Here is a 57,671-nt window from a genome sequence, read left to right on the forward strand (position 1 = left end):
ATTTCTTCTTTTTCTTTGTTGTAGTCGATCTCAAGCGTAGCACCATCCGCTAAGTCCCCTTTTAAGATTTCTTCAGCGATCGGATCTTCCAAGTATTTTTGGATAGCTCGTTTTAACGGGCGAGCGCCAAAGTTACTATCAAAACCTTTCTCGGCAATAAACTCTTTGGCTCCTTCCGTTAAGTTTACGGTATAACCTAAACCTTGGATACGGGTGAACAAGGCCTTCAACTCGATGTCGATGATTTTGAAGATCTCTTCTTTACCAAGGGAGTTAAAGACAATGACGTCATCCACACGGTTCAAGAACTCCGGAGCAAAAGCACGCTTCAGTGCATTTTCAATCACACTCCGCGAATGCGTTTCCGCCTGGGTAGCTTTGGCACTTGTGGTAAAACCTACCCCCTGACCGAAATCTTTCAATTGACGCGCACCGATATTCGAAGTCATGATGACAATTGTATTTCTAAAGTCGACCCTTCTACCCAAGCTATCGGTCAATTGTCCTTCATCCAACACTTGCAATAACAAGTTGAACACATCTGGGTGAGCTTTTTCGATTTCATCTAATAGGACTACAGAATACGGTTTGCGACGTACTTTCTCAGTCAGCTGTCCGCCCTCTTCATAGCCAACATATCCCGGAGGTGCTCCCACTAAACGTGATACAGCGAATTTCTCCATGTACTCGCTCATATCAATCTGTATGAGTGAATCTTCACTGTCGAACATGAAACGAGCCAATTCTTTGGCCAGCTCTGTTTTACCGACACCGGTTGGTCCTAGGAATATAAAGGAACCAATTGGTTTTTTCGGATCTTTCAAACCTGCACGCGTACGCTGAATCGCCTTTACCAGTTTTTTCACGGCATCATCCTGACCAATAATTCTTCCTTTCATCGAATCGGCCATATTTAATAGCTTTTGACTATCTGTTTGTCCAACTCGCTGAACCGGAATACCGGTCATCATCGATACAACCTGCGCAACATCATCTTCGGTAACCGTGTAACGTTTTGTTTTCGTTTCTGCCTCCCAAGCCTGTTTCTCACGATCCAACTCTTCTAATAACTTTTTCTCTGTATCCCGAAGTTTAGCCGCTTCTTCATACTTTTGACTACGAACCACTTTGTTCTTCTCTACCTTGATATCTTCTATTTTTTCCTCGATATCAATAATACTTTGCGGAACATGGATATTCGTTAAGTGAACACGCGAACCTGCTTCATCTAAAGCATCGATTGCTTTATCCGGTAAAAACCGATCGGTAATGTAACGGGTGGTTAAGCTCACGCAAGCCTCGATAGCCTCGGGTGTGAAAGTTACGGCATGATGTTCTTCGTATTTATCTTTGATTCGGTTCAGAATCTCAATGGTTTCTTCATGCGTAGCAGGTTCAATCATCACCTTTTGGAAGCGACGATCCAGGGCACCATCTTTTTCTATGTACTGGCGATATTCGTCCAATGTAGTCGCACCGATACACTGAATTTCTCCACGTGCCAAAGCAGGTTTGAACATATTAGAGGCATCCAATGAGCCCGATGCACCGCCTGCGCCGACAATGGTATGAATTTCGTCAATGAACAGAATCACGTCCGGAGACTTTTCCAATTCATTCATCACGGCCTTCATACGCTCTTCAAACTGACCACGGTATTTCGTTCCTGCTACCAAGGAAGCTAAATCCAAGGTGACAACTCTTTTGTTAAAGAGCACCCGAGAAACCTTCCTTTGCACGATGCGTAAAGCCAGGCCTTCTGCAATGGCTGATTTACCTACACCAGGTTCACCAATTAAAATGGGGTTATTCTTTTTACGACGTGAAAGAATCTGAGATACGCGTTCAATCTCTTTTTCACGTCCAACAATCGGATCCAAACGACCTTCTTCTGCAGCCTTGGTCAAATCCCGACCAAAGTTATCCAGCACCGGCGTTTTCGATTTAATATCTGACACTTTTTTAGGTTGGCTAAAGCTATCTTCATCGCGGAAATCATCATCTCCCGCGGCAGAACCGGCGGCCTGATCTGTGATTTCTGTTTTGTTCTGCTCTACCTCAGCTTTGAAGATATCGTAATTGATATGGAACTGCTGAAGTATTTGAGAGGCAATATTATCTTCATCCCTTAAGATAGAAAGTAATAGATGCTCAGTACCAATAATTTCGCTCTTAAATATCTTAGCTTCTAGGTAAGTGATCTTAAGCACTTTTTCTGCCTGTTTTGTAAGCGGAATATTCCCAAGATTAGCCGAAGTGGATGAGGTCCCTTTCACTGCCTCCTCAATCGAGCGACGTAAACGGGCTGTATCTACTCCTACATGCTTTAATATTTTGATTGCTAAACCATCTCCCTCGCGGATCAGGCCTAGCAAGAGATGCTCGGTGCCGATATAATCGTGTCCAAGTCGAAGCGCTTCTTCCCTGCTATAGGAGATAACGTCTTTTACGCGTGGCGAGAATTTTGCTTCCATGAATGTATGTACCTTTCTTTTAATGCTCTAATGTATAAAAATTATTAATTAAACTTTGAGCGCTTTATGTAACTTTTATCAACAATTACGCCATTTCTTTCGCCTGTAAATCTTGTCAGTCTTTATGATACCTAAAGTTACGTCTTTATGACTAAATATCGCCATCTTTGCAGTAGAATTTTATCACAAACATGTCAGACGAGAAAGTAATATTTTCGATGGCCGGCGTAAATAAGATTTACCCGCCTCAAAAACAGGTACTGAAAAATATCTATCTATCTTTTTTCTACGGAGCCAAAATTGGTGTCATTGGTTTAAATGGATCCGGGAAATCCTCTTTGCTGAAAATTATCGCCGGCTTGGACAAATCGTATCAGGGTGAAGTTGTTTTCTCTCCGGGATATTCTGTGGGTTATTTAGCTCAAGAACCTATTCTTGATCCAGGAAAAACGGTTAAAGAAGTAGTAGAGGAAGGGGTCGCAGCGATCAAAGCCATCTTAACGGAGTATGAAGAAATAAATGAAAAATTCGGGTTGCCGGAGGTTTATGAGAATCCCGATGAAATGGAAAAACTGATGAATCGCCAAGGCGAATTACAAGATAAAATTGATGCAACAGGTGCCTGGGAACTTGACAATAAGCTGGAAAGAGCGATGGACGCCCTTCGGTGCCCTGACCCCGACGCAGCAATTGCCAATTTGTCAGGAGGCGAGCGCAGACGAGTGGCATTATGTCGCCTTTTATTGCAAGAACCGGATGTGCTGCTGCTGGATGAGCCCACGAATCACCTCGATGCCGAATCGATCGACTGGCTGGAGCAGCACCTGCAACAGTACAAGGGAACGGTAATCGCTGTTACGCACGACCGATATTTCTTGGATAATGTGGCGGGGTGGATACTTGAACTCGACCGTGGCGAGGGAATTCCTTGGAAGGGTAACTACTCTTCGTGGTTGGACCAAAAAGCTAAACGTTTGGCGCAAGAAGAAAAAACAGAAAGCAAACGCCAAAAAACACTGGAACGCGAGTTGGACTGGGTTCGTATGGCCCCGAAAGCTCGTCATGCAAAATCGAAGGCTCGCCTTTCTAATTATGAAAAACTAGCTTCCGAGGAAACAAAGGAACGAGAAGAAAAACTGGAGCTTTTCATTCCACCCGGACCTCGTTTGGGTAATGTCGTTATTGAGGCACAAAATGTATCGAAAGCTTACGGAGATAAGGTGTTATTTGAAAACCTTACATTTTCATTACCCCCTGCAGGTATCGTGGGTATTATCGGACCGAACGGAGCAGGAAAAACCACTTTATTCCGATTAATAACGGGGCAAGAACAACCTGACACGGGGTCTTTCCGCGTAGGAGAAACGGTTGCCTTGGGCTATGTTGATCAATTACACGATGATTTAGATCCAAACAAAAATGTTTGGGAAAATATCACGGGCGGTCATGACAACATCGTCTTGGGAAATCGTACCGTTAATTCACGGGCTTATGTTTCAAAATTCAACTTTAATGGTGCCGACCAACAGAAAAAAGTAGACGTACTTTCGGGCGGGGAACGCAACCGTGTACACCTAGCCATTACCCTCAAGAAAAGCTCCAATGTTTTATTGTTAGATGAGCCCACCAATGATATTGATGTGAACACGCTTCGTGCATTAGAAGAGGGACTCGAAAATTTTGGTGGATGTGCCGTGATTATATCGCACGACCGCTGGTTCCTGGATCGGATATGCACGCATATCTTAGCTTTTGAAGGCGATTCGCAGGTATATTTCTTCGAAGGTAATTATTCTGAATATGAAGAAAACAGAAAGAAAAGACTGGGCGATATAGCACCAAAAAGAATTAAGTATAAGAAGCTGGTGAAGTAGCTTTCGTTGTTCGTTATCCGTTATTAGTTACTCGTCAATACCGGCCGAATAACTAATAACCGGTAACGAATAACTATGTATCTTTCTTCAACACAAAAAACACATCTTCTTTAGTAACAGGATCGCCGGTAAAGGTTTCTCCCAGTGAACTTATGATTGTATAGCTTTTTTCGGAAAAGGCGGTCCTTTCACAAAGTGTCATCCCTTCCTCAGGACTATATAATGTAAAACCGTAAGCGGTAAAAGGAAGGCTTTGCATAAATGCCTTGCTTCGGATAGCAAGGCAAAGCAATCCGCCTGGTTTAAGCACACGATACAATTCGGCCAGTACCGATAAAGGCTCCTGCCAAAAATACAATGTATTGACGGTAAAAGCCTTATCGATAGACTCATCTTCAAAAGGTAACTGAAGCCTTTTGAGCAGAAATAGACTGACAGAACCACCTTCTAGAAAAGCGCGATTAATCTGCCTCGCCTCTTCTATCATCACTTCGGAAATATCCGCTCCAAGATAATGGATATGCCTTCCCTTATCCAAAACATAAGACGCGAATCGCGCATTCCCAGGGCCCAATTCAACGACTTTCTCACCATCTACGATGCCAAGCAAGTCAATTGCATGCCGCGTCATTTCACCATTGCTTTCATTCATTCGATTGCCAACCTCCACCCCCATCTCTCCTGAGGGACATGCAAGCTGCGCGGCAATTTTTTCAAAATCAGGTTTATTTTCTTTCATGTTGTTGAGTTGTTAAGTGGTTGAGACGTTAAATCGTAGCGCGAACTATTTCGCTACTTAACTACTTCCCTATTTCCCTACTCAACGAATTAACTAAGTTCAAACTTCATCCAGGACTCCCCTTCTCCACCATAAATGAAGTACTGGGGATACAGAACCTCCGCCATCAATTCGACATCGTTCGCCACATCCGACAAGTTTTCAAGCAAGTGCTTTTCACCGTCTATTAGATAGATTTTGTTCTGCTGAATAGCGGGAACACGTTCCCATTCGGCATCAGCCAATAGGGCAGGGATTTCTCCCAACAACTGAAACATCGACTTATTTCTTGCCGGAAAAACAAGCACGTCCGGTCCTCCTTCCGCTACCTCGCCTCTATAGGCGCGCCCTCCCGCGGTTTTTATAATCATATCCATATAAGCTGCTGACCCATCTTCCTGCACACTTTCCGTCACTACCTGAACAGATGGCCGTTGGTTATCAGGAATAAATTTAAGTTTATGAACAACAATGTTAATGCGCTCGGTCAGTGCTTCGATAAGTTCCTCCGCTTGCGGGGATACATTCAAAGTGCTTCCTATACTGGTGATACTCGCATAAATTTGCTCCACATGCTGGAGTTTTTGTGTTAGAATAGGTGTGCCCTCCAGCAACTTCACACATGCCTCATCTAAACCTAAAGCCTTAACCACAGTCGCCACACGCGACATATTATCTTGCATAATTCCTGTTTTTTACAAAGCAAACTTAGATAAAATGACGGGGATAAAAAAGGGGCCGCCAGCATCTGATTGCTAACAGCCCCCACCTTTAGAAAGGGATTCTGTTACTCGCTCAATTTCACTTCGCGCGTAATGGAGGTATTATCACCTTTTATTTCATTTCCATCAGGTCCGACCAACGTTAATTTCACCTTCAGATCACCTTTAGGAGCACCCGTAATCTCATAAGGGCCCCATTTATCCAATGTAATAGTTGTATCGTTGATTTCTGCTTTTACTTTATTGCCCGAAGCTGACAGTTCCGTATTCACAAGGTAAAAGTCCAGCAATAAATTTTCCGTATCTTTTCCTTTATACTCTCCTTTCGGACGGCTGTAAAACAATGCAGCATCAGCCGGTACAGGTAATTCTTCGTATTTCCCCTGATCCGTAATTTTAAAATGCTTTAAAACATAAGCCTTTGGCTCTTTAATCGATTCATGATAAGAGCGAGAAAGAAAAGACAACAAATAATGTTCCGTTCCCTTTTTCAAACTGACGCTATTTTCGGGTTTATAAAGTGCTGAATAAGGTTGATTGTCCAAAATAAAATGAATGTGCTGTCCCTCAGCCGAATTGGCCATATGATCTGCATTATGATCGGCTGTATGTTCTGTAAGCGTAAAGTTTTTTACAGCATATTTCACATCCAGTTTCACTGAATCTTGAGAAGCGCCCGGAGTTGCCGTAATAGAGGAAACAGCCAGTTCAGCCCCTGGAAAAGCCTTCGAGTCGGCCACCGGAGTTACGCTGATTGCACTCGCTGCAGTCTCCACAGAAGCCATACTGTCAGCCTCTTCGGTTGATTTTGTACCCGATTGATTACATGCTGACAAAGAAGCTACTACAAATGCGCCCGCTGCCAACGTCATGATTTGAGATTTAAATTTCATATTGTTATTTTTTACGATAAGTACTAATTAAGATTAATATCTAATCTAATAATACAGCTAAGTAACGTATTTGTTTATAAAGGACGAAAAATCTGACGTAAAATATTGGTTATTGGTTGTTAGTTGTTAGTTATTGGTTGTGCATTGCGGGTTGCGGGTTGCCTGTTGGCTAATTGGCTAATTCACCAATTGGCTAATTACCTACTTAATAACTCAACGTCTCAACAACTCAACGTGTTGATAATTAACCAAATGTTAACAAATAAACCACAATACCTTTACGTGGAAGCATTTCAAATACATTAACTTTATAGCATAGATCGAAACGCAGGCAAGGGCTATTTAGATTTTTAACGTAATACCTTTAAATTTATGACCTGGAAAAAATTTAGCGGAGAACCCATTCGCAAACCACTTCTCGAAGAAGTAAGCACAGCCATCTCGAAAGAATATGCATTAGGTAACAAGCTCAAAGTCTGCATTGGCACCGATTCACAGGTGAAAGGCCAGATTACGGATTTTGCGACCGTAATCGCTTTTATTCGCGAAAAGAAAGGAGGCTTCATGTTTATTCACCAAGAACGAACGTTGCTAAAAATGAGTATCAAAGAACGCATGCTGGCAGAAGTGCAACGCTCTATTGAAACCGCTTATACGCTTTGCGACATTTTGGATACTTATCATGTCGACTTAGAGGTGCATGCTGACATTAACACCAATCCGATGTTTAAGTCGAACCAGGCGCTTCACGAGGCGATGGGATACATTTTAAGTATGGGATTCGTGTTTAAAGCAAAACCGGAAGCTTTTGCAAGCTCTACTTGTGCAAATAAAATGGTGCAGTAACGGAATTTTTGATTCCCGGTCGTGAGCTTTTTTTAAATGATGAGCGAATTTTGGACATAAGGTCTAGGTAACAAGACATAGAACCATAACTGTCTGAGATGAAAGATCAAGGATTTCGTTTAAAAAAAAGAAGGATTAATTTTGTCGCTTAATGGCAGCGACATCGCCAACTACTTTCTTTTCCGCAAAGAAAGTAGTCAAAGAGCCGACCGTAGAGAGCCCATGAACACCTTTAAAAATAACTAAGTAGTGAATAAACTCGCCGCTGCAAAATTTACAGGAATGTTAGTGCCTCCCACTACATGACGTAAATTTTGGAGGCGGCATTGTCGAAAGCGAAAGGTATGTGCTTTTAACCCGACGTATTAGCTTTAGCTTCGTGCTATAGCCCTGTGCGCGGGAAGAATGGCCTTGGAGGATACCGAGGCAATGAGCAGCAAAGCATTTGCACGTACGTTCATATTGCAATACTCAAGCGGATTGAGGAAGTGAAACGGCTCCAATACGCGCCGGTAATGCTTTGCAATCAGGTGCAAGGTAGCCTACGCCGCCTTGATTTTTGGTTCTTTTCATCCAAGGAAAAGAACATATATTAAATGAAAAATTAACTAAAATAAAGGTTCCTTTAATATAAACAATTCATCTATGTGTTAAAACCGAAACCGACCAACGGGAGTTCGCCGAAAGTAATCCCCAGCTGGCAGATAAATAATTTGGCGTTTGTCTTGATACTTGATACTTTTGTCTTGATACTAATAAAACAACAGCAATGAAACACATTTTCTTTTTTTTGGTAGGCTTTCTGCCAGTATTTTCTTACGCACAAGATCAACAAGAATGGCTGGTTAAGCTAGGCGACAAGGCTCCTGATTTTTCCTTTACCCTTGCCGACAGCAGCTTGAAAAATTTGCACGATTATAAAGGAAAAGTGGTGTTGATCAACTTTTTTGCAACTTGGTGCCCACCCTGTCGAAAAGAACTTCCACGCGTTCAGGAGGAGATTTACAATCAGTATAAGGAAAATAAAAATTTCGAACTCTTCGTCTTTGGTCGTGAGGAGAACTGGGATAAGTTAGGACCATTCATTGAAAAAACCGGTTATACTTTTCCGATTTTACCGGATCTGAAAAGAGAGATATTTTCAAAGTACGCCAACAGTGGTATTCCAAGAAATGTCGTCGTAGATGAACAAGGAAAAATCATCTACCTATCACTGGGTTATACAGAAGAGGAATTCGATAAGCTATTAGCGGTTTTAGCCGAGAAACTTAATTGAGTACGTTAAAGTTTAGAATTTCTACCGAAACAACTTGCCCAATGTGGTATCGATTTGGTTCTTTGTTGATACAACGCAATTGCACCTTTTCGTGGACCAGCACAATTTCTTCATAAAAACCTTTGAACAAAATTCCTTGTACAGCGAATAAAGGTTCATTTTTTTCTTCACCTAATCGTATCCATTCCGGATGTATAATAGTCTCTTTCGCTCCGACGTCGGGTAATACAACGCTCGTCTCTTCCCCCGACAATACATTACTTCTCGCCAGGAGCTTCGCGGTATAAGCATTCGGTGGATTATTATATATTTCTTTTGGACTGCCTGCCCCCATCAAATTGCCATCCTGCAAGATTAATAAAGCGTCGGACAAGGCCAACACCTCGCTTGGGTCATGCGACACCATGATCACGGTAAGGCCGATCTCATCAACAATCTTTCGGATATCCCGCTGCAAATGATCGCGGAAAGAAGCATCTACTTGGTTAAAGGGCTCATCCATTAATAAAACTTGTGGCCCCGTCACCAGCGCGCGTGCAATGGCTACTCGTTGTTTTTCACCTCCGCTTAGGTCAGCAATACGTTGTTTTGCCAGTCGCAAAATATTCAGACTATTTAAGGCAATCTCCGTTTTATCATGCTTTTCCTGTAAGTTGGTGTTTGATAAACGCGAGGCCACATTATCCCAAACATTGGCATAGGTATTTAAATCATCAAAATGCTGCGACACCAATCGCATATCGTCATGCCCCGGAATCAACTTATCAAAAGGCCCGGGCACTTTCCATCCTTTAAAGCGAATTTCACCCGCGTCGGGATTCACAAGACCATAAATCAGTCGCAATAAGGTGCTCTTTCCGCTTCCACTTTCTCCTATAACCGCGGTAATCTTGCCCTCCTCTATGCTAAAAGAAATCGCATTTAAGCCTAAGCTATCCGGTTTATCCGAAAAACGCTTTGATAAATTATCAACCTGAATATATGCTAATCCTTTTTTCTGCGTATCCGAAACCACAAAATCGCAAGAAGGGGTATTTGTATTATTTGCCATCAAAAAAACTTACACTTATAGTGTAAACGCCCCGAAGATAAAAAAATTTTAGGCATTCATGAACGATCGGTTGATAGGATCACCAGCAACCGATCGCGCTAAGGATCTAGAAAAAGAACATAAGACCGAAAGACATGTTGCGCAGCCCCTCCTGCTGTGGACTATTCTCGAACATATCATTGAAATAATATTTAGCATACAAACCGACCCACTTGTAGCCAACACGTGCGAAAGCACCATAGCGAAATTTGGCATAATTGAAGTCGTCCTTCACCTTTCGCTTCCCTTCTTCTTCGCTCTTGAATTTCTGGCTTCCACTCAACAGAAAACCGCCAATAGGACCATAAGCTATTCGTAAATCACGGTCCATGCCCAATCGATGTTCAAAAGTAATCGGTATTCTTAAATAACTGGAACTGAAACGGTTCTTACTGTAGTGAATATCCGATTCCGTGTAGCTTAAAGGTGTTGTATTCCGATCAAATATAATATCATTTTTCAAGCGGATGTGTGTCCAGTCGAAACCAGCGGATAAAAACAACCTGAATTTCTCATTAAACCGATACCCGAATTGAAAAACGTCAAAGCCTACATTGATTGTTTTCCAGGTCCTATTTTTTAGAAAATCGTTCTCCGGACTTAGCGTAAAACTACCATTGTCTAATAAAGTAGCCAAACCTAAATCAAAACGAGCAAAGGTAATCCCTAAAATAACCTTCGGCTTTTGTTTGAGAAAGTCTGAACTTCTGTCTTTATGTAAACTGTCGCAGGGGTTACACCGCTCTACTTTTACCATATTATCTCCATCCGAACCCCATTTGATGGTAAGCTTACGTTTTCCTTCCGTTTTGACCGTGTCCATATCCGTGGTATCACGTATTCCCTCCATCTTTAATTCAGAACCACTGCTTACACGAAAGCCACCGATCAATGCAACAACTGTTAAACCTGTAAATAAAATATGCTTCATATTATGTTCCGTTTTATCTTTTTTCTTTATTTAACATTAGCTGAGTTGTTGAGTTGTTAAATCGTACTTCCTTACTTAACCATTTAACTACTTAACTATTTCCCTATTTAACGACTCAACCATTTAACTACCTAACTATCCCCCTATCACAACTTAACTTTCAGTGCTTTCAAATCAACAGCTACTTTCAATGTGCCTTCATCGTCGCTGGCAAAAGACAGCACCTTTGCATCACCATGATCAACCGAACCCACTACATAATTTAAGATCTCACCAATGCCAAAATTTTTCTTTTCTCGGCTTTTTAGTCCTCGATCGTTTAACTTGGGGGTTTCAAGAAACACAAGTTGCAGCTCCTTTTCTTCCGTGCGTTCGCTATAGGGAGGTACAGCAATCGTTACGACCTCATTGTCAATCGTGGGTCGGTTGCCTGTACTTGCGGCCGCGCTCTCAATCGCCGTGACCAGCTTATTTTCAGGATCCGTTATTTTTCGGTCGCTGCTTTTTTTCGTCAAATCCCGTTTCACAAGGGATGGGCTCGTAGAAACCACACCATTATTTTCAACTACTTCACGGTTCTCCTGAGGCACAGACGATATGATTTCGTCCTTCTCCTCTTTTAAGGCTTCCTTTTTAGCACTCAAATATACAACTTCATGTGGCTGTTTAACATAAATGAGCCCCATTCCCAAACCAAACGCCAGCATAGCTGCTATTGACCACCACCTCAAGACCTTTTTCGTTTTAAGTGGTTTTGTTATCGGTTCAACAGCCTGCTGATCTAGTTGTTCAGCAACCGTTAACCATAGGTCTGCCCGAACGCTCGGTTCAAAAGAATCAAGCTTCTTCCGCACAGCTTCATCAAAAAGATTATCCTGCATACGATCCATAATTACCCCCTCTTTCTAACATTATTAATTTACTTTTCAACCAAGTTCTTGCACGCGACAATTGCGATTTCGAAGCACCCTCACTTATTTCCAATGCAACAGCGATTTCTTTATGGGAATATCCTTCAATGGCGTACATATTAAACACCACGCGATAACCATCCGGCAATTGCTGAATCAGCGTTAAGAGATCACGCACTTCCAAATCCTCCATATCAAAAGTCTGCTGCTCTTCGTCGAAAACCGTATCGACACTTACCGTATTTTGTATTACTTTATTTTTTCGAAGCATTTCAATCGCGGTATTAACAAAAATCCTTCGTATCCACCCCTCAAACGACCCTTCCCCTCGAAAACCAGCGATAGACTGAAATACCTTGATAAAACCATTTTGTAACATATCCTCCGCCTCTTGTTCTGAAACAGCATAACGCAAGCATAAGTTGAACATCTTTGAAGCGATTGCCCGATACAACGACTCTTGCGCCTTTCGTTCCCCCTTTCGGCAGCCTTCTACTAAATCATCGATGGTGTATAATTGCTTCAAATTATGTTCCCTTTTTCTCTTAGATGTCAAGAATACCAAAAAGGTTGCACATGATGGTGTTTTTTTGTTGAGTAGTTGAGTAGGGGATTAGTTAATTAGCCGGTTAGCCAATTGGTGAATTAGCCAATGAAGCATGGGCGTGAAGTAGAGAAATTGTGGAGTGGTTGAGACGTTAAATAGTTAAGTAGTGGGTTGGTTAATTATTCATTAGTGTTTATTTAAAGGCATTATTTATAGGAGCTCCCCCGAGTCTTCGGGGTCGGTTAGTTTGATAATGTTGGTACGAATAACTAATAGCTTGCAACGCGCAACTAATAACTAATAACAATTTATTAAGTTTGCGAAATACAAAACAAACAGCAAAATACAAAACATTTGGAAAAGACCGATATACGTATCAATGAATCAGACCTACGTCAATTCACCGAACAAGTATTCCTTGCCATTGGCTGCTCAGTGGCCCACGCGAAGCTGGCTGCGGACGTACTTGTTGCAGCTGATTTGCGTGGCATTGATTCCCACGGAACAGCACGATTAAGCGGATATGTTCGGCTCTGGCAGAAAGGTCGACTAAATCCTTCTCCGCAAATACGCATTGTGCACGAAACACCTACCACCGCCACCGTAGATGGAGATCGTGGTTTAGGCCTAGTGGTGGCGCCCTATGCGATGGAAATCGCCATCTCAAAAGCGAAAACTTATGGCTCCGGTTGGGTAGCCGTCCGTAATTCCAATCATTTCGGTATTGCTGGTTACCATGCGTTATTAGCCGTTGAAAAGGATATGATTGGTTATGCAATGACCAATGCCAGTCCCTTGGTTACGCCTACTTTTAGTAAAGAACGTATGCTTGGTACCAACCCAATGTGCTATGCTTTCCCAGCCGGAGATTATCCACCGGTTATTGTCGACATGGCTACCTCAGCCGCTGCAAATGGCAAACTTGAAATTGCCCAACGCAGTGGATCTCCCATTCCCGAAGGATGGGTACAAACAAAAGACGGTATCCCTTCGGTCAATTCACATGAACTTAAATCAGGCGGATCTTTGCTTCCCTTAGGGGGTGACCGTACACATGGCAGTCATAAGGGTTTTGGTTTAAGTGCGACAGTTGATATTTTAAGCGCTGTACTTTCAGGGGCGAACTACGGCCCATGGGCCCCACCTTTCGTTGCTTATTTAGATCCTCACCCACAACCGGTTGGAGAAGGTCTGGGGCATTTTTTAGGTGCATTAAGGGCCGATGGTTTCCGTCCGATAGCAGATTTCAAAGCGCATATGGACAATTGGATTAGGCGGTTCAAACAGGCAGAACCCATTGATCAACAACAACCGGTCATTATTCCCGGTGAACCGGAACTAGCTGCATCTATCGAACGAAAGATGAAAGGAATTCCAGTTGTCAAAAGTGTGCTCGACGATTTATCAAAGCTGGCAGATGACCTCGGTTTATCGCCATTAAGTACCGACTAATTATTTTTGGCATCAATTCTGAAAACTATTAGCTCGCAAGTAACAAACTTATTTCAAAATGTTTTGTTGAAAAGCAACAACATGCTTAAACTACGAAAACATAAAAAACGTCAATGATTATTAAAACAAGTAAAAGCATTAAATCCCTATTAACACTCACTACAGGCCTTTTTTTGCTGGCAATTACCAGTAGTTGTCACTCCGGGTCCTCCAATGCAGAAGATGAAAACAATCAGCGGTTAAACCTTCCTGTCTTCATGGTAGATACCGGAACAGCATTGACCGAACGGGATTACCTAGGTACCATTGAAGGAAAAGTAAATGTAGAGATCCGTCCACAGGTTGAGGGCATTCTTGAAAAGATCTATGTCGATGAGGGAGCTTACGTAAAACAAGGGCAAAATCTTTTTAAAATCAACGAGCAACCTTATATGGAAGCGCTCAAAAATGCCGTTGCAGAAGAAACGGTTGAGAAAGCCAAAGAGAAGAATGCGCAACTGGAAGTAGAAAGTTTAAAGCCATTAGTAGACAACGATGTGATTTCAGATGTACAGCTTCAAACAGCTCGTTCAAATGCTGATATTGCTACCGCTTCTGTTGCAAAAGCAGCAACTGCCGTTGCAACAGCAAAAATAAACCTCGACTTCACCAATATTAAAGCACCCTCCAGTGGTTATATAGGTCGGATTCCGAAGCGCATTGGAAACCTGATTACAAAAGGCGATTCGCAGCCGCTCACGGTGCTTTCAGACACCCGGGAAGTATATGTGTACTTTTCTATGAGTGAGGCGGACTTCCTGCATTTTACCAAGGGCGGGCGGTCAAATGACTCATCGGCCAATAACGACATGTTGATTCCCTATGTACGCCTTATACTGGCCGACGGCACCGAATATGCGGAACGAGGAATTGTAGATGCCATCGACGGACAGGTAAACCGCACCACTGGTGCCATTTCCTTACGGGCTTCCTTCGCCAATCCGCATGATGTACTTAGACAAGGGAACACCGGTACCTTGAAGATGGAAGAAAAGAAACCGGGCGCCTTGTTGATGCCTCAAGTGGCGGCCGTAGAGCTACAAGACAAAACCTTTGTCTATATTGTAACACCTGATAATAAGGTAAAGATGCGCGCTGTTGTTCTCGACGGAGTCAGCGGGCCTAACTATATCGTTAAAGATGGGTTAAGACCAGGTGATCGGGTGGTATTAGCGGGCTTCGATAAATTGGAAGACGGCTTGGCCATCAATCCGCAACTGCAAAATCCTAAACGCAGTTAAAATCCCCCTGTTAAGCAGCTAGAATAGTTAAACTCCATTAACGAGAGGAAAGAAATGTTAAAAACCGTCATAAGCAGACCCGTCCTTGCTACAGTCATCTCCATTTTATTGGTTATGCTGGGTATTGTCGGTATGCTCCAATTACCTGTCACCCGTTTTCCGGAAATTGCACCACCGAGTGTTAGTGTTACCTTATCTTACCCGGGGGCCAACGCCGAAACGGTGGCACAGAGCGTCTTATTACCCATTGAAGAGGCTATCAATGGAGTAGATAATATGACCTATATACGATCTACCGCCAGTAACACAGGTTCCGGTAGTATCAATATCTTTTTCAAAGCCGGCACCAATCCCGATCAAGCAGCTGTTAATGTCCAAACGCGTGTTTCAAAAGCGGCTAGCCAAATCCCTGCTGAGGTAAATGAAGCAGGGATTAGTGTAATGCCGAAGCAGAACGGTGTCATCATGACCATGAATATTTTCAGTAATCATCCCGATACGGTTTATGATGAAACCTTCCTGCAAGCCTACGCACAGATCAATATTAACCGTGAGTTGTTACGCGTTCCCGGCGTTGCGGCAATCAGCCGTATCGGGGCCAGAGATTATTCCATGCGCACCTGGCTTAATCCTGAAAAACTCGCGGTCTATGGTTTGGTTCCTCAAGATGTGATCGATGCCATCAAGAGTCAAAACTTTGAAATTGCACCGGGCAAGTTCGGTGAAGCATCCGATGAAGTCTTTGAGACTGTTTTAAAACACCGTGGCCGTTTTAGTAATCCCGAAGATTATGAAAATCTGGTAATCCGAACGAATGAAGACGGTTCCGTGCTCTATCTTAAAGATGTTGCCAGGATCGAATTCGGTGCTTCCAACGTAGGTTCAGACAATAAAGTGAATGGATTTCCGGGATTGACCATCAATGTAGTGCAAACGAGCGGGTCGAATGCCGTAGAAATCGACGGGCAAATACGAAAGGTGATGGAAAAGTTGCAGCAATCTTTTCCGGAGGGTATAACCTATGAAATCACCTATAGTGTACGTGACCAAATAGATGAATCGATCAGTCAAGTGAAACACACCTTGTTTGAAGCCTTTTTCTTGGTATTTGTGATCGTGTTTATCTTCTTGCAGGATTTTCGCTCAACGTTAATTCCAGCCATCGCCATTCCGGTATCATTAGTAGGAACCTTTTTCTTTCTTTTACTATTTGGCTTTTCCATCAATGTATTAACGATGTTTGCGTTAGTTCTAGCCATTGGTATTGTGGTAGACGACGCGATCGTCGTTGTGGAGGCCGTGCATCAAAAAATGGAACGAACTGGACTGTCACCCCGGAAAGCAACAATTTCGGCAATGAGCGAAATCACCGGTGCAATCTTATCCATTACCATGGTGATGGCAGCCGTGTTCCTTCCGGTCGGCTTCATGGAAGGCCCATCGGGTCTGTTTTACAAACAATTTGCTTATACCTTAGCAACCGCTATCCTGATTTCAGCGCTCAATGCCCTAACGTTAAGTCCAGCTTTGTGTGCTTTATTGTTGAGGAATACGCATCATGATGATAAGGAGAAAGCGTTAAAAGGAAGTAAATTTTCTAAATATTCACGCCGTTTTTTTGATGGATTCAATGTTGCCTTTGATACCCTCACCAATAAATATATTCGTTCTTTGAATTTTCTGTTGCGCAAAAAATGGCTTACACTCGCGTTATTGGCCCTGCTCTCTGCGACAGGTATCTTCTTAATGAACCGAACCCCTTCCAGCTTTATTCCGACAGAAGACGACAGTTTCGTCACCTTCTCGATGTCTATGCCACCGGGCGCCTCTTTAGCACGAACAACGGAAGTGCTGCAAAAAGCGGACAGCATTGTCAGAAAACGAGAGCAGATTTCGGGCATGACGACCATTTCGGGTTATAACGCCATCGACGCAACAGCCAGTCCAGCTTTTGCGGTAGGTTATATCAATTTGAAAGATCACAAGGACAGGGGGACCATCAAGGATATCAATGTCTTTATGGACAGTGTACGCAAAGATCTTTCGCAGATCAATGAGGCCTCTTTCAGTGTCTACCCGCGCCCCACAGTACAAGGCTTTGGTGACTTTAGTGGTTTAGAGTTTGTCTTACAGGACCGCTTGGGAGGCACCTTCGCCTCCTTCAGTAAGGTGGCAGGCAACTTTATTCAAGAGCTGCAAAAAAGGCCTGAAATTGAAACTGCCTTTACGCCATTTAAAGCAAATTTCCCACAATATCAATTGGAAGTCGATTTTGTTAAAGCGCAAGCATTAGGCGTCACAGCAAAGGATCTCATGACGACCATACGAGGCTATTATGGTCGTGTACAGGCCGGGGATTTTAGTCGTTTCGGACGACAATATCGGATCTATATGCAAGCAGATGCTCGTTTTACCAATGACCCGGAATCCTTCAAATCAATTTTTGTCCGTAATAAAAACGGTGACATGGTACCGGCCAATACGTTGGTCAAGCTACGAAAGGTTTTTGGTCCGGAAACAGTCAATCGATATAACCTGTTTAATGCCATTGCAATTAATGCTACGCCCTCTGCAGGCCATAGTTCAGGAGATGCCATGAAAGCCGTCGACGAAGTGGCTGCAAAAGTACTGACGGCAAATTATAGTTATGAATGGACCGGAATGAGCTTGGAAGAGCGACAAAGCGGAGGCCAAACCATTCTCATCTTTACTTTAAGTATTCTCTTTGTGTATTTCTTGCTGGCGGCACAATACGAGAGCTATATTTTACCTTTCGCGATTTTGCTTTCTGTACCTGTTGGCCTTGTTGGGGTCTATACAGCTGTTAACCTGGTTGGCTTGGAAAATAATATATATGTTCAAGTCGGCCTGATCATGCTTATCGGACTCTTGGCAAAGAACGCGATTCTTATCGTGGAGTTTGCCGTTCAGCAACGGAAATCCGGTTTATCGGTTTACGATGCCGCGATTGAAGGAGCACGCTTACGACTGCGACCTATTCTGATGACCTCGCTTGCTTTCGTTGCGGGTTTGATTCCTTTGATGTGGACGGTCGGTCCTTCGGCGCAAGGTAACCATTCGATCAGCATCGGTGCAGCAGGCGGTATGCTATTCGGAGTAACGGTAGGTATATTTGTTATACCCGTTCTTTATATGGTTTTTCAGCACATTGATGAAAAGGTAAAATCGAAAATGATCCAGGAAGAAGATGATTAAAAAGAATATAAACATAAGAAACTTCAGTTCAGTAGCCATTTTAACGATATTCCTTAGCCTACTGTTCAATGCCTGTAAAGTAGGAAGAGATTATAAGCGGCCGCATCTGAACCTTCCCGAAAAATATCGGGATGAAATCAGTCCGGCCGATTCAGTTGGAATTGGCAATATCTATTGGCGTGAATTTTTCGTCGATACGACGCTACGAAAAATTATTGACACAGCACTCACGAATAATTACGACATGCGAAAAGCGATGAAAAACATTCAAATCGCTAATCAACGTGTTTTTCAGGCACGCGCGGAATTTCTTCCCGATATTAATGCAACCCTCGGAAGCGTTAACCGACAGTATCGATCCAAAAATTTCTACTCAAATCCCTCTTCAAAATACTATGAAACAAAGGGTAAAGAAGCGCCGGAGACGATGTTTGATTATACGATGCAACACATGAGCAGTATTGGGCTCAGCTGGGAGCTAGACATTTGGGGCAAAATCCGGCGTATGAATGAACGAACGCTGGCCGAGTATTTACAAACCTACGAAGCCCGTAAACTTTTACAAACACAATTAGTAGCCAATATCGCCGAAGGCTATTACAACCTGTTAATGCTTGATGCCCAATTGGAAGTAGCCCGCCGAAATCTACAATTGACGGACAGCACCTTGCGCATTGTCAAATTGCAGCGGGACGCAGGCCAAGTAACCTCTCTTGCCATCCAGCAAACAGAGTCGCAAAGCCTAGCGGCGCAGTCGCTTATCCCACAACTGGAACGACAGGTGGTCATTCAGGAAAATGGCCTAAGGGCTCTTTCCGGTGAGCTCCCGGATAGTATTCCACGCGATGCCTCACTCACTGATTTTCTGATCGAAGATTCAGTTACTGCCGGTGTTCCCTTATATATGGTGAGTCATCGACCGGATGTCCGAGCCTCCGAACTTGCCCTGCGTGCGGCCAATGCGAATGTCGGTGTTACGCAAGCTTATCGTTATCCTGCTCTTACGATTGAAGCTGAAGGAGGTGTAAATGCGATGTTGTCCAAAAATTGGTTTAAGATCCCTGGATCACTATTTGGCGGTATCATTGGTAGCCTGACCGCGCCGGTTTTTAATAAAAGAAAAATTAAAACGGATATTGAGGTCGCAAAACTTGAACGGGATAAAGCAGAACTTGATTTTCAACAGGTGGTCTTAGATGCGATCAATGAAATAACCAATACACTCATCACCTTCAAAAAGCTACAGGAAGAGTATAATATCGCTGAAAACCGCGTAAAGGTAGCCCGATTAGGTATCAAGCAGGCAGGACTGTTATTCAAGGCCGGTTATGCTACCTATCTGGAGGTAATTACCGCGCAACAAAACGCAATCGATAGCGAACTTGAACTCGTTAGCCTAAAACAACAATTGTTGCTTGCCCGCGTTGAGTTATACAGAGCACTGGGAGGAGGAGCTTAGCTTTGGTTGTTGGTGATTAGTTATTCGTTGTTGGTTATTCGTAGTAACGCTAAAAGCAATGCTACTCAACCAATTAAGGTCTCGACTAATCAATCGGTTAACACCCGTGTTAACCATTCAACTTCAATAAAAAAGCCTGGAAAAGACCAGGCTTATATCGAATAACAAAAAACGATCAACGAATAACTAAAATTAATGGATTCCCATAAAGATACGGTTCCATCTGATCTTGTCGAAGAAAGATCCTTTATCATCTAAGCTAAGCCATACGAACAAAGCCTTCCCTACAATATGGTCTTCAGGTACAAAACCCCAAAATCTAGAGTCTAGTGAATTGTGACGGTTATCCCCCATCATCCAATAGTAATTCATCTTAAAGGTATAGCTATCCGCCTTCGTTCCATTGATATAATAGCCGTCGTCCTTTTTCTCCAAGGTATTGCCTTCATATATCGTAATAGCGCGTTCATAAATTGGTACCGTTTGTTCGTTTAACTGAGCAGTCCATCCTTGATGCGGTACAATGACCGGACCATAATTGTCGCGGTTCCAATCAGCGCCCTGCGGAAAGATATCCTGTGTAGGTTCCGGTGTACCTTTCGGATAAATGAGCGGTTTAATTTCTTTCACGTTTGCCCAACCTTTGATCGTATTTGCCAACGAAGGAGTAAGGTAAAATACATATTGATTAGGTTGTCCGGTTGAACCGCCTTCGATACGCATATCATTAATGCGGTCGAGGTTAATATCCGTACCATCAGTCGTCACTTCATACATCAGCTGCCCTTCCACCGGTGTCACTCCTTTCTTACCATTTACATAGACCTGTGCATCGGCGATCGAAATGGTATCTCCCGGAACACCGATAGCCCGTTTAATATAATTTTCACGTTTATCCACCGGCCGATTAAAAGGTGCATCCGCTTCCATTGGATAATTGAAGACCACGACATCATTACGTTTAATCTTCTGTAAACCTGGTAATCGACGGTAGTCCATTTCCAGACCATCCCAATAGGCCTTTGTTCCGGTGATCGGCATGGTATGATGTGCAAAAGGAAAAGCGATGGGCGTCATCGGAAGCCGCGGACCGTAGTTGATCTTACTAACAAAGAGAAAATCTCCGGTAAGTAAGCTACGTTCCATCGATCCCGATGGGATCATATAAGCTTCAATCAAAAAAGTCCTGATCAAGGTCGCAGCCACAACCGCAAAAACAATAGCATCAGCCCATTCCCTGGTTGCTGATTTTTTATAGGGGTATTTCTTTTTAAATTCTTCTGTAGCCGATGCACCCCAATAGCTTATCGTTTTATCAGCTCCCCATAAAGGAAAGACGATAAAAGGAACAATGATTGTACCGACCTGATCAAGAAAAGATCGCCGGCCAAAGCTCCGAACGAAATCAATGTATAAACCAATGCCGATAAAAAGATTTATAATAGGCACTATTAACAAGATAACCCACCACCAAGGTCTTCCCGTCAGCTTCGTCATTATATACTCACGATAAAACGGAACGAGTGATTCCCAACCGGGTCTTCCTGCTTTCACAAAAAGTAACCATAAACCGATCTGGGTGCCCAGGAAAAATACGACTAGAAAAGCTATTAACATGCCTTATAAAGTAAAAATTAAAAAGTCAAAATTAAAAACCCCCGAGGGGCTCATTGATACCCTTTAAAAAGAAACAAGATATCAATAGTTAAAAATCTTAAATATTAACACCAAATTGTTACATCCTATTAAAATCAAACATATCTGTAACGGCATAAAAGCCTTTCTTTCCGTGTAGCCATTCCGCTGCAATTACAGCCCCTAAAGCAAATCCGGCGCGACTATGTGCGGTATGTTTGAACTCAAGCTGATCCACTTCCGAGCTATACAATACTGTATGCGTACCGGGCACTTCCTCAATTCGGTGCGACTCAATCAACAACTGATTTTTTTTTGGAATAACCTCTTCACCTTCACCTACCAGGTTATTCACCCATTCATCCTTATCATCATTATAGTCCAAAATACCTTCCGCTATTGTAATAGCTGTCCCACTGGGTGAGTCCAATTTATGCGTATGATGGATTTCCTCTACTTGAACATCATACTGCTTATAAGGGCTCATCGCTTTTGCCAGCAGCTTATTGATATGAAAAAACACATTAACGCCAATACTGAAGTTAGACCCATAAAGTAAAGTTTTGTTACCCGCTTTACATTTTTCTTCGATTGCAGGCAAGTGACTGTACCAGCCGGTAGTACCTACAACCATTGGCGTATCTGCTTCAAAACAGAGGTAGATGTTCTCAAGAGCTCCTTGTGGCGTACTAAAATCAATGGCTACATCCACATCGGAAAAATCTTCTGCTACAATTTCATGACGGTTATTTTCATCGATAATCAGCGCGACAGTATGACCTCTTTCGGAGGCAATTTTTTCTATTATACGGCCCATTTTACCGTAACCAATCAAGGCTATATTCATTATATCAGTGCTATGTGTTTAGGTTTGCAATATACGATTTTACTTAATACGCGTAAATGTAGTAAATTTTGTTACTTAATAGAAAATGTTGCCTTTAAGCCCACTACGGGTGTAGTGCGATAAGCCATCATACCAGGCACCTGCATCAAGGTGGGGCGGATATTGAAGGTAAGGTCATCGCTCATATCATAGCGTTTGAATTTCGCATCAATATAAGCATCAATTACGTTCAGGGCGTACCATCCAACCGTGAGAAGGATTGTTAAGTCCCGGTTTCGCCGGTAAAAGTCCTTCGCTCCGATGAGCCATTCCGTCGTGACATAGTCAGGATATTTTGGATTTTGGCTGAGCCCCTGATTTGCGAGACGAAAGCGAACTTCCTCTAATGTTTCACTGTAGTTATTCTGGGCGAAGACAAAGGAATAACCCAAACCACCAAAACCTGCCCAGATAATAGGAGCCTTCACATAGCCCCAACCACGATTAAACAATTGTCCCCAACCCGGTAAGATAAGGGAACGACGAACTGCTTGCTTCGTTAACGCTTCGAGTGCTAAGCGTGCTGAATCTTTATAAACAACAGGCTTTTGCTCCTCCTGCTTTTCTTTTCGTCTTTTGCGTTCCTTTTTCGATACATTGGCAGTATCGGTCATATCAAAACGATCTTTGCTGATATCACCGGGCGTTCTAACACTATCAGGCACCTGCGCGAAGGCAAAAGAACACCCTATCGAAAAAAAAACGAGTAAAAAGAGAAACCGAAATAGTGTCATTACCAGTCTAATAACTCCAGAATCCGACTCAGATCGTCTTCCGACATAAATGGAATCTCAATCGTGCCTTTCCCGCCTTTATTTTTCACATTGAGCTTTACTTTAGTAGAAAATTTGGAGGCCAGATCATCCTGGATCTTTTGAAACTCAAACGATAACGATTTCTCTTTAGTATCCGGCTTCGCTTTATTCTTGTAGGCATGGTCATTAACCAAGCGCACCAACTCTTCCACCTTTCGTACTGACAGCCCTTTATCAATGATTTCCTGAAAAATATACAGCTGCTTATCGACATCCGCGACATTGATCAGTGCGCGTGCATGCCCCATGCTTAATTTTCCATCGCGGATCGATGCTTGAATAACCGGTGGAAGTTTCAGCAAACGAAGATAATTAGTAACAGTAGATCGATTTTTACTTACTCGATCACCCAATTCTTCTTGTTTTAAATTACATTCGTCGATCATCCGCTGAAAGCTCAAAGCAACCTCAATTGCGTTAAGATTTTCCCGTTGAATATTTTCAATGAGGGCCATTTCCAACATTTGTTGGTCATTAGCCGTCCGTATATAGGCTGGAATTTCTGTCAAACCGGCAATTTTAGACGCTCTCAGACGTCGCTCTCCGGAAATCAATTGGTAATTCCCACTCCCTGCTTTACGCACCGTAATGGGTTGAATCAAGCCTTGCAACTTAATTGAGTCGGCAAGCTCATGGAGTGCTTCCGCGTCAAAATCCGTTCTCGGCTGAAAAGGGTTGACCTCAACTGCGGTGATCTTAATATGACTAACCGCCCCTGGAGGCACTTCTTTCCCGATCGTTTCTACGGTTGACTGTTGACTTGCTGCTGTTTGCTTGATCACTTCATCTGTATCATTCAGCAGCGCACTTAAACCTTTTCCTAATCCTATTTTCCGCTGTTGCGCCATTATATTTTTGCCTCCTCTTGCTCTTTCTGTAAACCGTTTTTAATTAAAATCTCCCGCGCTAAGTTTAAATAGTTAATGGCTCCCTTTGAATTGGCGTCGTGCATAATCACCGAAATACCAAAACTTGGCGCTTCACTTAACCGCGTATTTCGCTGAATAATTGTATTGAAAACCAAATCATTAAAATGGGATCTTACTTCTTCAACCACTTGGTTGGATAAGCGTAAGCGGACATCATACATTGTTAGCAAAATACCTTCGATCTCAAGATTGGTATTTAACCGATTCTGAACAATTTTAATCGTATTCAACAGCTTACCCAGTCCTTCCAATGCGAAATATTCACATTGAACCGGAATGATCACTGAATGAGCAGCTGTTAATGCATTGATGGTAATCAATCCCAATGATGGTGAACAATCAATGATAATAAAATCATAATCGTCACTTACCTGGTTCAATACGGAACGCATTTTGTATTCGCGGTCATTGAGATTAATCATCTCTATTTCGGCTCCTACAAGGTCAATATGTGCGGGCAGTAAATCTAAATTAGGCGTTTCCGTTTTTTGGATAGCCTCCCGAGGGTCTAAATCGTTAATAATACATTCGTATACACTCGATTTGATCGCCCTTGGATCGAATCCGATGCCTGAGGTCGAATTCGCCTGCGGATCGGCATCCACTAACAGTGTCCGATACTCCAATACGGCAAGACTCGCTGCTAAGTTAATTGAGGATGTGGTTTTACCTACTCCTCCTTTTTGATTGGCTAACGCTATGATTTTACCCATTATAATTTATAAGTCCTAAGTCAACAATAATCGCTTAATGGATTCATCCTCGAAATCCGTCTTCATCCATTAAACTAGGATGTTATCGTAATATTGCCCTTCATGGCATTTTTTCCTAACAAATTGATCAGGTTTCTCCAGAGGCAAGCATCCTTTTTCTTCTCTCATTTATATAAAAATGCGTTTATTTAGTATATTCGCAATTTTTAAACACGTTGAATAAGGTTGCTAAGATACAAATTTTACACAGCTTAAGAACCAGAAGAAGTCTAGATTTTACACATATTATCAACAATGATCACAATTATAGCCGGCACCAATCGTAAGGACAGCTACTCCTTGAAGGTCGCGAACTATTACCATCGACAACTTGATAAAAAAGGTTATGGCTCCGAGGTCATATCGCTCGAATCTTTGCCGGATAATTTTATTGTAAGTGACCTTTATGGCGCAAGAAGTGAAGCATTTCAGCCTATACAGGATCGGATCAGTGCCACTACAAAATTTATTTTTATTATTCCCGAATATAACGGAAGCTTCCCCGGGGTGCTGAAAACATTGATCGATAGTTGCCTTTTTCCCGACAGTTTTGTCGGCAAGAAAGCGGCACTTGTAGGCATCAGTTCCGGAAAATATGGTAATATTCGCGGAGTCGAACATTTCACCGGCGTCTGTCACTACCTTAACCTCCACACGCTGCCTTTACGGATCCACATCCCCTATATCAAACAAGAATTGAATGAAGAATTAGATTTTTTTAAAGAAGATACCCTCCACTTCACGAATCAACAACTTGCTGACTTCATCGCCTTTTGATTAAGTAGCGATCATCACTTTAACACCTTTCTTCTCCAATAATTTTACAGTAGCAGACGGAATCCCCTCATCGGTTACGATATAGGCGACATCACCCAGCTCACAAATCTTACCGATCCCTCTTTTTCCAAACTTTGTACTATCGGCCAGTACGGCAACTTGCTGCGCAGCCCGAATCATTTTTTGATTCAGCCCCGCCTCCGCCAAATTACTGATCGATAAACCAAAATCAATGTCGATTCCGTCAACCCCAAGAAACAAAATACCGCAAGATATATTTTCAAGAATATATTCCGCATGTACCCCGGCCACCGAAGACGAGCTCGGTCTGACCAAACCGCCCAATTGCAGCACTTCAATATTGTTTCTTCCGCTTAATTCAAAAGCAACTTTAATCGCCGGTGTAATGACTGTAATGGGATGGCCTGGTTGAAGTGCACGGGCAAACTCAAACACCGTTGTACCCGAACCAATCATAATAGAATCATTTTTCCCGATCAACGACAACGATGTTTTGGCAATTTTTTGTTTTTTATCCGGATTAATCAATGCTTTCTCAACGATCGGCCGATCATTGGCATAAGGATTTGTCAATGACGCCCCTCCCCTTGTACAAAACAAGAGGTTCTTATCTTCTAAAAACTTTAAATCTTTTCTTATGGTAACGCCTGAAACCTTTGTCATTTCCACCAGCTCGGGAATGGTAGCACTGCCATTCGTTTTAACAAGCTTAATGATCGCTTCATGTCTCTTGGTAATATTCCTCATAATCACGGATTCTGTTACAAGAATACTTATTATTTTCTCAAAAATCAATAAGTCGATCAGCGTGTTTCAAATTGTTTTATTTTATTTAAAAAAACTTTTATATACATTTATTTTGTTATTTTTTGTTAAAAAACATATTTTAGCATACACAAAACCAGTTAAAACCAATTGTTTACCGATCAAATCATTATCATTTTTTTATAGCTTAAAATCATCTAAAGCGAGAAATAACCATAGAAAAACTGAATTTGATAATCTATTCTTAATCGCTTCTTAACATTCAAAAATGATTTTTGGCAACATTATGAAATATTAATAAACAAAACTAAACAATCAATAAAACTAAAAAAAATGAAAAGAAAGATCTATCTAAGCCTTTTCTATTACTTCAGTTGCGCCTCTCTCTTATGGGCACAGGAACAAAAAACCTTACAAGGTAAGGTAACAACAGTGAACGGAGAAAGTCTACCCGGTGTTTCTGTCACCGTGATCGGAACGGATAAACGCATGGGCACTACCACCAATGAAGAAGGAGCTTATAGCTTGTCGATTCCAGAAGGAGCCAGCCTCTCTTTTTCGATTATTGGCTATACCACACAACAGTTGAATCCTCAGGGCAAACATGAATTGAATGTAGTGATGAAATTAGGCCAGGCAGACCTGGAAGAAGTTGTAGTTGTCGGTTATGGCACCCAAAAGAAAGCGAACTTAACCGGCGCGGTTGATCAGGTCGGAAAGGAGGTTTTTGAAAACCGTCCGCTCACCAGTACCACGCGTGGCCTTCAAGGGGTGATCCCTAACTTGAATATTAAAATGACCGACGGCAAGCCCACGCGTGAAGCTACTTATAACGTACGGGGCAGGACCTCAATCGGGGCCGGTGGTTCCGCTTTGGTATTGATCGACGGTGTTCCCGGTAATCCGGATCTCCTGAATCCCAACGATATCGAGCGTGTGACGGTTTTGAAAGATGCGGCATCGGCTGCGATTTATGGGGCACGTGGTAGCTTTGGAGTCGTATTGATCACTACGAAAACACCTAGCAAAGAACGATCGGTCATTACCTATTCATCAGGTTACTCTAGAAATGACCATACGAAGCGTCCGGATCTGGTAACGGAAGGGTATCCCTGGGCAAAAACATTTAATGATGCTTTTAGCTCCTGGAATGACTACAGCGCAGACCCCCAGAAGGCCAATAGCGTATTTCCCTGGTCGCAAGAATATTTGGAAGAATTACGCAAGCGCTACGAGGCAGGCAATACGCCTTCAACGGACATTGACCCTGCAACCGGGCGCTATGTCTACTATGGCAGTACAGATTGGCTAAAGGAATTATATGCCGATCACACTCCTTCAATGGAACAACAATTGAGCTTTTCCAGCAGTGGCGAGAAGACTTCCTTTTATCTTTCGGGTCGATACAATAATCAGGGTGGTATTTTTCGTTATAACCCGGATAAATTCAACCAATATAATTTACGTGCGAAGGGAAGTATTCAAGTGAAAGACTGGTTACGTGTCGAGAATGACATTACTTACAATGAAAGAAAATACTTTACCCCTATTCTCAACCATCCAAGTAACACCCCGGTATGGCGACGCATTTCGGACGAAGCCTTTCCGGTGGCCATGCTCCGCAATCCTGACGGCACACTTACAGAAAACGCATCAATTGTTTTCGGCAGCTTCATTTCAGGCAATAACCATTGGGATGAATCGCGCAGGCAAACACGCAACACTTCACGGATTTTTACGAATTTCTTCGATAATAAATTAAAAATCAACGGTGATTTCACCTTCGAAAAAACACTCTTCAATCGAACACAACTCTATACACCTGTTCCTTATAGCAATGCCCCGGGTGTTTACCTGGAACGTGGCATCAGTAAGATGAACGAAAAAATTGACAATACAACCTATCTCGCATTGAATGCTTATGGGCAGTATACCAATCAATTTGGTAAAAACCATTTCAATGCTGTATTGGGCTATAACTATGAACGCTCTAAACTTGGCAGCCGGTTTATGGAGCGCGATAATTTGATCAACCCTTCCTTACCAGATTTCTCTTTAATTGATGGGCAGAATTTCCTTTTAACAGGCGGTGGAAACGAATGGTTGACTGCGGGCGGTTTCTATCGGGTCAGTTATGATTATGACGGAAAATACCTGCTCGAAACGAACGGCCGCTATGATGGGTCTTCTAAATTTCCACGTGGACAACAATGGGGCTTTTTCCCTTCCATCTCTGGCGGTTGGCGTGTTTCTGAGGAAAACTTTTGGCAGGACGGCTTAAAACAGGCCATTGGCGAATTCAAACTGCGGGCTTCTTATGGAAGTTTAGGAAATGGAAACATCGATCCTTATCAATTTCTGGAAATCATGAATGTTAACCGATCTGCCCTGATATTGAACGGCATACGGCCAAACTACACGTCCAACCCAGGGGTTATACCAGATGGACTCACATGGGAGAAGGCGACTACCGTCAATATCGGAACGGACCTGTCTTTTATTAAAAATCGACTGAATGCTACTTTCGATTGGTATACGCGAAAAACCACCGATATGTTTACCGTTGGACTCCCTTTGCCGGGTATTTTTGGAACGGACGTACCAGAAGGGAACTATGCGGATCTAAAAACGATCGGCTGGGAATTGAGTCTTAACTGGCGCGACCAGATTAAAACAGCTAAACCCATTAATTACGATCTGCGTTTTACACTTGCCGACAGCAGGGCATTCATCACGCGTTTCAACAACCCTCTAGGGCTGATCAACACCTACTATGAAGGTCAGCGTGTTGGTGATCTGTGGGGTTTTGTTAACGACGGCTTCTTCCAGAGTCAGCAGGAAATTGACAATTACACAATTGATCAGTCGTTCATAAGGGTGTCAGCAGCCAATAAAATCCTACCGGGCGACATCCGATTTAAAGACATGAACGGTGATGGAAAGATCGATCAGGGCACCAATACTTTAGGTGATCCGGGCGATCAGGTAATTATTGGGAATACCGAACCTCGTTTTCAATTTGGTTTCAATGCAAATTTCAGCTGGAACAATTTCTTTTTAGCCAGCTTCTTTCAGGGCGTGGGAAAGCGCGAATTCATGCCGGGCTCGGATAATGCGCTCTTTTGGGGACCCTACAACCGTCCTTACAGCTGGCACCCCACTTATGTGGTGGAAAACATGTGGTCACCGGATAATCCGGATGCTTATTTTCCTCGGCTAAGAGGGTATACCGCCCTCAATTCGCGGGGCGAGCTCACTTTCAATCAGACACGTTATCTCCAAAATGCAGCATATATTCGGTTAAAAAACATCACGATCGGTTATAACCTTCCAACATCCTGGCTCAGTAAGATTCATGTTGAAAACTTAAGCGTTTACTTTACAGGGCAAAACCTCTGGACCTGGTCGCCCATGTTCAAACACAACCCAAACATGGATCCGGAAAACATCGAACGTGCAGATCCTGAACTCAATGCAAATGCAGGGCAGGGTATGGCTTACCCGATGTTAAAAACCTATACACTTGGAATCAACGTAACCCTTTAAATAAAGACGATCAATAATGGAGATATGAAACGATCATGATTTGCCAATCACCTCGTTAAATCAATAATCATGATCGTTTCATTTCCTTAAAAAAACAAATTATAGAGATGAAAAAGATATTTTTTATAGGCGCACTTGCACTGCTAACGGCTTGCGAAAAATCATTCGAACTTTATCCTCCGGACAAGCTCTCGCCTGAAACGGCGTTCAATACAGAAAAGGACTTACAATTGTACGCGAATTCTTTCTACAACAACTTACCGGATGGGAATGATATCGTAAGAGGGGATCAAGTAAGCGATTTCCTTGTGGGTTCCACCATCGATGCCTACCTATCCGGAAGCTACTCTGCCGCACAAGCGGGTGGCTGGACTTGGGGAGCGCTACGGAACATCAATTATTTCCTTGAACAAATGGAGCGAGCCCAAATAACGGACGAATCGCGCAAGCATTTTGAAGGCCTTGCGCGCTTCTTTCGTGCCTATTTTTACTTTAACAAAGTGAAACAATTTGGCAATGTGCCCTGGCAAGAGAAAACACTTGGGGTTGATGATCCCGATTTATACAAAACACAAGATCCCCGGGAATATGTAATGGATAAGGTGCTGGCGGATCTGAACTTTGCTTGCGAAAATATTACCGAAACCATCGACCCAACGTCTTCACAAATAACCAGAACGATAGCCCTCGCCTATAAATCAAGAATCTGTCTCTTCGAAGGCACCTACCGTAAATACCATCAAGAACTTGGTTTGGAAGCGACCGCCAATACCTGGCTTCAGGAGGCTGTCGACGCCGCAAAAAAAGTTATCGATGGAGGAAAATACCGCCTAAATGTAGAGTCGGACCCGACACTGAGTTTCAGAAACCTGTTTATCAACGAGCAGCCCAAAACCAACGAGATTATGCTTGCGGCAGTAAACAATGCTTCACTACGTGTCCTTAATGACGCTAACTGGTTTTGGACAAGTGCCACCTACGGAAGAAGACTCAGTTTTACCAAAACATTCATCAATACATTCCTAAATCGCGACGGCAGTCGCTTTACCGACCAAGTCAATTACAACGAGATACCATTCTGGAACGAAGTAAAGAACCGAGATCTGCGTTTACAGCAAACAATCCGCATGGGTAACTATCAACGAGAAGGGCAAGCTGCGCCTCCCGACTTTACTTACACCTATACCGGTTACATGCCTTATAAGTTTACGCTCGACTCGAAAGCCACGGATGGTCGAGCGGAAAATAACAATTCGCTTCCTCTAATGCGTTATGCAGAAGTTTTACTTAATTATGCAGAGGCCATGGCAGAATTGGATCTTTTTACGGAATCGGAATGGAACCTAACCATTAAATTACTTCGTGAACGTGCAGGCTTAAGCAACACCGCTATGCCTTTAGCTTCCGATCCCTACCTCCAACAAGCGTACTTCCCCCATGAGAACTTGAGTACCGCTTTGCTTGAAATAAGGAGAGAAAGAGCAATTGAGCTGGCAATGGAAGGTTTTCGTTATGACGATCTCATGCGCTGGAAGCTAGCGCCTTTATTGCTCAAACCTTATGTCGGTCTTTATGTTCCCGCCCTCAACACTGCCTACGATCTTAATGAAGATGGTCAGAACGATGTATCGTTTGTCACCGCAGTCCCGTCAAATCCGCAAAAGGGAATTGTCTATTTCGTCATCAACGGCACACAGCATTATTTGAGTAATCAAAGCAGTGGAACCATCGTTGCACAAAATAACCTGACGCGGGTATTCGAACCTTTTATGTATCTAAGACCCATCCCCATAGAAGAGATTACACTTAATCCGAACTTAAAACAGAATCCCGAGTGGGAATCGCGGTAGTATGAAACCCTTGATAACACATGATGTGTTATCAAGGGCTCAAACTTAAATTTTATTTATTTATATTAAAATTTGTTATTTTTTATTTCTTTTTGTTTATTTGAATTACTAACACCATTATAAACAAACATGATAACTGCCAACGACTCGTCTTTACTGGCGAAAGCCGGTCTTCCGAAAAACTTAACGTGGGGATACCTGGGCGTATTGATTTTTATGATGGGGGATGGTGTTGAGCAAGGCTGGCTCAGTCCCTATCTCTTATCACAGCACATGCGCATTGAGCAATCCGCAGCCTTATTTACGGTATACGGTGTTACCATTGCGATCTCCTCCTGGCTATCGGGTGTACTCGCAGAAACTTATGGCCCAAAAAAGGCAATGTTGGCCGGTTTACTCCTTTATATTATCGGTACTGTTGGTTTTGTAGGTTTCGGCATGGCCAGACTTCATTATCCGATCATGTTGGCAACTTACGCCATTCGCGGTTTTGGCTATCCTTTATTTGCTTATTCTTTTCTGGTATGGATCACTTACAAAACACCACAAACGATGTTAGGAAGAGCAGTTGGATGGTTTTGGTTTGTCTTTACCGGTGGATTAAATGTACTGGGGGCCTATTATTCGAGTTGGGCGATTGAAAAGCTGGGTTATCAAAACACCTTATGGAGCTCGATTTTCTGGGTGGCCTTGGGCGCTCTTTTGGCCCTCGTATTTAACAAAGAATCTTTTGATACCCATCAAAAAAGAGGTCAAACTCCTAATAAAGGGGAAGAGCTTATGAAAGGCTTCACCATTATCAAAGAGGAGCCCAAGGTACTTTTGGGAGGGATTGTACGGATTATTAACACGACGGCTCAATTTGCATTCCCTGTTTTTTTGCCGATTTACATGGCGCAGTTTGCGATCAGCACCAAAGAATGGCTGCAGATATGGGGAACAATCTTTACAGCAAATATTGCCTTTAACTTGATTTTTGGCTTTATAGGGGATCGTCTGGGATGGCGCAGAACGATTATTTGGTTTGGCGGTATCGGTTGCGGCTTAACCACCCTGCTTCTCTTTTACATCCCCGTGTGGACCGGTGGGAATTACTGGGCAGTTATGTTGGCCGGTGTTTTATGGGGCGCCTTATTAGCAGGTTACGTTCCCTTATCGGCGCTTGTACCCTCTCTGGTCGAAAAAGACAAGGGAGCCGCTATGGCCATCTTAAATTTAGGTGCCGGTCTTCCGGTATTTGTTGGTCCAGCTCTTGTCGGCCTATTCATCAGCACCATTGGAAATGCAGGAATTGTCTGGATTCTGGCTACATTGTATTTTATAAGTGCGCTACTCACCGTATTTATAACATTACCGAAAAAAATGAAGTGAATGTAGAAATAAGAAAATTGAGGTAGTTGAAGCAATCACAACAGGCACCAATGAATAAATAGTTATATAGGGATGAAACCGTCATGATTTGCAAAAATCACACTGTGAAATGATTAAATCATGACAGCTTCATCACCAAAGAAAAAAATTTAAAAGATGAAAATTTTAATAACAGCCCCTTATCACGAAAAGGCCCAACGCGAACTAGCAACGTTATTCGGAGAAATTGTCTACCGCGAATGGAAGGAGAAAGGAAGCGCCTATACGGAAGGCGAGTTGATTGCTTTGCTTACAGAGGTCCAACCGGATGCGCTGATAACCGAACATGATCAAGTAACAGAGAAAGTCATCATGGCCTTTCCGTTGCTCCGATTCATCGGTGTTTGCAGGGGAACCCCTTCCAATATAGCGATCGATATCGCCACTCAAAAGGGCATCCCTGTATTTAATACACCTGCACGCAATGCGCAGGCAGTGGCGGAGCTGTTTATTGCGAACTTGATTACCTTTATGCGACATACGCTTGCCGGTATCCGATGGCTGGAAGGAAAACAATGGGAAGCGGGCGCGCATGCTTCCTACCTACAGTTTAAAGGGCATGAGCTTGCGGGAAAAAAAGTAGGTATGGTCGGTTTTGGCGCCGTGGGCCAGACAATCGCGCATATACTTCAACATTTTCCATGCAATATCGTTTACTATGATCCCTATCATACAGATGAAAACACACAATTTAGCAAAGTATCGTTGGAAGAGCTTTTCCGTTCCTCGGATGTCGTTGCCATCCATTTACCGGTGACGGAACAGACAAAAGGCATGATCGATAAGCAATTCATTTCTTTAATGAAAAAGGACGCTATTTTTGTCAACACAGCAAGAGCGGTAGTCGTTAACCGAACAGATTTATTGAAAGCGATTGTAGACGAAAAAATCGCAGGGGCTATTCTGGACGTCTTTGATCATGAACCGCCGGATGCGATCGACTATGAATTGATCCATCATGAACGTGTTTTAGCCACTCCTCATATAGCAGGCGCAACCTTTGAAGTAGAAGATCACCATGCTGACATCATGAATGATTGCTTAAAAAACTTCTTCAAAGAGGGACGCAAGCAGGTTAGGCAGCTTGTTAACAAAGAAATACTGTCATTTAAAAATTAAACGATGAAGCAGGAAGCTTATTTGGTGGTTGACATAGGGACAGGTAATGCACGGGTAGCGATAACGGCAGCTGATGGAACGATCCTGAAACTGAAACGGGAAAATGTGCATTATGAACAGGATTCCGACTACCCGGATGCAATCTCTTTTGACCCTACAAAGCTCTGGAATCAGCTCATACAGATGAGCAAGGAGCTTTTACAGGAAAAGGAGAATTACCATATCGTAGCAATTACAGCCACCAGTCAACGTGAAGGGATTGTCGCTCTTGATGCCAAAGGCAATCCAATAATAGGCATGTCCAATCATGACAATCGTGGCAGGGAATGGGAAAGTATAATAAACGATAAGTCAGCCATGTATAAGGTGGTTGGCCGATATCCAACAGCTTTGTTTTCTGCGTTGAAGCTTGTTGGTTTACGTGAACGAAAAAAAGAGTTATGGAAGCAAGTAGTCACCTTTACGAGCATTAGCGACTGGGTCGCTTTTCAATTTTCCGGCATACTTGCCTATGAACATTCTCAAGCATCAGAAACCTTGCTATATGATATTGAACAGGCTTGCTGGAGCCCCTCCTACTGTGCTTTATTCAACCTGCCATTCGAAATGTTACCGCCGCTTAAACGTGCAGGTACTTTACTGGGGTCACTATTACCCCCATTAGCACAAGACTTACACCTCGGTGAAGGCGTGCAAATCATCGTAGGCGGTTCCGACACACAGGTTGCGATCAAAAGTGTATCACCCAACGTTGACGATATCATCATTGTTTCCGGCACCACCACACCGGTTGTCAAATTAGTTAATCATTATCAGGTAGATCAGCAAGAAAGAACCTGGACAAGCAGACACATCGATGAAGCGCACTTTGTCTTAGAGGCAAATGCCGGCGTAACCGGGTTGAATTATCAACGACTCAAGGAAATCTTCTATCCAAATGAAGATTACCAAATCATTGAAGAAGAGCTGAACCAAGTTTCCACCCCGCAATGCATCGCCTCCCTGGGTTCCTTGATAGCGGATGAAAAATCCCCCTTAACCAAGGGCGGTTTTATCTTTAATGCACCCGTTTCCCATCAGTTGACACGGGGTGATTTTGTTTGGGCCATTTTATGGGATATCGCCTGTAGCATTTATGAAAACTACAAGACACTCTGCCAAGTTACACCGCATGCGAAAGACTACGTGTTAGCTTGTGGCGGTGGTGTTCAAAGCGCCACTTTAAGACAGTTCTTGGCCAACTTATTTGATAAAAAAGTAATTATCCGAAAGACCTATAGGCAGTCTTCCGTAATCGGGGCAGCCCTCATCTGCACGGAAAGTTTAAAGGTGAGCAGCTATGAACCTTCTACACTGGAAACAAGCTTTCCCCGTGAACGTCAGCATTATTTAGCTTTATATGAGGAATGGTCTAAGGTTCGTAAAACGTTTAAACAAGTACAATGAATGAATATGTTATTGGCATCGATATCGGCACACAAGGCGCAAGAGTAGCGCTTATTCAAACAAACGGCTTCGTGATCGCGAGTGCTTCTGTCCCATTCACACTCACCGCCCAATCTCGGGAAGAACAATCACCGGATATGTGGTGGGATCATACATTAACGGCTTTGCAAAAGGTCAGCAAGCAAATATCCAAGCTGATCCCCCCTCGGGCAATAAAAGCAATTGCCACCACCTCCACGTCAGGAACGGTGATTCCCATTAATGAAAACGGACAGGCCTTGCACCCGGCACTTATGTATAGCGATCAGCGTTCCCTGGAAGAAGGAAGACGTTGTCAACGCTTAGCCAAGCAACATAATCCAAGAGGCTTTACAGGCTTTAATGCATCGTCCGGTCTTTCAAAAATTTGTTGGTTTTCAAGAAATTACCCGGAAAAAGCGAAACAGGTATACAAATGGATCCATGCGGCAGATTTCATTACAGGTAAGCTTTGCGGCAGATTTGATGTAACAGACTATACCAATGCATTAAAAACAGGTTATGACGTAGGCTCTTATGCCTGGCCGAGTTACCTAGATCAACTCGTGCCCAGGCATCATCTCCAAGAAGTGGTGGCTTCCGGAACCATTGTTGGTAAGCTGCAAGCTTCCTTAGCAAAGGAACTGCAAATACCCGAAATAGAAGTTGTGGTTGGATTGACCGATGGTTGTGCTTCCCAAATGGCTTCAGGTGCCATCAAACCAGGTGATTGGAACACCACAATCGGTACGACCATGGTTATTAAAGGCGTTACGGAGAAAAACATAATCGATCCTTCGGGTAGCATCTATTGCCATCGCCATCCGGAAGGCTTCTGGATGCCGGGGGGTGCCAGCAATACCGGGGCCGATTGGGTAAGTCTTGATTTCAACAAAGAAGAGCTTCCTCAATTGAATGAGCAAGCCGCCCAATTGATGCCAAGTTCTTTTCTGGCCTGGCCGCTTCGGCAAAAGGGCGAACGATTTCCGTTTACCGCACCGCATGCAAAGGGTTTTGCCCCTCAAGGTTTATCCAAACAGGTGCTTTATACCGCAAATATGGAAGGGGTTGCTTACATTGAACGCTATGCTTATGAACAGATCGAACGGTTATCTTCCGAGCCGGTAAGAGCTATTTTTACTGCAGGTGGTGCCAGCAATAGTGCTAGCTGGTTGCGCATACGAAGTAATGTACTGAATAAGCCGATTTATAAAGGCAGGGAGGCAACTGGCGTGCTGGGTGCAGCAATATGCGCTGCATCACAAACGACTTTCCGCTCCCTGACGGATGCAGTCAAACAGATGACGCAGATAGAGGAGGAAGTGTTTCCTGAAGAGAGCTTATCGGCAATATATGAAGAAAATTATCATAAATTTATTCAATTGTTAATCGACAAACAATACCTTGCAATATGTTAACTGTATATCTTTTAAGACATGGTGAGACCGCTTACAATGCGGATGGAAATCGCTATTGCGGCCTGACCGATCTAGACCTAACAGACCGAGGGATAGAGCAGGCAAAACAAATAGCAGTGCTACTTCAAGGTGCGTCCATTGATGCCGTCTATGCTTCCCCTTTGCGACGAGCGTATCGAACAGCCGCCTTAGCAACGGGCGGACAGTTTGAAGTAAAAACGGATCAACGATTAATGGAATTGGATTTTGGAAGTTGGGAAGGTAAAACCCGCCAGGAATTCGTCGCCGAAAACCCGGCACTTTGGGAGGCTTGGGATGCCTCACCCGAAAAAGCACGGGCAGGTGGTACCGGCAACACTGCGTTGGAAATTGTAAAACGCGTGGATACCTTCTTCTCTGATATGTTGATTAAACACGCGAATGCAAATATCATGGTGGTTGCCCATAATACGGTGAACCGCCTGTATTTAGCCTACAAATTAGGAATGCCGTTACGCAATTATCGACAAATTATTCAGGAAAATTCGGCTGTTAGCCGCTTTGAATTGGACGAACAGGAGACACTCAATCTTCATCAATTGAATGCACATTAAATTAGATCATGTCATGAACAACTTATTTTTACTAGGTATTTTTATGCTTGTCAGCTTTAATGAAATGCTTGCGCAAGAGAAGCTGAACATTATTCCCGTCAAAACGGCCAAGGATCTCCATCGCTTTTTTCAGTATAACCCTGCCAATAAGGCGATTATTTCAGGGCATCGTGGCGGAACGGAAAAAGGCTTTCCGGAAAATTCGATAGAAGCTTTCGAAAACACTTTAAAATATACACAGGCATTTTATGAAATAGACCCTCGACTGACAAAGGATAGTGTCATTGTACTGATGCATGATGCAACGCTTGACCGTACGACAACCGGAAAGGGCAAGCTAAGCGATTATACCTATGAAGAACTTCAGCACTTTCAACTAAAGGACGTTGATGGCAAGGTTACACCCTACCATATCCCCACCTTATCGGAAGCTATAGAATGGGCACGCGGAAAAACGGTCCTCAACCTGGATAAAAAAGATGTTCCCATGGAAATGACCGCTGCATTGATAAAAAAACATAAGGCAGAGGCCTTTGTAATGGTGACAGTGCACGATGCAGATCAAGCTAAATTTTACTACCTGCAAAATAAAAATCAGCAATTTTCTGCTTTTGTAAAAACACCGGATGCTTTAAAACCTTATGAAGATGCCGGGATACCGGCCAATCAGATGATTGCTTATATTGGTCCGGACATTAAACCTGAAAATCAAGTGATGTACAAATTATTACATGCAAAAGGAATACGCTGTATGATTTCGTCAGCACCTACTTACGACAAGCTAAAAACCAAAGAAGAGCGTGCCAAAGCCTATCGAGCCATTATTGAAGATGGAGCTGATGTGTTGGAATCAGACCTTCCGATTGAAGTTGGGGAGGCGATTGAGTAGTTGAGACGTTGAATAGGGAATTAGTTAATTAGCCGATTAGCCAATGGAGCATGGGCGTGGAGTAGAAGTTGTTGAGTAGTATTGCTCCTACGAACGTCATCACGAATAACCAATAACGAGTCTAGCCCTTAGGAGTGTCTCTGCTCACAACGGGCAACTCGCAACGCACAACTAATAGCTAATAACCAATAATCAGCAACGAATAACCAACAACTAGTAACCAATAACTAAATAGACGCTCTCTTGAACAAGTAAAAGGGGACCTCTACGTGCTTTTTCGAGTTTTCTAAGATTAAATTAGCCGCGGTTGTACCCATCTTTTCAAAATCGGTTGAGATGGTGGTAATACCATTCAAAATAAAGCGTTTAACCCGGGTTTCGTTATAGGAAATGACACCTACTTGGCTTCCAACCTCCAGCTTCATGGAAATGATACGATCTAGCAGAATCACTAAATCGTCTTCCATTAGATTGATATACACCTCCCCCGCGCCGATTGGCTCTTTTGCAATGTCGCTAACAAGTAGATGATCGAACGCATACTGTTGGCAAAATCGATAAAATCCTTTTATAATTTCCCTTGGAAAGTAACTTTTATCAGGAAAGATCAACTTCAGCGTATGGTATTTCGCCAATTCCTCTTTAGCCTCCTCCAATGCATGATAAATATCCTCTTCGAAATTTTCGTAGACCGCTGCATAATCCCCATCAATACCGGGAACTTTTTTATCAAGTAGTAATAATTTTTCTTTTGGTAACTGATTAATGACTTCTGCTGCCTTTTCACGTTCCTCGACAAAATGAGGAATAATCACATAATGTGTATAATCCTGCTTCTGATTCTGCAGCAACTTTTTAAAGAGGTTAAAGTCGTTATTGTAAATGTAGAAGTCAACTGCTGCGTCCATTCCAAGCGTCTTTATAAATGCATCATAAACAATTTTCTTGTGCGCACTCAATTTATTGAAAAGCAACATAATACTTCGCTTTTGTCTAAAATCGGTACGACTTACATAATAACCCTTACCCGGTACCGAGTCAATAACACCCAACTTCTTAAGGTAGCGGTATCCCTTCTCCGCGGTATCTCTCGATACTTCTAAAACAAAGCTTAACTCGTTAATAGAAGGCAACATCGTTTCCTTATCGATTTTACCATTTTTAATGGCATTCAATATGGCATTTGTTAGTTGTAGATATTTGGGAGTAGCAGAAAATTCATCAATTTTTATATACTCAAAAAACGGATCACACTTCATGGATATAGGTTACAAAGTCGAAAGATACAGATTTTTACCCTTTTTTCCATCCAATTCTTACTTATTCGCTTTGATTTATTCATCAGGTTAAGCACTTTCACTCCTTTCGACCATCTAACAGCTGGGGAAACCAAGTTTGAAAGAACGGATGTTGTATATCTTCATTACCTGCAGACGCATAATCGCAGAGAACGACTGTGATAGGATCTGCAGCCTGTTCTGTATACGATTCAGGAATAAAACGCACAGCATATTGCATCCATGAAAAGGATTTTTCACCTGCCATTGTATCCAAAGGCACATAACCATCCCGATCAAGAATTGGTTGTAATATACTGCCTAAGGGTGGACCACCAAATCGATCGTCCCTGCTCAAAACAATCGGTCCTCGCATGAGCGCGAGATACGTCGGCAATCCATCGATCCTTTCCATTCGTCCACGCATATCCAGGTTCAACCTAATTTTATCCCCTTTTTTCCAGGATCGGCTCATTGTTAGAAAACCATCCTCATCAACTGCCGTAGACAAACGATCATTCACCCAAACTTTCGTTTCTTTACTCCATGCCGGAATGCGCAGTCGAACCGAAAATTGTTCCGATTGTTCCACATCAATTTGGATGGTAATTTCGTTTCTCCGAGGATAATCAGTCGACTGTATCAGGTTTAGCTTTTGTTTTTTAGGACTCTCCAATTGATAACTCCCCGCCAAGTAAAAATTCAGTTGCACACCGTCCTTCCGTTGCATTGCCGCATAAGCGGGAAAAAGGAATAAAGCACGCGGACCACTTGCTTCACAACAGTTCAACCCCATACCACATTGTTCGCTTCCCGGCAAGCGCTGTCCGGTCAATGGCGTATACTTCGCCCATTGAGCTCCATTTTTACTCATAGCACCCAACAACGCATTATAGAAAGCATACTCCATGGCGTCTGCATATTTCCTTTCACCCGTCAGTCGAAGCAATTGTGCGCTCAATTTTATCCAGGTCACCGTTACACACGTTTCTTGGTAATGATGGACAGGAAAAGCCTGCAGAGGACGTCCTCCAAACCACATCTCTGTAGAAGCTCCCGACCCCGCGATGTTGATTTCCGTATCGTAAATATTTTGCCATGTCGCGATCACCGCATTCTTATAAGTCTCTTTACCGGTTAATCGGTACAACTCCAATAATCCTTCATAACAAGACATCATTTCATAAGCCTTATGCCCTTGTTCCCAACTATACCACTCCTTTGGCTTTGAAAATCGTTTAGCAACATCTATTTTACTTTTACCGATAAGTTGAGGTCCTTGCGGGTTCTCCCATTGCCTTACAATAGTTTCAGCGAAGTCTAAATACTTTTTTTGTCCAGTTCGCTTATACAGCAGGCAAATAGGTTCCAAAACAGAAGAAGCGGCCATCCCACGATAATTTCCTTTGGTAACCAGGATACCATCGGTTTTTGCTAAATCGTCCATCAAATTATCCGCCAGTCGTGCGGCCGCCTTTAGCACCTTTTTATCGTTTTTCAGATCATAGTAAGCCAATAAACCCAACATACAATATTTCCTTCCCCAAACGTCCCATTGCTCCAAACGATGGCTGGCATCGTAATTACCAATATAGCCGTCCGACGTCTGATTAACCAGCAATCCATGAACAGCATGCGCCAACACCTGCGCCAAAGAATCGGACGGTTTATAACGATATGCCAGTACGGCCGATGTAAACCATTTTCCCCAAAACTCAGATTGCCACATGCGGGTTTCTTTTCTGTTTTCAGGTTTAAAAACATCGACTAATCGATCGACGTCTTGTGCCAAAATACGATTCTGGTAGGAACCATCGAGCCTTTCTCCTATTATACCTTTAATCGTTAAAGTAGCAGGTAGCGAGAGAACATCATTTGGAGATTGCCCCCGCGCGCAAAAAAAGAAAAAACAACTCACCAACAGGAGTCCCTTCTGAATATGAACAAACGATCTCATCATGTTACTTACTAATGAATAAATCTTCTATTTTACATCTTCTTGCAAACGAAATCTAAACGTATAGTTACCGGAGCCCACCATGGTCGAAGAACCGTCAACTGCCAGTCCTTTTGCTTCCTTCACCGAGTTTTTTACCGCATGGGGGAAAACTATTTTTGCGCGCGTATTGGGTGGAACATCCACCCTTATTTCCATCTCATTTCCGGTAATTTTCCAGTTGGATACAATTTTTCCATATACCGTTTCAAGCGATGCATTGGCAAAAGACAATCCACCGCCTGGTCTGGGTGCAATCACAAACTCTTTATAGCCGGGCATGTCGCTTAAAGCCTGGATCCCGGCAATCTGCTGATACATCCAATCGCCGATAGCTCCATATGCATAATGGTTAAACGAGTTCATATCTTTATTTTGGAAAGATCCATCCGCTTTAATACCATCCCAGCGTTCCCAAATTGTGGTGGCGCCCTTTAGTACCGGATAAAGCCAGGAAGGATATGTTCGTTGCATCAGTAACGTATAGGCAAGGTCTTCATGACCAAATCTGCTCAGAACATGGCAAAGGTAGGGTGTTCCTAAAAAACCGGTGGTAAGGTGGTTATCATAACTTCTAATATTATCCGCCAAGCGTTCTGCCGCCTGTGTGCGGAGATTTTCCGGCAGCATATCAAATTGCAGGGCTAATACATAGGCCGTTTGCGAACTCGAAACCAACCTACCCGACGGTGTTACATATTCCCTTAAAAAAGCGGTCTTTACTTTCTGTAATAATTGCTCATAACGGTCAACATCCTCTTTTTTCCCTAATACTGCCGCCGTATTAATCATGAGCTGTACAGAATGTCCGAAGAAACACTGCGCTATGAGATATTTATCCGTAATAGCGGCACGTCCATCCCGATCATCATTCGGAATGTAAAAGAGCCAGTCGCCAAAATGAAAACCTCTATTCCAAAGATCGTCGGTACTATTATCCACCATAAACTGTATCCATTTAGCCATCGAGGTATACTGCTGTTCCAAGATCCCCTTATCACCATATAGACGATAAAAGTTCCAAGGAATAATCGTGGCTACATCGGACCAACCGGCCGACCCTCCCTCTTCGGTTTTCCAATAATAGGGAACGACATGCGGTATGGCTCCGTTGCTAAACTGATCGGCCTTTACATCCTGTAACCATTTCATAAAGAAGCCGGCAACGTTCATATTATAAGCTGCGGTGTTAAAAAAAGCTTGCGCGTCACCCGTCCATCCCAATCGTTCATCACGTTGCGGGCAGTCTGTCGGCACATCCAGAAAATTGCCCTTTTGCCCCCAAAGTATATTGTGTTGCAGCTGATTGAGCAAGCTGTCGGAGGTATTAAAAGAACCCGTTTGCGCCATATCTGAGTGCAGAACAACCGCTTTTATGTTATTTAAATTGATCGTTTCTTTCGCACCCTCTACCTTCACATAGCGAAAGCCCTGAAAAGAGAAGCGCGGATGATAACGTTCTAGCCCCTCTCCTTTAAAAACATAAGCTACCTTTTGCTTAGCCGAACGAAGATTTTCGGTATAAAAATTGCCTTCCTTATCCAATACCTCAGCATGATAAAAAATCACGGAATCCCCTTTCTTGCCTTCCGCTTCCAACTGAACCCATCCCACGAGGTTCTGCCCGAAATCAATTACCTTTTCACCTTTGGGTGTTGTTAGAATCTTACGTGGTTTTATGCTTTCCTGTGCAGTCACCATTGGCGCCGGGGAAGTAAGCAACTGTTCATATCCCAATGTATCATTTACTTGAACAGTTGTCCAATTTGCCTCTTTAAAATCGGCTATTGCCCAATGCGCCTGCTCCATACGCGCATCGTAAGTCTCGCCATTATAATTATCGGCCATTCGAATCGGGCCATCCGTTGTGCTTTTCCAAGTGCCGTCACTTAGAATATTGATTTTTTCACCATTTTCCAGTTCAATCTCCAGCTGGGCCAACAAAGACAGATCATGACCGTAATAATGCTTCCCCCCCATTAAATTACCCTTAAACCAACCGTCACCCAATAACACGCCGATAGCATTATCCCCTTTTTTGAGTTGCTTAGCAACATCATATACCTGATACTGTAAGCGTTTGTGATAACTGGTCCAGCCCGGGGTAAAATAAGCCTCGCCTATTCGTTGTCCGTTAATATAAGCCTCGTACAAACCATGAGATGTGATATACAGTCGTGCTTTCTTGATGGCATGCTTTAATTCAAAGGCCTTTCGAAATTGCGGGCTCGGATTGGAATGATCAGCGCCTGCCTGCTTAAGTTGTATCCATTTTGCCTTCCAGTCCGATGTTCCTAAAGCTGTTTCCCAAAAATTCACCTCACTCCAAGGAGAAATATTTCCCTTATTATCCCAAACACGCACTTGCCAAAAATACCGTGTTTTACTTTTTAGCTCGCCCCCTCCAAAAGGAACAAGCACCGAAAGCTCGGTAGCTACCTTTCCGGACTGCCAAACACTTCCTTTTTTCAATTCGGACTCATCGCTAGCAACCCGCAGTTCATAGGCGGTCTGCCTTATGTCTCGCCCATTGGTCTTGATTTTCCAGCTGAACCGCGGTGAAACCTTATCAATACCAATCGGATTTTGCTGGTACTCACAGGTTAAATCATATAAACTTAACGCCTGGGCCTGTGTTTCTTTCTTAGCAATACCCCAAAAAAGTAAAATCAAACAGGTGTATTTCCAGGGAATCAGGTTATTTGCTTCCGATATCATAATTTGTATCTAAAATGGTTATTAAATCTATCAAAAAGAATAGCTACCAGCTTGTAGCTCGTAAATCACTTCATCATTCTCCGAGCCCAGCTTCTTCACATAATTCCCATACCGTTCCGTAGCGATGTCATCTTCCTTTCGCAAGATCAATGTCGCGGTACAGTTTGGTGGTACCGTTACCTGAAGGTCCAAGTGATCTGCTCGTTTCCATTTTACCTTAATAAGTCCTGCCGGCGAATCAAACGAAGCGTCGGCCCATGGCAACGAAGGCAACGGATTTGGCGGACGGAGAATAAAATGTTGATATCCCGGTCTGTTGGGATCCAATTTAATACCAGCAATCCCATCCACATACCAAGCACCAGGGTATAAGTAAGAACTGTGCAAAAGAGAATGTCCCGGTAAATCTTTCTCCCACATCTCCCAGATAGTCGTTGCATCGTTTGCCTTCATATAACCCCAACTAGGATAATCCGTTTGCGAAGTCATCGCATAAATCAGGTCGTTCCGGTTATTTTCCCGCAACAGCTTAAACAACAGTGCTCCACCCGTAATACCTACATGAATATGTCCTTGATGGTGGATCAGGATTTCCTGCTCAAGTCGTTTCATCACTTGTGTCCGCATATCCCTCGGCATAATATCCGCCAATAAGGCAGCGGCAAGATTCGCCATTGAACTATCCGCATAACTATGATCTTTTTCATTAAAGAAGCGTGCATGGATCACCTTGCTATAGGTATTTGCCTGGTTTTCCCAGCGCATAGCCTCATCCCCTTTACCGAGCGCATGCGCAATCTTTGCGGCAGTCCTTAGATTATAGACCCGATAACAATTATTTAGACAAAGCGTCTCCGGTTTATCATTATTCATCCCCTCTGCGGTAGCCCCTGGCCATAGCCAATCCCCCAGAAAGTCCCAATGACCGCCAAATCGTTGTAAGAGACCATCCTTTGTATTCGAATCTAAAAAAGACAGCCAGTTTTTTATCAATTCAAAATTCTTCTCCAAGATACGTTTATCCCCCTGTTGCTGATACATTACCCAGGGCAGCGTTACAACAATACCTCCCCATGCAGGCCCACCACCACCCATATAGGTCGGCGCGGTGTGCGGCAAAATCCCATTGTTCAGTATCCTTCCACTCATCAATTTCTTACGGGCGAAACTGGTATCATACATATTTCCGACAATACTCTCCGTTCCACTGACGTCCCGCCAATCTTCCATCCATTTCGTGTAAAAGGCTCCCATATGGTAATTAAGCATTCCCGTTTCACAGGTGGCATGCGCATCGCCACCATAGCCTAAGCGTTCCCTTTGTGGACAATCAACAATATAACCACCTACTGAGAGATTCTCAAAGGTCCAGCGTACCTTATCATAGATCCATTGCTGTAGGGAATCCGCGCAGGCAAATTTAGTGGCCGATTGTATGCCGGTGCGTACTACCCATCCTCGGATGGTGGAAGCCTTTGGTTTCTCTTTCAGTCCTTTAATCGTTATCCATCTCCCCGAACTATAATTAAATCGATTACGAAAAACACCTTTGCCCGAAGCACCTATGATATAGGCGCTATGCAAACCAAAGGTCATATCCTGCTGTGCACGTTCCGAATAGTAAAAATGCACGGTATCCCCTGGTTCTCCCGCTACGGGGACCTCCGTCCATCCGGCAAAGTTAACCCCCATGTCCACACGGAACGTACCATCCTTCCTTTCCTCTACATCAACCGCTTTGATTTCGTCCAAACGATAGTTCTTCTCAACCTGTTGGGCAGATAGTTTCAATCGTGGTTTATACACAATCGCCTTTTTCCAGTTCGATTCATCACAATCGACTTGATTCCAATTCGGTATTTCATGATCGGCGTTCCATAACTCACCGCCCATACGATTGGAATCCCAAATACCGAGCAGCTTATTAGGGCTCCGATGGGTTTTCCATGTTGCATCCGTGGTCAATAAAAAAATGGGTTTTATGCCTACTTGCGGCTCCTTTTCCGCATAGATGGCCGCCTGTGCGATCACGATAGGTGTATTAGGACGATGCTCGGAAACATAAGGACCATGAATAGACCAAGAAGTACCCAACCAAATAGCGACGACATTTTTTCCTTTTTTTAAGGCGGGCGCTATATCATAAGCGACATAACGCGCGCGCTTTGTATGATCAGTCACTGCCGTAGCCAAAACATCATCACCAATACGCTTACCATTCACATAGACTTCATGAAAACCCACGGAAGCGACAAAAAGTATTGCTCTTCCAGGACGGGTTGTCAACTCAAATGTTTTACGTAACCAAGGATCGATGATATTGCAGTCCTGTTGTTTTGGATCAAAGCGTTGATCTGTACCGATCCATGCTGCTTTCCATTCCTCAGCTTTGAACAAGCCCGTTGTCCATTGAGCGGTTCTGCTCCAGGGCGACTGCTGTCCTTGTTCATCCTTGACCGCTATTTTCCAATAATAGGTTCGATCAGAAAGCAAGGCTTTACCTCCATAGACAATCTGCTGCATCGCATCCGAATTTACCCATTCAGAATCCCACATATCACCTTCTTCTTCATCCAATAAATCGGCTTTTGAGGAGACCAAAATCCGATATGCCATTTGCTTTTGTCCGAAAGCACTTTTATTGGCTGCATTTAAAGTCCAACTAAACCTTGGCCGTGATTCATCCATACCGCTTGGATTTTCGAGGTACTCATAACGAAGATTAACAGGAACAATCGTCGCCTTCTTTGCGAAAGACAAGGGGATTCCAGCGTTATAAAACGAGAAGAAAAGTACAAGCAAACTCAACCTTTTCATAAAATACGGACTATGTTATTTCTTAAAATCATTAATCGGAACAATTCATTTCGTATAAACTTCCTTTACTACCAGTAAGGATAGGTTTCAATTACCACCGGCCCAAACAAACCGGCAGGATGTAACGGACTATCTTTTTTATACGGGTTGACATAAAGCCAGGTTTTACGTTTATCTTCAGGCAGCCCCAAATCGCCGATTAAACGATTCACCCAAGTATTAACCACCTTTATTTCTACCTGATTTTCACCGTCCTGCAGAGCGGATGTAATATCGACTTTATAAGGGGGAGTCCAAACACCCCCAAGTTCTTTATCATTGATTTTAACCTTTGCCAGCGCAATGACAGACCCCATGTTCAGATACACACGCTCTTCTTCCTTTGGTTTCTGAACATTGATCGTGGTCTGGTACTTTGCCGCACCCGAATAATGACGAATACGTTCATCGGGATTCTTCGACCAATCGGTGAGTGCTTGAAAGACGACAGGCTTATCCGGGCCCTGCGCAGTCGTATCAAAGCGTACCGTCCACGATTGGCGAACGGTGTCTGTTTTCATTGGTAAAGGAAAGTTTAGTCGGTCGTTCTTTTCCTTCGCATGTCCCGCTTTTCTAAAGATAATAAAAGCACTTTCATAGGCCTCAAGTGAAAGCGGTACCGTCGTCGTCTGCGCATCTTGTGTAAACTCCGGCAGTTCTCGCTGTGTGCCATTAATAGCATTCCATAATTCCGGGATTTTACCACTTACACGGAACCGGGGCTGTATAAGGGTTTTCTTCGCCGTTTGATTTGACACAAAATAGATATCTCCACCTTCTAGATGGCGATGAAGAAATAAGGCAGTGTCCTGATCGCCTAGTTTGACATCCGGTATTATATTCAGGTTGCCCAAGGCCTCCTCCAAGCCTAAACCATCCATTACCATCCCCTTTCCATAGGCATGAGTTTTCACCTGTTTTCCATCTATTCCCTTCCAAAGCGTATTGGCCAGTTGTTCTACTTTTTTATCAGCTTCCTTACCGTGCTGTAAACTTGGTGATCGCTTCGGTTTAGGTCCGAGTACAACACCGCCCGCTTTCACCAATTGTTCAATTTTCTCCAGCAACTCAGGTCGCATGGTTTCCAATTTAGGTAATACCAATAGACGATAAGACATGCCATCCGGTAATACAAGGCGTCCGTCTTCGACTTTCATCCGATTACGAATTACCTCGCCATTGATGTAATCAAAGGAATAACCAGATGGTAATATAGGGTCCTGAACCCCGGTCATTTTCGGTGCGTCCTCTCCAATAAAATAAGCGACATCTGCTACATATTTGCCTTGCTGCAACATCAAATTGCATCGTTTCAGGTACTGTACGAATAGATCCATATCCGGGTACCACGTATTAAAGCGATTAAATTCGTTTCCAAACCAAGCATTTACTCCCGGTTTTTTATCCTCGTACGCTTGATGAATATAAACATGCAGTAAGGAATTATTAATTCCTTCTGCAAAGAAGCGATCACCCCGTTGCTTCATCAATGCCGGGTATCGACCAAATGTGTTTCCGGCGGCTGTAAACGATTCCGCCGAAACCTTCGTTTTTCCGTAGATGTGTGCAGCAGAAGAAGCTGCCCGGTTTTCGATATTCCCCAAATCGCCTTCACTCCAAAACTCACCACCTATTTCATCCGATTGTCCTCCATATTGCAAAAATTCCCCCGGGAAGCCCCAATGTCCGTAATTTTCCAACCAGATGTTTAATCCATGTTTATGGCTAATATCCCGCAAACCACCCACATATTCATATGCCACGTTGTCAGCAACAAATCGTCTCAAGTCCCATAAGAAACGATCCGAGACATCTTGGCTTTCTATGACGTGACCGTACATAACCGGAATATATGGTTTTGGGTCATAACCATATTGCTTCTTGAATTTCTCGATAAAATCATCCGTCCAGTTCTGTCCGCCCATCTCATAGCTATCTTGCACCGCTACTTTCCATGTTTTTCGGTCTTCAGCGGGTATTCTGCGCATAATTTCACCTAAAAAGGCATCAAAATGCTGAATCACATGTTGATGGTTCATTTTGTCAATTTCCAAACCCGTCCCTTCTGGTGATGCGGGGCTGTTCTTTACGCCCGTTGGTACCATACCGGTCCGCAAAACAATCCAATTCCCCGGCGGTGCTTCCCATCGTAAGGTATCATCAGGTCCCATTTTATCCGTAATATCGATAACCGTATTTGCTTTTGTCAGTAAGGCCTCATCAACTATCGGCTCTTGTACTGCCCATTGATAATCATGCCAATATGGAAGCGGTGTGGGATGCATCTTCGCCAAAACTTTTTCCTTGAATCGCTCTACGCGTGGCGCAGGACTGAGTGCTATTTCTGCTATCGCGGCATCAGCCGAAATCTCCGTAAAAAGCAAACGGAACTTCTTTCCGCTAACAGGAGCAAAAGATACAACAACCGGGGCATAGGGTTCGAAACCTACATTGAGCTCGCTATTACTACGATCCACCTTGAACGACTTAATTTCTCGATAACCTGTATCCACAGCCACCTGTAATTGAACATGACATGTCATATGATAGGTATCTGGTGTGATGGTTAAGCTGCTCAGGGTATAATCTTCCGCTGTGGTGAACGTAATTTCAGCCGACTCTCCTGCCGGCAGTTTCACTGCAGTTTGCGGTTCCCGATCGATTACACGCTGTAGATGCTGCAGGCTCGGCTTTGCTGTAAGGGTTGGAGAGACATCGGCAATGGATTGTCCGTATCCTTTCGGTGCCGGAAATGCGATAAGCCGCACGTCTTGAAAATCATCCACGGTCTTCGGCAATTTAGCAATTACCTGCCTTCCTCCGGCAATCAACGTTTCTGTTGCCGCCAAATAGCGCATCGCCTGTTCAGGTTTAACCCAAGGCCCACCCGATTGACTCCAACCAGGACTATTGAATAAACCAATTTCGATACCAAGTTCGCTTGCTTTTTTTAAAGCCGCATGGGTAATCTCCCACCATTGATCGGAAAAAAGCTTCACCTTTCCGTAAGGGATGTCCGCTAAACCTATGTTACCAATAAAAGCACGGTTGATCCCCACGGCTTTCATTGCTTCCAAATCTTTAATAACACCTTCTTTGGAAATGTTATCCGAAATCCAATACCAATATACACTTGTTTGAATGGAATCCGGTGCTTGCTGAAAAGCTTGCTCCAAAGAAGCAAAAGATTGATCCTTGGGAGGAGAAGCGCATTTCCAGAAAAGGAAACAGGTCGATAATAACCCTATCGCTCTAAATAAATTTAAATGCCAATAGCTCATAATTCGATTAGGTAATAATCGGTAATTTTTGATTAGGCAATATAGCCTTTATTAACTGTTTTGTCATCCTGTTCTATCCTGATATAAAAGTCAATCGGACGTTTATTAGTTATTCGTTGTTGGTTGTTAGTTATTTGTTACTGGTTATTAGTTATTCGTACCAATATTATCACATTGGCTAACCGACCGTAGGGAACTCATGAACCGAATGCTAATTGGCTAATTGGCTAATCAACTATTCAACGTCTCACCTAATCCTCAACCAAATGCCTCCAAATAATATCGTAAATATCGGTGGCGGATAAAGGATTCGCGTCCGGTTTTGTTGTATCCGTAATAATTATCGGAAAATAATCCGTGTCTATTGCTACGCTACCATGTGAACCTTTAACAAGTGTTGCATCCAAAGGAATCACATCCATCACGTATCGAAACCCCAACTTCTTTCTTAATAACTTATAAAGAGCCCTCCATTTGGATGTCATAAAAAGTTCCACTGGATCGTAGCCGGGTTTTTTATGAATATCCACAACACGTGCGTAATCAGGTGCTTTGTTGTCATCCAACCAAAAATAATAGGTAAACCAGCTTTGCGCATCAGCCATTAAGACAAGATCACCCGATCGATCATGCTGCATATTGTAGGCAGCTTGTGCTTCGCGATCCAATACCAATTCCACCCCTTCAAGGGATGCCAACAACTGTTTAATTGTTGGGATTCTATTTTTATTTCGCACATAAATATGCGCGATCTGATGATCTGCCACCGCAAATGCCTCAGAGGCACCTGCGTCCAGCAATTCGAGACCACGCTCCTCCCTTATCTGTAGCAAGCCCTCGTTCCGCAATAGGCGATTGACATGGATCGGTCTGTTAACAGGACAAATTCCATATTCTGATAAGATAATAATACGAGCACCCTGCTCCCGATAATAATGCACTAGCTTTTGTATCAGGCTGTCAATTTCCTGAAGTTCTTTTCGTATGGCAGCATCATGAGGCCCTTGCTTTTGTAAGCAGTAATCTAAATGCGGTAAATAGACGATGCTCAATGTAGGGGCATAGCGTTTATCCGTGAGGATGGCTGCATCTGCAATCCATTGGCTTGATTTAATACTTGCCCCGGGGCCCCAAAATTGAAAAAGAGGAAACTGGCCTAATTGATCCTGTAAATAATCCCGTAATGCTGCCGGCTGACTATAGCAGTCGGGAATTTTCCGCCCATCGGCAAGGTAATTGGGCCGAGGTGTAACCGAGTAGTCTACCTGCGCGTACATATTATACCAACCAAACAATTGGGCACAGGTAAAATCAGGATAAGCTTCTTTTGCTTTCTCCCAGATTTTGTCGCTTAGTACCAATTTATTCGACTGTTTCCAGAATTTCACTTCACAATCAAGTCGATCATACCATCCATTCCCTACAATACCGTGGTCCTTAGGCCATTTGCCGGTAAAATAAGTAGACTGAACGGATGTGGTTAGTGCCGGTAACATCGGTCGAATCGTTTTTATTCCATTTTCCCCGCTATAGGAACGTAAAAAGGGCGTATGTTCGCCGATCAGTGAACTCGATAAACCAACCACATCCAACACAAGCGTCTTATGCAACATATTCCTAAATGATTTGATTTTTTACCCAATTAATTTCCCTGACGACCGAGCGAAGCAAGGGGGCTTTCAATGCTTCCGGAAGGACATCCCAGGTGTAAGTTTCCACCTCTATATAGTCACTCAACCTAGCATGCCGTTGCAAATCTAAAATCTGGCGCACGTCGTCCTGCGTAGATGCAATATCGCCGTAGTTATCGATAAAGAGCGGTACATGAAAATGGGCTCGCCACTCTACCACATCCGGATTTTCAATATCGAGCAAGGCTTCGGGCAAATCAGGATATCGTATGAAGGTATCCGCTGTCGTCTTGGCAATGACCTGATGAAGGTAAGTCGTTTCATTAAATAGAGCAAAGACTTTTTTGAGCCCTCCCCGATCTGTTGTAGTAGACATCCGAGCTTTAATCGCTGCACTGGCCTGTATTTTCCCAATTTGTATCCCCTGACTTTTGATCCTTTGCAGTATTTGCGCATGCTGCTCGTAGCCCAGGGCAAAGTGACACACATCGTAACAAAGTTGTATGTGGCGTTTCAATATTTGTATGGCGGCAATCGCTGTGATACCATATGCTGACGCTAGGGTATGGCTACCGACAGGAATCAATTCGTTCTTATACCACTCTAGAAATTCATCGCCATTTTCCAACAGGCCATCCGGTTCAGGTTCGATGTCCAAATGCAAATGTATCCCCGTTGTTTGCTCGATTTCCATAAGGTAAGCCGCCAAGGCGACAATATTACGTGTAGCCTGTGATCGCCGTTGCTGCTGCTTGTCCGGCTCCCAATGCCTATAGCTGAGCGGTGAAGTCGATACGCCGCCATGCATCCCTTCCGGCAACAACACCACTAGAATATCAAATAAACGCTTCGTATAATCTAATCGTTCATCGCTTGTCCAATCAGGATGATGAACCAAATCCTTCACATGTGTTTGATGAAATGCGCCATAGGGAAAACCATTCATCGTAAAGACATAGAGCTGCTCTTGCTGTAACCATTTTTTAAAAGCGGCAAGCTGCTCGGGCTCGATTAATGTCCGGCTCGCTTGCTCTGAAACCCGTAAGCCTACGCCCATCCATTGCTGCGGGGCCACTTGTTCTTTAATCGCAGGAAGAAAATTTTGCAGGGTCTCAAAATGTGCTCCCCAGCTTTCGCCTGCATGAATATTGGTACAATAGGTTAAATGTCCGTTTGCTGTATACATAATTTCAGATTAATATTGAACAGGCACCGTTGTTGAAAATTTGCGACGTTCCGCCAAATTTTCCAGCAAAGCAAGTGCTTCCAGAATACGATCATGGTGCATTTCGTGTACTTCAATACCGACACCTATTTTACACAGTAGCATAATCGTTAATTCACCTCCTAAATGCTCTCTAAATTCTTCCAAACCTTCGAGTAAACGAGCTTTGGTGCCGGCAGGCCTTAGTATCTGATGAAAAACAGGTAATCCATAGTCTTGCAATAAGGATAGAATGGCCATGCAATCGTCCTCACCTAAATAACCGAGTAAAAAGGAATAGGTGGCATCCAGTGCCATCCCAATAGCAACCGCCTCTCCATGCAATATTTGAAATTCACTTAGCTGTTCAATTTTATGGGCACTCCAATGCCCAAAATCCAAGGGACGGGAGGATCCTAATTCAAAGGGATCACCATTGGCAATATGCTCCATATGCAATTGTGCACTCTTGGCAATTAAGCATTTCATGACAGCTGAATCATGCTTCAAGACAGGATCAACCTGATCACGTAACCATGAAAAAAAAAGAGCATCTTTGATCAGTGCCACCTTAATAGCTTCAGAAATACCGGCAATCCAGTGCCGTTCACTCAAGGTTTCCAAGAACCGATAGTCGTTGAAGATAGCGATCGGTGGAGCGAAGGTTCCAAGAAAATTTTTCTTGCCAAAGAAGTTGATACCGTTTTTTATTCCAACACCCGAATCGTCCTGCGATAATACGGTTGTTGGTATGCGTATGTGTTTAATTCCACGATGTGAAACCGCCGCGGCATACCCAGCAACATCCAGCACACTTCCGCCACCAATAGCAACAACAAATGAATGACGGTCCACTTTGTACCGATGAATAGCGTCAACAATTCGGTCAAAATAACGAGGACTATTCTTAACCATTTCACCTCCCGGAATTATTATTTTTTCGTCAATCAGCAGGAGCTGTACTTGCGCGGAAAAATATACATCCATTTGATAGATGAGATCGGGGTGCGCCAGATGAACAGCTTCATCGATCACAAAAAGCAATTTACGTACTGAACCCGGTGTCAAGTAAGTCCTTAGCGCATCCATAAACAAAGGATTATCAACGGAAAAGATATTTTCAGTAAAATAAACCTCATACTGAAAGTTGACTGTCAAATTTTGTTTTAAAACATGTTTCATAAGACTAGGATTTATCAGGTAACCGCGAAAAACCGCGCCGTGCAAAAAGAAAGTGGTAATAAAAGAAAGATGATCCCGGTTAACATGAAGGACCCGCTAGCCATCGCCCAAGCTGCATTTAGCAGGATCAGGCCGATAATTCCGGCTTTAACGGCTTTTCCACTATTTTTTGCATTGCTATTGCGTACGACCTGCAACAAAGGTGGATAAATGAGCGCCATAAGCAAGATCAAACAGAAGAGCGTATAAACAAGGAAGTGGTGATGATAAGCGAACAGCGCAATGGCAGCCAGCACAAAGGCATAAATACCTGCCGCTATAATTGCCATCGATTTCTTACCGCCATGCACTTCTCCCCTACTGATCACGGTGATGCTGGCGATATAAAGCGTTGGAACCACAGCGATATAGCCAATAGCCAATAGATTTGGAGGGATAATGGCTATTCCTAGTAAAAGGTTGGCACCCCGACAAAGACCCATTATAAGTGGTCCGATCAGCAGCTGATGTTTAGCCCATTTATTATAGAAAAGTGCAGCAATCACGATAAAAAGTGCGATGCTGCCCGCACTGACATTAACCATAAAGGCAGCGAGCAAGCCGAGCGTAAAAAAAAAGCTTCCAAATAAGGTGGCCTGTCTGACCGACACCTTTCCACTTGGAATAGGTCTTTCCGGCCGCTCCTCTCGGTCGATCATAGCATCAAACACGTCGTTAAAAACAATGCCGCCGCCATATAGGCCAATGGTTGCCATACAAAGCAACAGGAGATTCGTTTCGTAATGAACGTCCACTTCGTTTAATGTACTTGATAAGGCAAGTCCGGCCAGCACATCGCTTATAGCGGTTAAAATATTCGCCGGTCGCAATAATTGCAAATAAGGTTTTACATTTTCCATGTCAACTGATGATAATAGAGGATCGATCGATACGTGGCTGCTGCCCACCTCTTAACACACTATTGCCGGCAAACTTTTCGCTTTGATCGACCGTTGCCTTGATTTCGAAATCCTGTGGGTCAAGTTGCCCACTCTGGCTAAAAGCACTGATGGCATTTTGATAGGTCACCAATCGAATGACTTCCTCACTTATGCCCCTCGCTTTCATCAAAGCAGCTGTTTTGGGTACCGCTAGGGGATCGCTAATTCCCCAATCAGCGGCAGAATTGATCATGATGCGTTCCGCACCGTACTTTTTAACGAGCGTTACCATACGCTCATTCCCCATCTTCGTGAATGGATAAATGGTGAAAGCCGCCCAAAAACCTTTGTTCAGCACCTCCTCAACCGTTTCTTCATTATTATGATCAATAATGAGTTGATCAGGGGACAAACCATGCTCCAAAGCAATCTCCATACTCCGAACTGTACCTCGCTTTTTATCACGATGAGGTGTATGAACCTGCACGGGTAAGACTGCATTTTTAGCCAGTTCGAGCTGCAAGCGATAATATCGTTCTTCTGCGGCTGTTTGATCATCAAAACCAATTTCGCCAATCCCCACCACACCTTCTTTACACACAAATAAAGGCAGCAATTCCATTACCTGTTCTGCCAAAGCGGTATTATTTGCTTCCTTTGCATTTAATCCAATTGTACAATAGTGTTTGATACCAAACTGGGAAGCACGGAATCGCTCCCATCCAATTAAGCTGCTATAATAATCCTTAAAGGTATGCGCGCTGGTTCTGGGTTGCCCCAACCAAAAAGCAGGTTCAATAATAGCGACAATGCCTGCATCTGCCATCGTTTGATAATCGTCGGTCGTACGCGATGTCATATGAATATGCGGGTCAAAGAAATTCATTCCTTTTACCGTTTCCAACAAGGCCAAACTTGTAGTTGACAAGGGCTCCTCGCCGTTTATAAAAAATTGATTTCCACACATAATATTTGCTATTAATCTAGGTTAAGTGAATATTTTTTCACGAAGGTCCAATAATTGTAACACGGTGCGACTGATGGACCTACTTGCTGCTTTGCGTTCGGCTACATAATCTAAAAGTGACGAAATCAGCGATTTGTTCATCCGTCCGTAGAAACCGACGATATCATCTAATTTCATATTATTAAAAATTGCCTTCAGAATGAGTTGATTCCAAGCACCATCGTCGAGGTAAAAAAAAGGATAAGGGTTATCGTACATAATAGCCTCATGTATCAATCCGATATTTGTCCGGATTCCTTCCGCGCAGACACTTCGCCAATGTTTCGGATATTCCAAAAAAATCAACGAGCCATATAAGGCCACCAATTCATGCACATCTGCATAATCAAATAAGCGATGAAGCACAACGATGTACCTCGATTTCTCTAAGCCTCTTAGTTTCAGCAGCAAGCGAACACGGGCTAAGCGATGTGTATCCCAGGTTCGCATTTGAAAGCCGGGCATCATCAGTTGAAGAGCTTCCTTGTCTCTATCTGTGAGCTTAAGTCCCTTTTTTTGTAGTTTTCCGGTAAGCTGCGAAAAAACAAGGTATATATGCTCAGGACAGTTCGCCAATTTAATCGTTTGATCTTCAAACCAGCGCCATTCGTCGGTTCCAACATTCCGTCGCGCAATGTCGTGCATTAATTCATCCAGCTGCTTTTTAATTAGTTCGTTCATCTCCTTAACACATTACGTATTCATCCAATAATTCAATCCCAGCGCGGTGCTGATAATCAGCAATCCGAAAAACTCCCGTGTTTTTTCAATATAGGGCTTCGTAGCCTGCATGCTTTCCACAATACTTTGGCGGTTATATTTTGTCACCCAATCCAACACACCATCCTTTACAAAAAAGAGTGCGACAGCATACGACAAGTAAAATCCAATGGCCCATAAATACAGGGTACCAAAATATCGATGGAATACGGCAAGTCCACACAGTACAGCTGCTAATACATAAATGGGAACCCACAACCAA

At 43.3% G+C, this 57,671-nt stretch carries 42 protein-coding genes (2 of these 42 cut by a window edge); 16 read left to right on the forward strand and 26 right to left on the reverse strand.

Annotated features, from left to right (window positions below; translation table 11 throughout):
* Positions 1-2,474: the 5' portion of an ATP-dependent Clp protease ATP-binding subunit gene (locus RYH73_RS19760; protein WP_335315207.1), read on the reverse strand. Its footprint begins 109 nt before the window's first position; the window shows 2,474 of its 2,583 coding nt (coding positions 1-2,474); its start codon is at positions 2,472-2,474; the stop codon falls past the left edge of the window.
* Between the two features lie 191 nt (positions 2,475-2,665).
* On the opposite strand from RYH73_RS19760, the gene ettA reads away from it, so the two are divergent.
* Positions 2,666-4,348, forward strand: coding sequence for an energy-dependent translational throttle protein EttA (gene ettA, locus RYH73_RS19765; protein ID WP_335315208.1), 1,683 nt, complete (start codon positions 2,666-2,668; stop codon positions 4,346-4,348).
* Positions 4,349-4,421: 73 nt separating this feature from the next.
* Here ettA and RYH73_RS19770 read toward each other — a convergent pair whose 3' ends face one another.
* The 3 genes from RYH73_RS19770 to RYH73_RS19780 form a co-directional block, all read right to left on the reverse strand.
* Positions 4,422-5,087, reverse strand: a complete 666-nt coding sequence (locus tag RYH73_RS19770) for a class I SAM-dependent methyltransferase (RefSeq protein WP_335315209.1) — start codon at positions 5,085-5,087, stop codon at positions 4,422-4,424.
* A gap of 89 nt (positions 5,088-5,176) precedes the next feature.
* A complete protein-coding gene (locus RYH73_RS19775) occupies positions 5,177-5,809 on the reverse strand; it encodes an ABC transporter substrate-binding protein (RefSeq protein ID WP_335315210.1) in 633 nt (210 codons plus the stop codon).
* A 104-nt stretch (positions 5,810-5,913) separates the two neighbouring features.
* Complete coding sequence (locus RYH73_RS19780; protein WP_335315211.1) at positions 5,914-6,741, reverse strand: hypothetical protein; 828 nt, start codon at positions 6,739-6,741, stop codon at positions 5,914-5,916.
* A 372-nt stretch (positions 6,742-7,113) separates the two neighbouring features.
* On the opposite strand from RYH73_RS19780, the gene RYH73_RS19785 reads away from it, so the two are divergent.
* Complete coding sequence (locus RYH73_RS19785; protein ID WP_335315212.1) at positions 7,114-7,587, forward strand: ribonuclease H-like YkuK family protein; 474 nt, start codon at positions 7,114-7,116, stop codon at positions 7,585-7,587.
* A 769-nt stretch (positions 7,588-8,356) separates the two neighbouring features.
* Positions 8,357-8,863 (forward strand): TlpA family protein disulfide reductase, encoded by a 507-nt coding sequence (locus tag RYH73_RS19790; RefSeq protein ID WP_335315213.1) that lies wholly within the window; start codon positions 8,357-8,359, stop codon positions 8,861-8,863.
* Here RYH73_RS19790 and RYH73_RS19795 read toward each other — a convergent pair.
* The 4 genes from RYH73_RS19795 to RYH73_RS19810 all read right to left on the reverse strand — a co-directional run bounded on the left by RYH73_RS19795 (position 8,856) and on the right by RYH73_RS19810 (position 12,321).
* Complete coding sequence (locus tag RYH73_RS19795) at positions 8,856-9,914, reverse strand: ABC transporter ATP-binding protein (protein WP_335315214.1); 1,059 nt, start codon at positions 9,912-9,914, stop codon at positions 8,856-8,858. The two genes, RYH73_RS19790 and RYH73_RS19795, sit on opposite strands and share 8 nt — an antisense overlap.
* A gap of 106 nt (positions 9,915-10,020) precedes the next feature.
* On the reverse strand, positions 10,021-10,884 hold the full coding sequence (locus RYH73_RS19800; protein ID WP_335315215.1) for an outer membrane beta-barrel protein: 864 nt from the start codon (positions 10,882-10,884) through the stop codon (positions 10,021-10,023).
* Positions 10,885-11,030: 146 nt separating this feature from the next.
* Positions 11,031-11,774, reverse strand: a complete 744-nt coding sequence (locus RYH73_RS19805) for a hypothetical protein (protein WP_335315216.1) — start codon at positions 11,772-11,774, stop codon at positions 11,031-11,033.
* A complete protein-coding gene (locus RYH73_RS19810; RefSeq protein ID WP_335315217.1) occupies positions 11,755-12,321 on the reverse strand; it encodes an RNA polymerase sigma factor in 567 nt (188 codons plus the stop codon). The genes RYH73_RS19805 and RYH73_RS19810 overlap by 20 nt, the downstream gene beginning before the upstream one ends.
* 375 nt (positions 12,322-12,696) lie before the next feature.
* Here RYH73_RS19810 and RYH73_RS19815 point away from each other — a divergent pair, with 375 nt between their 5' ends.
* The 4 genes from RYH73_RS19815 to RYH73_RS19830 all read left to right on the forward strand — a co-directional run bounded on the left by RYH73_RS19815 (position 12,697) and on the right by RYH73_RS19830 (position 19,749).
* Positions 12,697-13,794 carry an Ldh family oxidoreductase gene (locus RYH73_RS19815; RefSeq protein ID WP_335315218.1) on the forward strand — a complete coding sequence of 366 codons (1,098 nt, stop codon included), beginning with the start codon at positions 12,697-12,699 and terminating at the stop codon, positions 13,792-13,794.
* 113 nt (positions 13,795-13,907) lie between these two features.
* Entirely contained in the window at positions 13,908-15,074 is a 1,167-nt protein-coding gene (locus RYH73_RS19820; RefSeq protein WP_335315219.1) for an efflux RND transporter periplasmic adaptor subunit, read from the forward strand.
* A 54-nt stretch (positions 15,075-15,128) separates the two neighbouring features.
* Positions 15,129-18,290 carry an efflux RND transporter permease subunit gene (locus RYH73_RS19825; protein WP_335315220.1) on the forward strand — a complete coding sequence of 1,054 codons (3,162 nt, stop codon included), beginning with the start codon at positions 15,129-15,131 and terminating at the stop codon, positions 18,288-18,290.
* The gene (locus RYH73_RS19830; protein ID WP_335315221.1) at positions 18,283-19,749 is read left to right on the forward strand and encodes an efflux transporter outer membrane subunit; all 1,467 of its coding nucleotides are present in this window, start codon (positions 18,283-18,285) and stop codon (positions 19,747-19,749) included. Before RYH73_RS19825 ends, RYH73_RS19830 begins: the two co-directional genes overlap by 8 nt.
* A gap of 192 nt (positions 19,750-19,941) precedes the next feature.
* Here RYH73_RS19830 and lepB read toward each other — a convergent pair whose 3' ends face one another.
* From lepB to RYH73_RS19855, 5 genes are all read right to left on the reverse strand, one after another.
* Positions 19,942-21,366 (reverse strand): signal peptidase I, encoded by a 1,425-nt coding sequence (gene lepB / locus RYH73_RS19835; RefSeq protein WP_335315222.1) that lies wholly within the window; start codon positions 21,364-21,366, stop codon positions 19,942-19,944.
* Positions 21,367-21,484: 118 nt separating this feature from the next.
* A complete protein-coding gene (gene dapB, locus RYH73_RS19840; RefSeq protein ID WP_335315223.1) occupies positions 21,485-22,231 on the reverse strand; it encodes a 4-hydroxy-tetrahydrodipicolinate reductase in 747 nt (248 codons plus the stop codon).
* A 71-nt stretch (positions 22,232-22,302) separates the two neighbouring features.
* A complete protein-coding gene (locus RYH73_RS19845) occupies positions 22,303-23,004 on the reverse strand; it encodes a DUF5683 domain-containing protein (RefSeq protein WP_335315224.1) in 702 nt (233 codons plus the stop codon).
* Entirely contained in the window at positions 23,004-23,933 is a 930-nt protein-coding gene (locus tag RYH73_RS19850; protein ID WP_335315225.1) for a ParB/RepB/Spo0J family partition protein, read from the reverse strand. The genes RYH73_RS19845 and RYH73_RS19850 overlap by 1 nt, the downstream gene beginning before the upstream one ends.
* Positions 23,933-24,727 carry a ParA family protein gene (locus tag RYH73_RS19855; protein ID WP_335315226.1) on the reverse strand — a complete coding sequence of 265 codons (795 nt, stop codon included), beginning with the start codon at positions 24,725-24,727 and terminating at the stop codon, positions 23,933-23,935. The genes RYH73_RS19850 and RYH73_RS19855 overlap by 1 nt, the downstream gene beginning before the upstream one ends.
* A 294-nt stretch (positions 24,728-25,021) precedes the next feature.
* On the opposite strand from RYH73_RS19855, the gene RYH73_RS19860 reads away from it, so the two are divergent.
* Positions 25,022-25,543, forward strand: a complete 522-nt coding sequence (locus RYH73_RS19860) for an NADPH-dependent FMN reductase (protein ID WP_335315227.1) — start codon at positions 25,022-25,024, stop codon at positions 25,541-25,543.
* Here RYH73_RS19860 and RYH73_RS19865 read toward each other — a convergent pair whose 3' ends face one another.
* A complete protein-coding gene (locus tag RYH73_RS19865; protein WP_335315228.1) occupies positions 25,544-26,311 on the reverse strand; it encodes a DeoR/GlpR family DNA-binding transcription regulator in 768 nt (255 codons plus the stop codon). It abuts the gene before it with no gap.
* Between the two features lie 351 nt (positions 26,312-26,662).
* Between RYH73_RS19865 and RYH73_RS19870 the strand changes: the two genes are divergently transcribed.
* The 8 genes from RYH73_RS19870 (at position 26,663) to RYH73_RS19905 (ending at position 38,618) form a co-directional block, all read left to right on the forward strand.
* A complete protein-coding gene (locus tag RYH73_RS19870) occupies positions 26,663-29,875 on the forward strand; it encodes a SusC/RagA family TonB-linked outer membrane protein (protein WP_335315229.1) in 3,213 nt (1,070 codons plus the stop codon).
* A gap of 107 nt (positions 29,876-29,982) precedes the next feature.
* Complete coding sequence (locus tag RYH73_RS19875; protein ID WP_335315230.1) at positions 29,983-31,725, forward strand: RagB/SusD family nutrient uptake outer membrane protein; 1,743 nt, start codon at positions 29,983-29,985, stop codon at positions 31,723-31,725.
* Between the two features lie 129 nt (positions 31,726-31,854).
* Entirely contained in the window at positions 31,855-33,096 is a 1,242-nt protein-coding gene (locus RYH73_RS19880) for an MFS transporter (protein ID WP_335315231.1), read from the forward strand.
* Positions 33,097-33,252: 156 nt separating this feature from the next.
* A complete protein-coding gene (locus tag RYH73_RS19885) occupies positions 33,253-34,254 on the forward strand; it encodes a 2-hydroxyacid dehydrogenase (RefSeq protein WP_335315232.1) in 1,002 nt (333 codons plus the stop codon).
* Between the two features lie 3 nt (positions 34,255-34,257).
* Positions 34,258-35,700, forward strand: coding sequence for an FGGY-family carbohydrate kinase (locus RYH73_RS19890; protein ID WP_335315233.1), 1,443 nt, complete (start codon positions 34,258-34,260; stop codon positions 35,698-35,700).
* On the forward strand, positions 35,697-37,136 hold the full coding sequence (locus RYH73_RS19895; RefSeq protein ID WP_335315234.1) for an FGGY-family carbohydrate kinase: 1,440 nt from the start codon (positions 35,697-35,699) through the stop codon (positions 37,134-37,136). The genes RYH73_RS19890 and RYH73_RS19895 overlap by 4 nt, the downstream gene beginning before the upstream one ends.
* Positions 37,130-37,729, forward strand: coding sequence for a histidine phosphatase family protein (locus tag RYH73_RS19900; protein WP_335315235.1), 600 nt, complete (start codon positions 37,130-37,132; stop codon positions 37,727-37,729). Before RYH73_RS19895 ends, RYH73_RS19900 begins: the two co-directional genes overlap by 7 nt.
* Before the next feature lie 13 nt (positions 37,730-37,742).
* Entirely contained in the window at positions 37,743-38,618 is an 876-nt protein-coding gene (locus RYH73_RS19905) for a glycerophosphodiester phosphodiesterase family protein (RefSeq protein ID WP_335315236.1), read from the forward strand.
* A gap of 227 nt (positions 38,619-38,845) precedes the next feature.
* On the opposite strand, the gene RYH73_RS19910 is transcribed toward RYH73_RS19905, so the two are convergent.
* The 12 genes from RYH73_RS19910 to RYH73_RS19965 all read right to left on the reverse strand — a co-directional run.
* Positions 38,846-39,877: a GntR family transcriptional regulator gene (locus RYH73_RS19910; protein ID WP_335315237.1), complete on the reverse strand. Its 1,032-nt coding sequence runs from the start codon at positions 39,875-39,877 to the stop codon at positions 38,846-38,848.
* A 97-nt stretch (positions 39,878-39,974) separates the two neighbouring features.
* A complete protein-coding gene (locus RYH73_RS19915; protein ID WP_335315238.1) occupies positions 39,975-41,855 on the reverse strand; it encodes a beta-L-arabinofuranosidase domain-containing protein in 1,881 nt (626 codons plus the stop codon).
* 24 nt (positions 41,856-41,879) lie between these two features.
* Positions 41,880-44,609 carry a glycoside hydrolase family 78 protein gene (locus tag RYH73_RS19920; RefSeq protein ID WP_335315239.1) on the reverse strand — a complete coding sequence of 910 codons (2,730 nt, stop codon included), beginning with the start codon at positions 44,607-44,609 and terminating at the stop codon, positions 41,880-41,882.
* 30 nt (positions 44,610-44,639) lie between these two features.
* Complete coding sequence (locus tag RYH73_RS19925; RefSeq protein WP_335315240.1) at positions 44,640-47,426, reverse strand: family 78 glycoside hydrolase catalytic domain; 2,787 nt, start codon at positions 47,424-47,426, stop codon at positions 44,640-44,642.
* Between the two features lie 68 nt (positions 47,427-47,494).
* On the reverse strand, positions 47,495-50,746 hold the full coding sequence (locus RYH73_RS19930) for a glycosyl hydrolase (protein ID WP_335315241.1): 3,252 nt from the start codon (positions 50,744-50,746) through the stop codon (positions 47,495-47,497).
* A gap of 251 nt (positions 50,747-50,997) precedes the next feature.
* Positions 50,998-52,359, reverse strand: coding sequence for an alkaline phosphatase family protein (locus tag RYH73_RS19935; protein ID WP_335315242.1), 1,362 nt, complete (start codon positions 52,357-52,359; stop codon positions 50,998-51,000).
* Between the two features lie 4 nt (positions 52,360-52,363).
* Positions 52,364-53,563 carry a metabolite traffic protein EboE gene (gene eboE, locus RYH73_RS19940; RefSeq protein WP_335315243.1) on the reverse strand — a complete coding sequence of 400 codons (1,200 nt, stop codon included), beginning with the start codon at positions 53,561-53,563 and terminating at the stop codon, positions 52,364-52,366.
* Between the two features lie 9 nt (positions 53,564-53,572).
* Positions 53,573-54,763, reverse strand: coding sequence for a 3-dehydroquinate synthase (locus RYH73_RS19945; protein WP_335315244.1), 1,191 nt, complete (start codon positions 54,761-54,763; stop codon positions 53,573-53,575).
* Positions 54,764-54,777: 14 nt separating this feature from the next.
* On the reverse strand, positions 54,778-55,662 hold the full coding sequence (eboC, locus tag RYH73_RS19950) for a UbiA-like protein EboC (RefSeq protein WP_335315245.1): 885 nt from the start codon (positions 55,660-55,662) through the stop codon (positions 54,778-54,780).
* A gap of 1 nt (position 55,663) precedes the next feature.
* On the reverse strand, positions 55,664-56,650 hold the full coding sequence (locus RYH73_RS19955) for a TatD family hydrolase (RefSeq protein WP_335315246.1): 987 nt from the start codon (positions 56,648-56,650) through the stop codon (positions 55,664-55,666).
* A gap of 21 nt (positions 56,651-56,671) precedes the next feature.
* The gene (locus RYH73_RS19960) at positions 56,672-57,370 is read right to left on the reverse strand and encodes an EboA domain-containing protein (RefSeq protein WP_335315247.1); all 699 of its coding nucleotides are present in this window, start codon (positions 57,368-57,370) and stop codon (positions 56,672-56,674) included.
* A 12-nt stretch (positions 57,371-57,382) separates the two neighbouring features.
* Positions 57,383-57,671: the 3' portion of a transmembrane 220 family protein gene (locus RYH73_RS19965; RefSeq protein ID WP_335315248.1), read on the reverse strand. 83 nt of this gene lie beyond the right edge of the window; the window shows 289 of its 372 coding nt (coding positions 84-372); its start codon lies beyond the right edge, outside the window — the gene reads right to left on this strand; the stop codon is at positions 57,383-57,385.

It is taken from the genome of Olivibacter sp. CPCC 100613 (assembly GCF_036959255.1).
GTDB lineage: Bacteria > Bacteroidota > Bacteroidia > Sphingobacteriales > Sphingobacteriaceae > Olivibacter.

What these genes read in the sequence shown, in the direction of transcription:
- eboC (WP_335315245.1), bottom strand. Translation starts at nt 55,662, where the DNA reads ATGGAAAATGTAAAACCTTATTTGCAATTATTGCGACCGGCGAATATT.
- RYH73_RS19820 (WP_335315219.1), top strand. Translation starts at nt 13,908, where the DNA reads ATGATTATTAAAACAAGTAAAAGCATTAAATCCCTATTAACACTCACT.
- eboE (WP_335315243.1), bottom strand. Translation starts at nt 53,563, where the DNA reads ATGTATACAGCAAACGGACATTTAACCTATTGTACCAATATTCATGCA.
- RYH73_RS19845 (WP_335315224.1), bottom strand. Translation starts at nt 23,004, where the DNA reads ATGACACTATTTCGGTTTCTCTTTTTACTCGTTTTTTTTTCGATAGGG.
- RYH73_RS19925 (WP_335315240.1), bottom strand. Translation starts at nt 47,426, where the DNA reads ATGAAAAGGTTGAGTTTGCTTGTACTTTTCTTCTCGTTTTATAACGCT.
- RYH73_RS19805 (WP_335315216.1), bottom strand. Translation starts at nt 11,774, where the DNA reads ATGGATCGTATGCAGGATAATCTTTTTGATGAAGCTGTGCGGAAGAAG.
- RYH73_RS19955 (WP_335315246.1), bottom strand. Translation starts at nt 56,650, where the DNA reads ATGTGTGGAAATCAATTTTTTATAAACGGCGAGGAGCCCTTGTCAACT.
- RYH73_RS19890 (WP_335315233.1), top strand. Translation starts at nt 34,258, where the DNA reads ATGAAGCAGGAAGCTTATTTGGTGGTTGACATAGGGACAGGTAATGCA.
- RYH73_RS19795 (WP_335315214.1), bottom strand. Translation starts at nt 9,914, where the DNA reads ATGGCAAATAATACAAATACCCCTTCTTGCGATTTTGTGGTTTCGGAT.
- RYH73_RS19780 (WP_335315211.1), bottom strand. Translation starts at nt 6,741, where the DNA reads ATGAAATTTAAATCTCAAATCATGACGTTGGCAGCGGGCGCATTTGTA.
- RYH73_RS19900 (WP_335315235.1), top strand. Translation starts at nt 37,130, where the DNA reads ATGTTAACTGTATATCTTTTAAGACATGGTGAGACCGCTTACAATGCG.
- RYH73_RS19785 (WP_335315212.1), top strand. Translation starts at nt 7,114, where the DNA reads ATGACCTGGAAAAAATTTAGCGGAGAACCCATTCGCAAACCACTTCTC.
- RYH73_RS19945 (WP_335315244.1), bottom strand. Translation starts at nt 54,763, where the DNA reads ATGAAACATGTTTTAAAACAAAATTTGACAGTCAACTTTCAGTATGAG.
- RYH73_RS19915 (WP_335315238.1), bottom strand. Translation starts at nt 41,855, where the DNA reads ATGATGAGATCGTTTGTTCATATTCAGAAGGGACTCCTGTTGGTGAGT.
- RYH73_RS19860 (WP_335315227.1), top strand. Translation starts at nt 25,022, where the DNA reads ATGATCACAATTATAGCCGGCACCAATCGTAAGGACAGCTACTCCTTG.
- RYH73_RS19880 (WP_335315231.1), top strand. Translation starts at nt 31,855, where the DNA reads ATGATAACTGCCAACGACTCGTCTTTACTGGCGAAAGCCGGTCTTCCG.
- RYH73_RS19775 (WP_335315210.1), bottom strand. Translation starts at nt 5,809, where the DNA reads ATGCAAGATAATATGTCGCGTGTGGCGACTGTGGTTAAGGCTTTAGGT.
- RYH73_RS19960 (WP_335315247.1), bottom strand. Translation starts at nt 57,370, where the DNA reads ATGAACGAACTAATTAAAAAGCAGCTGGATGAATTAATGCACGACATT.
- RYH73_RS19930 (WP_335315241.1), bottom strand. Translation starts at nt 50,746, where the DNA reads ATGAGCTATTGGCATTTAAATTTATTTAGAGCGATAGGGTTATTATCG.
- RYH73_RS19910 (WP_335315237.1), bottom strand. Translation starts at nt 39,877, where the DNA reads ATGAAGTGTGATCCGTTTTTTGAGTATATAAAAATTGATGAATTTTCT.
- RYH73_RS19800 (WP_335315215.1), bottom strand. Translation starts at nt 10,884, where the DNA reads ATGAAGCATATTTTATTTACAGGTTTAACAGTTGTTGCATTGATCGGT.
- dapB (WP_335315223.1), bottom strand. Translation starts at nt 22,231, where the DNA reads ATGAATATAGCCTTGATTGGTTACGGTAAAATGGGCCGTATAATAGAA.
- RYH73_RS19850 (WP_335315225.1), bottom strand. Translation starts at nt 23,933, where the DNA reads ATGGCGCAACAGCGGAAAATAGGATTAGGAAAAGGTTTAAGTGCGCTG.
- RYH73_RS19770 (WP_335315209.1), bottom strand. Translation starts at nt 5,087, where the DNA reads ATGAAAGAAAATAAACCTGATTTTGAAAAAATTGCCGCGCAGCTTGCA.
- RYH73_RS19935 (WP_335315242.1), bottom strand. Translation starts at nt 52,359, where the DNA reads ATGTTGCATAAGACGCTTGTGTTGGATGTGGTTGGTTTATCGAGTTCA.
- RYH73_RS19905 (WP_335315236.1), top strand. Translation starts at nt 37,743, where the DNA reads ATGAACAACTTATTTTTACTAGGTATTTTTATGCTTGTCAGCTTTAAT.
- ettA (WP_335315208.1), top strand. Translation starts at nt 2,666, where the DNA reads ATGTCAGACGAGAAAGTAATATTTTCGATGGCCGGCGTAAATAAGATT.
- RYH73_RS19825 (WP_335315220.1), top strand. Translation starts at nt 15,129, where the DNA reads ATGTTAAAAACCGTCATAAGCAGACCCGTCCTTGCTACAGTCATCTCC.
- lepB (WP_335315222.1), bottom strand. Translation starts at nt 21,366, where the DNA reads ATGTTAATAGCTTTTCTAGTCGTATTTTTCCTGGGCACCCAGATCGGT.
- RYH73_RS19920 (WP_335315239.1), bottom strand. Translation starts at nt 44,609, where the DNA reads ATGATATCGGAAGCAAATAACCTGATTCCCTGGAAATACACCTGTTTG.
- RYH73_RS19830 (WP_335315221.1), top strand. Translation starts at nt 18,283, where the DNA reads ATGATTAAAAAGAATATAAACATAAGAAACTTCAGTTCAGTAGCCATT.
- RYH73_RS19885 (WP_335315232.1), top strand. Translation starts at nt 33,253, where the DNA reads ATGAAAATTTTAATAACAGCCCCTTATCACGAAAAGGCCCAACGCGAA.
- RYH73_RS19865 (WP_335315228.1), bottom strand. Translation starts at nt 26,311, where the DNA reads ATGAGGAATATTACCAAGAGACATGAAGCGATCATTAAGCTTGTTAAA.
- RYH73_RS19875 (WP_335315230.1), top strand. Translation starts at nt 29,983, where the DNA reads ATGAAAAAGATATTTTTTATAGGCGCACTTGCACTGCTAACGGCTTGC.
- RYH73_RS19790 (WP_335315213.1), top strand. Translation starts at nt 8,357, where the DNA reads ATGAAACACATTTTCTTTTTTTTGGTAGGCTTTCTGCCAGTATTTTCT.
- RYH73_RS19895 (WP_335315234.1), top strand. Translation starts at nt 35,697, where the DNA reads ATGAATGAATATGTTATTGGCATCGATATCGGCACACAAGGCGCAAGA.
- RYH73_RS19855 (WP_335315226.1), bottom strand. Translation starts at nt 24,727, where the DNA reads ATGGGTAAAATCATAGCGTTAGCCAATCAAAAAGGAGGAGTAGGTAAA.
- RYH73_RS19870 (WP_335315229.1), top strand. Translation starts at nt 26,663, where the DNA reads ATGAAAAGAAAGATCTATCTAAGCCTTTTCTATTACTTCAGTTGCGCC.